General features: G+C 34.8%; 49 protein-coding genes and 2 riboswitches (2 of these 51 running past the window's edge). Of the genes, 10 read left to right on the top strand and 39 right to left on the bottom strand.

Annotated features, from left to right (window positions below):
- A protein-coding gene (locus tag ACM55K_RS04040) for a glycine zipper family protein (protein ID WP_416848948.1) crosses the window boundary here: on the bottom strand, positions 1-334 show its 5' portion. 113 nt of this gene lie to the left of the window's left edge; 334 of the gene's 447 nt are visible here — the first part of the coding sequence; its start codon is at positions 332-334; its stop codon lies off the left edge, out of view.
- 100 nt (positions 335-434) lie between these two features.
- Complete coding sequence (gene kynU, locus ACM55K_RS04035) at positions 435-1,709, bottom strand: kynureninase (protein WP_416848947.1); 1,275 nt, start codon at positions 1,707-1,709, stop codon at positions 435-437.
- 188 nt (positions 1,710-1,897) lie between these two features.
- On the opposite strand from kynU, the gene ACM55K_RS04030 reads away from it, so the two are divergent.
- Positions 1,898-2,632 (top strand): SIMPL domain-containing protein, encoded by a 735-nt coding sequence (locus tag ACM55K_RS04030; RefSeq protein ID WP_416848946.1) that lies wholly within the window; start codon positions 1,898-1,900, stop codon positions 2,630-2,632.
- Between the two features lie 190 nt (positions 2,633-2,822).
- On the opposite strand, the gene queA is transcribed toward ACM55K_RS04030, so the two are convergent.
- From queA to ACM55K_RS03975, 11 genes are all read right to left on the bottom strand, one after another.
- Positions 2,823-3,872: a tRNA preQ1(34) S-adenosylmethionine ribosyltransferase-isomerase QueA gene (queA, locus tag ACM55K_RS04025; RefSeq protein WP_416837137.1), complete on the bottom strand. Its 1,050-nt coding sequence runs from the start codon at positions 3,870-3,872 to the stop codon at positions 2,823-2,825.
- 161 nt (positions 3,873-4,033) lie between these two features.
- Entirely contained in the window at positions 4,034-5,257 is a 1,224-nt protein-coding gene (gene aroA, locus ACM55K_RS04020) for a 3-phosphoshikimate 1-carboxyvinyltransferase (RefSeq protein ID WP_416848945.1), read from the bottom strand.
- 80 nt (positions 5,258-5,337) lie between these two features.
- A complete protein-coding gene (locus ACM55K_RS04015) occupies positions 5,338-5,664 on the bottom strand; it encodes a nucleotide pyrophosphohydrolase (RefSeq protein WP_039110839.1) in 327 nt (108 codons plus the stop codon).
- Position 5,665: 1 nt separating this feature from the next.
- The gene (dtd, locus tag ACM55K_RS04010; protein WP_416848944.1) at positions 5,666-6,118 is read right to left on the bottom strand and encodes a D-aminoacyl-tRNA deacylase; all 453 of its coding nucleotides are present in this window, start codon (positions 6,116-6,118) and stop codon (positions 5,666-5,668) included.
- Positions 6,119-6,163: 45 nt separating this feature from the next.
- A complete protein-coding gene (rsgA, locus tag ACM55K_RS04005; RefSeq protein ID WP_416848943.1) occupies positions 6,164-7,141 on the bottom strand; it encodes a ribosome small subunit-dependent GTPase A in 978 nt (325 codons plus the stop codon).
- Positions 7,142-7,231: 90 nt separating this feature from the next.
- Complete coding sequence (locus ACM55K_RS04000) at positions 7,232-8,884, bottom strand: hypothetical protein (protein ID WP_416848942.1); 1,653 nt, start codon at positions 8,882-8,884, stop codon at positions 7,232-7,234.
- Positions 8,885-8,987: 103 nt separating this feature from the next.
- Positions 8,988-10,070, bottom strand: coding sequence for a chorismate mutase (locus ACM55K_RS03995; protein ID WP_416848941.1), 1,083 nt, complete (start codon positions 10,068-10,070; stop codon positions 8,988-8,990).
- A gap of 87 nt (positions 10,071-10,157) precedes the next feature.
- On the bottom strand, positions 10,158-11,015 hold the full coding sequence (locus ACM55K_RS03990) for a prephenate dehydrogenase (protein ID WP_416848940.1): 858 nt from the start codon (positions 11,013-11,015) through the stop codon (positions 10,158-10,160).
- A 3-nt stretch (positions 11,016-11,018) separates the two neighbouring features.
- Positions 11,019-12,164, bottom strand: coding sequence for an aminotransferase class I/II-fold pyridoxal phosphate-dependent enzyme (locus tag ACM55K_RS03985; RefSeq protein WP_416848939.1), 1,146 nt, complete (start codon positions 12,162-12,164; stop codon positions 11,019-11,021).
- Positions 12,161-12,988, bottom strand: coding sequence for a prephenate dehydratase (locus tag ACM55K_RS03980; RefSeq protein ID WP_416848938.1), 828 nt, complete (start codon positions 12,986-12,988; stop codon positions 12,161-12,163). The genes ACM55K_RS03985 and ACM55K_RS03980 overlap by 4 nt, the downstream gene beginning before the upstream one ends.
- A 440-nt stretch (positions 12,989-13,428) precedes the next feature.
- The gene (locus ACM55K_RS03975; protein WP_416848937.1) at positions 13,429-14,682 is read right to left on the bottom strand and encodes a dicarboxylate/amino acid:cation symporter; all 1,254 of its coding nucleotides are present in this window, start codon (positions 14,680-14,682) and stop codon (positions 13,429-13,431) included.
- 146 nt (positions 14,683-14,828) lie between these two features.
- On the opposite strand from ACM55K_RS03975, the gene gldA reads away from it, so the two are divergent.
- The gene (gene gldA / locus ACM55K_RS03970; protein ID WP_416848936.1) at positions 14,829-15,725 is read left to right on the top strand and encodes a gliding motility-associated ABC transporter ATP-binding subunit GldA; all 897 of its coding nucleotides are present in this window, start codon (positions 14,829-14,831) and stop codon (positions 15,723-15,725) included.
- Between the two features lie 85 nt (positions 15,726-15,810).
- On the opposite strand, the gene metF is transcribed toward gldA, so the two are convergent.
- The 12 genes from metF to ACM55K_RS03910 form a co-directional block, all read right to left on the bottom strand.
- Positions 15,811-16,767: a methylenetetrahydrofolate reductase [NAD(P)H] gene (metF, locus tag ACM55K_RS03965; protein ID WP_416848935.1), complete on the bottom strand. Its 957-nt coding sequence runs from the start codon at positions 16,765-16,767 to the stop codon at positions 15,811-15,813.
- A gap of 96 nt (positions 16,768-16,863) precedes the next feature.
- Positions 16,864-19,542, bottom strand: a complete 2,679-nt coding sequence (gene metH, locus ACM55K_RS03960; RefSeq protein WP_416848934.1) for a methionine synthase — start codon at positions 19,540-19,542, stop codon at positions 16,864-16,866.
- A gap of 755 nt (positions 19,543-20,297) precedes the next feature.
- Entirely contained in the window at positions 20,298-20,507 is a 210-nt protein-coding gene (locus ACM55K_RS03955; RefSeq protein WP_416848933.1) for a hypothetical protein, read from the bottom strand.
- Between the two features lie 244 nt (positions 20,508-20,751).
- On the bottom strand, positions 20,752-21,753 hold the full coding sequence (locus tag ACM55K_RS03950; protein ID WP_416848932.1) for a homocysteine S-methyltransferase family protein: 1,002 nt from the start codon (positions 21,751-21,753) through the stop codon (positions 20,752-20,754).
- 254 nt (positions 21,754-22,007) lie between these two features.
- Positions 22,008-22,125: riboswitch (SAM riboswitch) on the bottom strand.
- A 150-nt stretch (positions 22,126-22,275) separates the two neighbouring features.
- Positions 22,276-23,328 carry an NAD(P)/FAD-dependent oxidoreductase gene (locus tag ACM55K_RS03945; RefSeq protein WP_416848931.1) on the bottom strand — a complete coding sequence of 351 codons (1,053 nt, stop codon included), beginning with the start codon at positions 23,326-23,328 and terminating at the stop codon, positions 22,276-22,278.
- 108 nt (positions 23,329-23,436) lie between these two features.
- The gene (locus tag ACM55K_RS03940) at positions 23,437-24,069 is read right to left on the bottom strand and encodes a precorrin-2 dehydrogenase/sirohydrochlorin ferrochelatase family protein (protein ID WP_416848930.1); all 633 of its coding nucleotides are present in this window, start codon (positions 24,067-24,069) and stop codon (positions 23,437-23,439) included.
- Between the two features lie 2 nt (positions 24,070-24,071).
- Positions 24,072-24,845 (bottom strand): uroporphyrinogen-III C-methyltransferase, encoded by a 774-nt coding sequence (gene cobA, locus ACM55K_RS03935; protein WP_416848929.1) that lies wholly within the window; start codon positions 24,843-24,845, stop codon positions 24,072-24,074.
- Complete coding sequence (locus ACM55K_RS03930) at positions 24,838-26,928, bottom strand: nitrite reductase (RefSeq protein ID WP_416848928.1); 2,091 nt, start codon at positions 26,926-26,928, stop codon at positions 24,838-24,840. Before ACM55K_RS03930 ends, cobA begins: the two co-directional genes overlap by 8 nt.
- Before the next feature lie 88 nt (positions 26,929-27,016).
- Entirely contained in the window at positions 27,017-28,261 is a 1,245-nt protein-coding gene (locus tag ACM55K_RS03925; protein ID WP_035668363.1) for a sulfate adenylyltransferase subunit 1, read from the bottom strand.
- A gap of 88 nt (positions 28,262-28,349) precedes the next feature.
- Positions 28,350-29,249, bottom strand: coding sequence for a sulfate adenylyltransferase subunit CysD (gene cysD, locus ACM55K_RS03920; protein ID WP_416848927.1), 900 nt, complete (start codon positions 29,247-29,249; stop codon positions 28,350-28,352).
- A gap of 60 nt (positions 29,250-29,309) precedes the next feature.
- Entirely contained in the window at positions 29,310-30,011 is a 702-nt protein-coding gene (locus ACM55K_RS03915; RefSeq protein WP_416848926.1) for a phosphoadenylyl-sulfate reductase, read from the bottom strand.
- A 15-nt stretch (positions 30,012-30,026) separates the two neighbouring features.
- Positions 30,027-30,938 (bottom strand): sulfite exporter TauE/SafE family protein, encoded by a 912-nt coding sequence (locus ACM55K_RS03910; RefSeq protein WP_416848925.1) that lies wholly within the window; start codon positions 30,936-30,938, stop codon positions 30,027-30,029.
- Positions 30,939-31,350: 412 nt separating this feature from the next.
- Here ACM55K_RS03910 and ACM55K_RS03905 point away from each other — a divergent pair, with 412 nt between their 5' ends.
- Positions 31,351-32,133, top strand: coding sequence for a sulfite exporter TauE/SafE family protein (locus ACM55K_RS03905; RefSeq protein ID WP_416848924.1), 783 nt, complete (start codon positions 31,351-31,353; stop codon positions 32,131-32,133).
- A gap of 151 nt (positions 32,134-32,284) precedes the next feature.
- Here ACM55K_RS03905 and ACM55K_RS03900 read toward each other — a convergent pair whose 3' ends face one another.
- The 9 genes from ACM55K_RS03900 to ACM55K_RS03860 all read right to left on the bottom strand — a co-directional run bounded on the left by ACM55K_RS03900 (position 32,285) and on the right by ACM55K_RS03860 (position 42,777).
- Positions 32,285-32,695: an RrF2 family transcriptional regulator gene (locus tag ACM55K_RS03900; protein WP_416848923.1), complete on the bottom strand. Its 411-nt coding sequence runs from the start codon at positions 32,693-32,695 to the stop codon at positions 32,285-32,287.
- A 207-nt stretch (positions 32,696-32,902) separates the two neighbouring features.
- On the bottom strand, positions 32,903-34,075 hold the full coding sequence (locus ACM55K_RS03895) for a trans-sulfuration enzyme family protein (RefSeq protein WP_416848922.1): 1,173 nt from the start codon (positions 34,073-34,075) through the stop codon (positions 32,903-32,905).
- A gap of 129 nt (positions 34,076-34,204) precedes the next feature.
- Complete coding sequence (locus tag ACM55K_RS03890) at positions 34,205-34,636, bottom strand: OsmC family protein (RefSeq protein ID WP_416848921.1); 432 nt, start codon at positions 34,634-34,636, stop codon at positions 34,205-34,207.
- A gap of 54 nt (positions 34,637-34,690) precedes the next feature.
- Positions 34,691-37,105 (bottom strand): bifunctional aspartate kinase/homoserine dehydrogenase I, encoded by a 2,415-nt coding sequence (thrA, locus tag ACM55K_RS03885; protein ID WP_416848920.1) that lies wholly within the window; start codon positions 37,103-37,105, stop codon positions 34,691-34,693.
- A gap of 27 nt (positions 37,106-37,132) precedes the next feature.
- Positions 37,133-38,095 carry an alpha/beta fold hydrolase gene (locus tag ACM55K_RS03880; RefSeq protein ID WP_416848919.1) on the bottom strand — a complete coding sequence of 321 codons (963 nt, stop codon included), beginning with the start codon at positions 38,093-38,095 and terminating at the stop codon, positions 37,133-37,135.
- 80 nt (positions 38,096-38,175) lie between these two features.
- Positions 38,176-38,302, bottom strand: a riboswitch (SAM riboswitch).
- Between the two features lie 232 nt (positions 38,303-38,534).
- A complete protein-coding gene (locus tag ACM55K_RS03875; protein ID WP_416848918.1) occupies positions 38,535-38,744 on the bottom strand; it encodes a hypothetical protein in 210 nt (69 codons plus the stop codon).
- A 495-nt stretch (positions 38,745-39,239) separates the two neighbouring features.
- Entirely contained in the window at positions 39,240-40,358 is a 1,119-nt protein-coding gene (locus ACM55K_RS03870) for a homoserine dehydrogenase family protein (protein ID WP_416848917.1), read from the bottom strand.
- Complete coding sequence (locus ACM55K_RS03865; protein ID WP_416848916.1) at positions 40,345-41,346, bottom strand: alpha/beta fold hydrolase; 1,002 nt, start codon at positions 41,344-41,346, stop codon at positions 40,345-40,347. Before ACM55K_RS03865 ends, ACM55K_RS03870 begins: the two co-directional genes overlap by 14 nt.
- A gap of 138 nt (positions 41,347-41,484) precedes the next feature.
- The gene (locus ACM55K_RS03860) at positions 41,485-42,777 is read right to left on the bottom strand and encodes an O-acetylhomoserine aminocarboxypropyltransferase/cysteine synthase family protein (protein ID WP_416848915.1); all 1,293 of its coding nucleotides are present in this window, start codon (positions 42,775-42,777) and stop codon (positions 41,485-41,487) included.
- Between the two features lie 798 nt (positions 42,778-43,575).
- Between ACM55K_RS03860 and metK the strand changes: the two genes are divergently transcribed.
- From metK to ACM55K_RS03840, 4 genes are all read left to right on the top strand, one after another.
- Entirely contained in the window at positions 43,576-44,826 is a 1,251-nt protein-coding gene (metK, locus tag ACM55K_RS03855) for a methionine adenosyltransferase (RefSeq protein ID WP_416848914.1), read from the top strand.
- A gap of 155 nt (positions 44,827-44,981) precedes the next feature.
- Positions 44,982-45,773, top strand: coding sequence for a hypothetical protein (locus ACM55K_RS03850; protein ID WP_416848913.1), 792 nt, complete (start codon positions 44,982-44,984; stop codon positions 45,771-45,773).
- On the top strand, positions 45,773-46,387 hold the full coding sequence (locus ACM55K_RS03845; RefSeq protein WP_416848912.1) for a deoxynucleoside kinase: 615 nt from the start codon (positions 45,773-45,775) through the stop codon (positions 46,385-46,387). The genes ACM55K_RS03850 and ACM55K_RS03845 overlap by 1 nt, the downstream gene beginning before the upstream one ends.
- 184 nt (positions 46,388-46,571) lie before the next feature.
- On the top strand, positions 46,572-46,985 hold the full coding sequence (locus ACM55K_RS03840; protein WP_416848911.1) for a hypothetical protein: 414 nt from the start codon (positions 46,572-46,574) through the stop codon (positions 46,983-46,985).
- 127 nt (positions 46,986-47,112) lie between these two features.
- Here ACM55K_RS03840 and ACM55K_RS03835 read toward each other — a convergent pair whose 3' ends face one another.
- From ACM55K_RS03835 to ACM55K_RS03815, 5 genes are all read right to left on the bottom strand, one after another.
- Complete coding sequence (locus ACM55K_RS03835; RefSeq protein ID WP_416848910.1) at positions 47,113-49,572, bottom strand: sodium-translocating pyrophosphatase; 2,460 nt, start codon at positions 49,570-49,572, stop codon at positions 47,113-47,115.
- A 111-nt stretch (positions 49,573-49,683) separates the two neighbouring features.
- Entirely contained in the window at positions 49,684-50,214 is a 531-nt protein-coding gene (locus tag ACM55K_RS03830; protein WP_161644349.1) for an inorganic diphosphatase, read from the bottom strand.
- Positions 50,215-50,320: 106 nt separating this feature from the next.
- Positions 50,321-50,923, bottom strand: coding sequence for a DNA-3-methyladenine glycosylase family protein (locus ACM55K_RS03825; RefSeq protein ID WP_416848909.1), 603 nt, complete (start codon positions 50,921-50,923; stop codon positions 50,321-50,323).
- Positions 50,924-51,076: 153 nt separating this feature from the next.
- Positions 51,077-53,563, bottom strand: a complete 2,487-nt coding sequence (locus tag ACM55K_RS03820) for a DUF5686 and carboxypeptidase-like regulatory domain-containing protein (RefSeq protein ID WP_416848908.1) — start codon at positions 53,561-53,563, stop codon at positions 51,077-51,079.
- A 134-nt stretch (positions 53,564-53,697) separates the two neighbouring features.
- Positions 53,698-54,678, bottom strand: coding sequence for a pyruvate dehydrogenase complex E1 component subunit beta (locus tag ACM55K_RS03815; RefSeq protein WP_039110800.1), 981 nt, complete (start codon positions 54,676-54,678; stop codon positions 53,698-53,700).
- Positions 54,679-55,131: 453 nt separating this feature from the next.
- On the opposite strand from ACM55K_RS03815, the gene ACM55K_RS03810 reads away from it, so the two are divergent.
- The 3 genes from ACM55K_RS03810 to ACM55K_RS03800 all read left to right on the top strand — a co-directional run.
- The gene (locus ACM55K_RS03810) at positions 55,132-55,878 is read left to right on the top strand and encodes an electron transfer flavoprotein subunit beta/FixA family protein (RefSeq protein WP_416848907.1); all 747 of its coding nucleotides are present in this window, start codon (positions 55,132-55,134) and stop codon (positions 55,876-55,878) included.
- Between the two features lie 65 nt (positions 55,879-55,943).
- On the top strand, positions 55,944-56,924 hold the full coding sequence (locus tag ACM55K_RS03805; RefSeq protein WP_416848906.1) for an electron transfer flavoprotein subunit alpha/FixB family protein: 981 nt from the start codon (positions 55,944-55,946) through the stop codon (positions 56,922-56,924).
- 143 nt (positions 56,925-57,067) lie between these two features.
- Positions 57,068-57,671, top strand: the 5' portion of a protein-coding gene (locus ACM55K_RS03800) for a bifunctional nuclease domain-containing protein (protein ID WP_416848905.1). It continues 26 nt past the right edge of the window; only the first 604 of its 630 coding nucleotides appear in the window; the start codon lies at positions 57,068-57,070; its stop codon lies off the right edge, out of view.

Below are 57,671 nucleotides of genomic sequence, written 5' to 3'. Positions count from 1 at the left end.
CGGCCCCAACTCCAGCTCCAATAACGGCTCCTTTTGCAGCTCCGCTCCAACCTTTCTTTTTTGTAGTGGTTGTAGTGGTTGTGTTAGCTGCTGCTTGATGATTGACTACAACAACTTCTTTTTGGGTTACTATCTTGGCTTCTTCAACTTTAGCCATTTCAATTTGCATTGAATCTACGACTTTTTGCTTCTCAAATTCCGCAGTCATGGAATCAGCGCTTACTTGTTTCATTGAATCAATACTAACCTGTTTCGCTTTTTGGATTTCCATTTTCCCTTGATTTTGACAAGATACAATAACCAGAGACAGTACTATAATATATATATTTTTCATGATTTTAAATTTTATAATTTATAATTGTTCAAAGTAACGTTTATAAATTCAAATAAAACTTATAAAATTCATACTATTTCTTATATAATTTTAGGAATACTTAACCAAGTATTCCAGCTTTTAATAGCTGACCAAATCTATACATATCCTCAAAAGAACTATACAATGGAACTGGAGCCAAACGAATAACATTAGGTTCCCGCCAATCTGTCATCACTCCATTTTTCATAAGATAATCAAACAAACTGCGTCCTTCTCCATGAAGTAACACTGATAATTGCGAAGCCCTCTCTGATGGATTTGAAGGTGTTATAATTTCAAAACTACTATCGACTTCTTTATCTATTTCGCGCAGGATAAATTCTAAATAAGAAGTGATTTTATCTCTTTTTTGGATTAAAGCGTCCATTCCTATTTCATCAAACATTTCAACTGATGCCAAATAGGGCGCCAAAGAAAGTACTGGTAAATTACTAATTTGCCAACCATCGGCACCATGGATAGGATCAAAAGTTTGCTCCATCTTGAAACGACGTTCTTTATTGTGCCCCCACCAACCGGCGAATCTTGGCAACTCCGAATTATTGTGGTGTTTTTCATGAATAAAACATCCTGAAGCATTTCCAGGTCCTGAATTCATATACTTATAACTGCACCAAGCGGCAAAATCCACATCCCAATCGTGCAATTCCAGTTTTATATTTCCTGCAGCATGAGCTAAATCCCAACCTACATAAGCTCCTGCTTTATGACCTGCGGCAGTTATTGTTTTCATGTCAAAAACTTGCCCCGTGTAATAATTCACACCGCCAATTAAAACCAAAGCCAATTCCTCACCTACTTCTTCAATTTTCGACAAAACGTCTTCTAAGCGAATATTGTGTTCCCCCTCGCGACGCTTGATCTCAACAATTGCATCTTCTGGTTTATATCCATGAAAATGGACTTGACTTTGAAACATATATTGATCTGAAGGAAACGCTTTTTCCTCGCAAATGATTTTATATCTGGTTGTAGTAGGTCGGTAAAAGGAAACCATCAGCAAATGAAGGTTGACCGTTAACGTATTCATCACAGTTACTTCACTTGGCAAGGCGCCTACAATTTTACTTAACGGATTCGCAAATCGCTCTTGGTAATCCCACCAAGGTTTTTGAGCATAGAAATGCCCCTCAACGGCAAGGTTTCCCCAGTCATTCATCACCTCATCTATGTATGCTTTGGTGCGTTTAGGCTGTAATCCCAGTGAATTTCCTGTAAAATAAATTACTTTTTTTCCATTTACTTGCGGAAAAATAAATTCATCTTGGTATTTATTTAACTGATCTTGTGAATCAAGTTGTTTTGCAAATTCAAGGGTATTTTCGAAAGTCATTATTTGTGTTTTGTTTGGTAAAAGTAATAAAAAAAGACTGATAGATAAACGACTTTTAGCCGATTGGCTAAAAGTCAATAGTTAAAAAAGAAGTGTTTAACGAAAGAAAAATATTTTACATCTAGTATACGGAATTAAAAACCAGCCCGTTATTTAATTATATTTGATTGAATATAAAAATCTTAGCTATGCTTAAAAACAATTTGAACGTTATTATTATTTCGATGGCAGTTGTGATTTCAGCTTATTTATTTTCGAATGCTTTTCAGAATCGAAATAAGAACAATGATACTATCAGTGTGACTGGTTTAGGGAAGAAAGATTTTGTTTCGGATTTAATTGTGTGGAGCGGTTCTTTCTCTAAAAAAAGCACCACTTTGAAAGAAGCTTATGCGTCGCTGGATGCCGACAGAGAAAAAATCAAAAGCTATTTGTCAAGCAAAGGAATTGCTCCAACTGAAATGGTATTTTCAGCAGTGAATTTTAATAAAGATTTCCAAACTGTTTTTAATGAAAATGGAACAACAAAACAACAAATTTTTACCGGCTTCACATTGACTCAAAGCGTGAGTATCCAATCTAAGGAAGTGAACAAAATTGAAGAAATATCAAGACAATCAAGCGAATTAATCAATTCGGGAGTGGAATTTTACTCCAATCCTCCTGAATATTATTACACAAAATTAGCGGAGTTGAAAATAAAAATGATTGCCGAAGCCACAAAAGACGCAAGTATTAGAGCTAAAAGTATCGCCGAAAATGCGGATGCAAATCTGGGGAATTTAAAAAAATCGGATATGGGTGTTTTCCAAATAACAGGTCAAAATTCCTCGGAAGATTTTTCCTATGGCGGATCTTTTAATACGCAGTCCAAAAACAAAACGGCTAATATTACTGTGAAATTGGTTTATCAGGTGAATTAGGGATACAAACCATGAATTATACTCAAATTATTTTGTGTGAGGGATAGCAGCGGCATCCTTTATTTTCTTTCTTTAAGAAAATAAAGATACAGCGTACAGCCCGACCCGCTTTTTCAGCGGGACACACCCAAAAAAAAATCTCGCCATTGCTGACGAGATTTTATTATTTAGAATCTGAAATGAATTCAGATTAAATGATCAACATGGCATCACCGTAAGAATAGAATTTGTATCCTTCCTTGATTGCTTCTGCATAGGCTCTTTTCATTAAATCATGTCCGCAAAATGCTGAAACCATCATTAATAAAGTAGATTTTGGTGTGTGAAAATTCGTAATCATACACGTCGCGATACTGAAATCGTGAGGAGGAAATACAAATTTATTTGTCCAACCATCAAAAGGATTAAGGGTACTTTGCGATGAAACTGAACTTTCGACGGCACGCATAGAAGTAGTTCCTACTGCACAAATACGTTTCTTTTTCACTTTGGCATCGTTAACAATATCACAGGCTTCTTGAGTGATTTTTAATTCCTCAGAATCCATTTTGTGTTTTGATAAATCTTCAACCTCAACTGGATTGAAAGTTCCCAAACCTACGTGAAGCGTAACTTCGGCAAATTTTATCCCTTTAATTTCCAGTTTTTTCAACAAATGTTTCGAGAAGTGCAATCCTGCAGTTGGTGCCGCAACAGCTCCTTCTTCTTTAGCATAAATAGTTTGGTAACGTTCCGCATCTTCTGGAGTTACATCTCTTGAAATGTATTTTGGGATTGGAGTTTCGCCAAGTTCCGTTAATTTATTTCTGAATTCTTCATAAGAACCGTCGTAAAGGAAACGCAATGTTCTACCACGAGAAGTGGTATTGTCGATAACTTCGGCAACTAATGAGTCGTCATCTCCAAAGTATAATTTATTTCCAATTCTGATTTTACGCGCTGGATCAACTAAAACATCCCAAAGTCTTTGCTCCGAGTTTAATTCTCTAAGTAAAAAAACTTCGATTCTTGCTCCTGTTTTTTCCTTGTTTCCATACAAACGCGCTGGAAAAACTTTGGTATTATTCAGAATTAAAACATCTCCGTCATCAAAATAATCGATAACATCTTTGAACATTTTATGTTCTATAGTTTGCTTCTTACGATCAATAACCATTAGACGTGATTCGTCCCTGTTTTCAGCTGGATATTCGGCAAGAAGTTCTTTTGGCAAATCGAATTGAAAATGTGATAATTTCATTTAAAAAATTTATGAGTTATGACTTATAAATTAGGTCCATCAACATCGCTCAGGACAGCAAAATTCTAAATCGTTTGCAAATATACGATTGTGAGATAGGCGTTGTCAAGTGTTTTGCCTTTTATTTTCAAAAGCGGCTGATTCACTAGTGTTTACAACTCTTATTTTTCTGAAATTTCGAAGCCTAAAGTTTTTAAATCATTCCAAAAATCAGGATACGATTTTGAAACTACTTCTGCATTTTCGATGATTATTGGTACTTTTAAAGCTAATGGCGCAAATGCCATCGCCATTCTGTGATCGTTATAAGTAGCAATTGGCACATTATGATTAATTGCGTTTGAAGCGACAAGTGTCAAGCTGTCATTGGTAACTGATATATTAGCACCGAGTTTCGTCATTTCAATTCGCAGCGCTTCCAGTCTGTCCGTTTCTTTGATTTTCAATGTGTGAAGACCGGTAAGATGACAACCAATTCCCAAGCCAAGGCAAGTAACTACTATGGTTTGTGCAATATCAGGCGTATTGTTGAGCTCAAAATTTACAGTTTGAGGAATAAAGCCAGCTTGTTTGGTGAGCGTCATTTTATTTTCTTCAAAATGCGTATCAACCCCCATTTGCTTATAGATTTCAACCAAAGCTGAATCACCTTGCAAACTAGTTTCTTTATAACTCGTCAATGAAATAGTAGCATTCTCCGCTAAAGCAGCCAAACTAAAAAAGTAAGAAGCAGAACTCCAATCGGATTCTACGGTCATTACTTTCGATTCCACTTTTTGTTTTGGATAAACCGTAATTACATTTCCTTCAAAACTGGTTTTGATATCTAAATCATTTAACAAAGCCAATGTCATTTTGATATAAGGAACCGAAGTGATTTCTCCTACTAAAGTGATTTCAATCCCATTTTCTAGTTTTGGCGCCACTAATGATAATGCAGATATATATTGGCTGCTTACATTTGCAGGAATATTTACCTTAGAAGCAGTAATTTTTTGTCCTTTAATTCGAATAGGCGGATAACCTACTTCATTTTCATAAGAGATCTGCGCACCCAATTGTTGCAATGCTTCAACCAAAACTTTTATTGGACGCTCTGTCATTCTTTGCGAACCAGTCAATACCACTTCACGACCTTCATTTACCGCAAAATAAGCCGTTAGAAATCGCATTGCCGTTCCCGCATGATGAATATCCACTATTTCCTCGTTTCCTTTCAATGCTTTTTGCATTACTTCACTATCATCAGAATTTGAAGTATTGGCCAAAGTAATATTGGGGAACAACGCTTGTAACAATAATAGTCTGTTGGTTTCACTTTTTGAGCCGGTAACTGCAATTTGAGCTTGTAAATTTGAATGGGAAGTTTGTAACAGTAAATTCATCTTAGGTTTATTGTTTGGTACGTTTTGGCAAATTTATTTTAAAAAAAGCATACACCAAAGCTTTACCTCTACTTATAACATTATTTTAGTTTCTCGTTGTTTTTGTGACGGTCTTTATCGCGAACGGATTTCAGATCCATTTTCTTGTCGAAAGCAGCTTGTAAATCAATTCCCGTTTGGTTTGCCAAACATAAGACTACGAAAACCACATCGGCTAATTCTTCGCCAAGGTCCTTGTTTTTATCACTTTCTTTTTCGGATTGCTCCCCGTAACGACGAGCAATGATTCGGGCTACTTCACCTACTTCTTCAGTAAGTTGCGCCATATTGGTCAATTCATTGAAATAGCGAACGCCATGTTCTTTGATCCAAGTGTCAACGTCTAGTTGGGAGTTTTTTAGGTTCATGTTATTCTCTATTTTTACTATCTATTTGTATCGTTACTGGCCCATCATTTAACAACAGAACTTTCATATCCGCACCAAAAACTCCTGTCTGCACTTTCTTCCCCAACTCTATTTCTAGGCGTTTTACAAAATTTTCATACAATGGAATGGCAATTTCTGGTTTTGAAGCCTTAATATAGGAAGGACGATTTCCTTTTTTAGTGGAAGCATGAAGAGTAAACTGACTTACCACAATTATATCACCATCAATATCTCTAACAGATAAATTCATAACCTGATTTTCATCTCCAAAAATGCGAAGGTTTGTAATTTTACCGACTAACCAATTACTATCCTCTTGTGTGTCGCTATCTTCAATTCCAACTAAGACCAATAAACCTTTTTGGATATGGGCTACAACTTTTTCATCAATGGTTACAGAGGCTGAGGAGACTCTTTGAATTACAACTTTCATTATTTTATATTCTATAAAAAATAGACACGATAAATTGCGTCTCTATTATTCTCTTGTTTTATCACTAATTATTCGGTCTTCATTATGAATATCTGTACGGTAATTTTCATCGTCACCTTCAAGAATTTTAAGATAACTTCTATAACGGGACCACGCAATTTCATCTCTTTCCAAAGCTGCTTTAATGGCGCAATGCGGCTCCTCTTTGTGCAAACAATTATTAAATTTACACTGGTCTTTTAATTTGAAAAACTCCGGGAAATAACCACTCACTTCTTCTTTTTCCATATCCACAATTCCAAAACCTTTGATACCTGGCGTATCGATGATTCTGGCATCAAATGATAAATTATACATCTCTGCAAAAGTTGTTGTATGTTGTCCTTGCTTACTTGCTTCAGAAATCGTTTTTGTTTTTAAATGTAAAGAAGGTTCCATAGCATTTACCAAAGTTGATTTTCCTACTCCAGAATGCCCCGAAAACATACTCACTTTACCAATCATCATTTCTTTCAACTCCTCAATTCCTTTCATTTCAGTAGAAGAAACGCGTAAACATTTATATCCAATTTCTTGATACACATGTTGCATATACAATTGCTCATCGAGGGTAGCATCGTCAAAAGTATCTATTTTATTAAAAACCAATATCGTTTCAATTCCGTATGCTTCGGCAGTAACCAGAAAACGGTCAATAAAATTAAACGTCGTTGGCGGATTATTTATGGTAACCAGCAAGAAAACCCGATCGATATTCGAAGCTATAATATGCATCTGGTGCGATAAATTCACTGATTTCCGAACGATATAATTCTTTCTGTCATGAATTTTATGAATGGTTCCTGTAACTACATCTGATGTTTCTTCGAGTTCATAATCCACAATATCACCTACAGCAATAGGATTGGTACTTTTGATTCCTTTAATTCGGAATTTCCCTTTCATACGGCATTCGATAAAATCCCCTTGTTCGGATTTTACGGTGTACCAACTTCCTGTAGATTTGTATACTAGTCCTGTCATAGTGCAAAGATAAAATTTTAAAGTTTATCCCGTTTATTGATAGGAGTTAAGTTTAATAAAAAAAGCTGCCTTCATTCAGGCAGCTTTTCTTTAATTTAAAATCATTCTTCCTAATTTGTCCTCAGACTTTCTTGAAGCATAAATTAAAAATTCTTTTTCATTTTTTCTATAGAAAATTCCCGGTCGCATAACCAATTCATTTTTTATGGCTTCCTCCGGATCCTTCCTTGTTATCAACCCTTTATCATCAAAAACAAAAAGTGTCGGCACTGAGTTATTATAATTCCCTAATGATTTAATTTCTTCAATATCAGTAATCCCTTTATTCTTTTTATTATCGTTAAAAATAATATTCAATTGCCCATCTTTATAAATTGGAATTCCACTCAAATACTCTGGTCCTTTTCCCATAACTGTTAATGGAATAGAAACGCTGGCACTCACATTAAAATTTCCGTTTCCACCAGTCCCAAAAAAGCCTAAAGACAATACTGTAACCGCAGCCGATTGATCTTTTGCAACCACATTACTCCAATCTAAGGATCCATCAGGTTTTAGACAAGTTACAATCATTTCGTTGGTAACATAAGTAATTGGAGTAAAACCTAGTGGTCCAAAACCTTGTGTTTGTCCCACAATAACCATTCTATATTCCGATAAAACGATAAGTCCACCATCATTTTTTTCGATTATCGAATGAATTTCGTATAAAGGTTTAACGTCCTTCCCTTTTTTAGCTCTTCGCTCTCCAAGCAATTTAACTTTGGTTTCATAGTCAAATTCATTGAATTTAAGGTTGTCATTTACATTAGTCGCCAAATTTATAGTGGCATTATACACCCCTTTCAACTCTTTATTCGCTTTACCATTCTCTCTCACACTGGAATAAAATCCAACTATTTGCAATGTGTTTTTATTGGTTGACAACATTTTACAATTGATGATCTCCTTGTCCTTTACATCAATATTTACGACCTCTTTCTTGTATTTATTTTGATTTTTAAAAATATGAAGTTCAAATTTTTCAATCTTTTCTTTCTTCTTGTTGTCTCTGTATCCTTCATTAACAATCAAAAAGACATCGTTTTTAAAATTTACTTCAAAATCAGAAATTGTAAACTGGTAATCTTTTTTGGAATCATCATAAGACACTTTGTTTTCTGTAGCAAAATTTACATTTAAAGAATCATCAAACAATTTAATTTCATATTTCATCGCATCTTCCTTTTCGAATAATGCGGTATGCATAACCAATAATTTATTTTCATCTGGAGATTGTTTAAAATAGAAACCACCTCTGTCTGAACTTTTTGCCACCTGAGATTCAAACATGGTCACCATTTTATTACTTAAAACGCCATCTTCAGAAAACTCAATTCCTACTAGATTGAAAATTTTTTCTTTTCGTTGATAAACACTTCCAATAACATATACTCTATTATTTAAAATTGTTATTTCCTCAAAGCCTATCTCTTTATCATCTATTTCAGGTAAAACTATTGGTTTATTAGATAACAACTTCATTTCCTTTGATGAAAAAATTTTCAAGAAATAGTCTTTTTTTCCTTTCAAACCTAAAGCGTAAATCTTGTTATTGGCTTCACCAATAATTTTAATAATCTTCCCCTTTTCCTCCGTGATTTCCTCTCCATAAGAAATTCCAATGTTTTCAATTTTGTATTGGGAATAGCCTGTTAGGCAAAACATAAAAAATGCAAAAAAAAGTAGTAATTGTTTTTTCATAAAATTAAAAGTTAGATTGTTAAAATTTCACACAATACTACAAAAAAACCTACAAATAATTTGTAGGTTTTTAATAAATAAAAAATAATTAATCTTAAGCTAATTAAGAATTTAATATTTTTTCTTGATGTCCAATACTTTCTTGGTGAATGTTTTTGAACAATTTAACTATAAATTCTTCTGTCAATCCTTTTTTCCCACCTTCCAAAATCATTTTCTCTTGGATTTCATTCCAACGATTGTTTTGCAATACTGCAACGTTAGCGTCTTTTTTCACTTGACCAATTTCGTCAGCAACTTTCATACGTTTTCCTAACAATTCCAATAAATTAGCATCCAACACATCGATATTAGCTCTCAATTTTGTCATTTTATTGGTAAATTCATCCGATGCATCGTCATGTTTTCTCACTTTCAAATCTTTGAAAATTTGTTTCAAAGCGTCTGGCGTTACTTGTTGCGCAGCATCACTCCAAGCATTGTCTGGATCATTATGCGTTTCGATAATCATACCGTCATAATTCAAGTCCAATGCTTCTTGAGTCACTTCAAGAATCATATCACGGTTTCCAGTAATATGTGATGGATCAATGATTAATGGTAAATCAGGGAATTTACTTTGCAATTCGATAGCAATCTGCCATTCTGGAATATTTCTGTATTTTGTTTTTTCGTATGTAGAAAAACCTCTATGAATAACTCCTAAATTCTTGATTCCGGCAGCATATAAACGCTCAACTCCACCTAACCATAAAGCCATGTCAGGATTTACAGGGTTTTTAATCAATACAATTTTATCAGTACCTTTTAATGTATCAGCAATCTCTTGAACCGCAAATGGATTTGCAGTTGTACGAGCGCCAACCCATAATACATCAATATCATGTTCCAAAGCTAATTTACAATGCGCTGCAGTTGCTACTTCAGTTCCCATTAGTAAACCTGTTTCTGCTTTTGCTTTTTGCAACCATTTCAATCCTATTTCTCCAACACCTTCAAATCCTCCCGGACGCGTTCTTGGTTTCCAAATTCCTGCTCTAAAAACACTCACATCTGAATCTTTCAATTCATGTGCAATTTTCAATACTTGTTCTTCTGTTTCAGCACTACAAGGTCCTGCGATCACAAATGGATGAGTCAAATTGAATTCATTCAACCAATTTCTCATTTCTTTCTTGTTTTCCATCTTTTCTAATTTTTACTTTTTTTTATTTTATTCTGTGTTGTTCTCTTTAACTGTAACCTGCTCCCATAATTTCGGGATAAATACTGATTACTTTTTTACATGTATTCCGTTTAATATTTCTTTTATTTTATTCACACTTTCCATTTCATTATAAATCGCATCGTAATCTTCCTTTTCTAATAATTCCTTAAACTTTGACAAATTAGAAATGTATTCATCCAATGTTTTTACCACTTGTTTCCTATTTTGTTTAAAAATAGGCGTCCACATTGCCGGTGAACTTTTGGCCAAACGAACCGTACTTTCAAAACCAGAACCGGCCATATCAAAAATATCCTGTTCGTCTTTCTCCTTATTGATTACCGTTTTCCCAAGCATAAATGCACTGATATGCGATAAATGTGACACATAAGCAATGTGCTTGTCATGCGATTTCGGATCCATATAACGAATTCTCATTCCCATAGCAGTAAAAAGTTGCAACGCTTTTTCCTGTAATTTGAAAGTCGTTTTCTCCACCTCACAAATAATATTCGTTTTCCCTTGAAACAATCCTTTTATCGCTGCCGAAGGTCCTGAAAACTCCGTTCCTGCAATAGGATGCGTCGCTATAAAATTTCTTCTCTTAGGATGATTGGCAACCGCTTCGCAAATAGGCGTTTTAGTAGAACCCACTTCAAAAACAATTGTATTTTCTCCTATTACATCCAGTACTTTTGGCAAAACTGTCAACGCAACATCAACAGGAACAGAAACAATTACAAAATCTGCTTGCTTTAAATCATCAAAAGTCGCACCAGCATCAACAACACCTAAAGCAATTGCTTCCTGCAAATGATTTTCGTTAGTGTCAATTCCATAAATTTTGGCTTCCGGATACAGTGCTTTAATGTCCAATACCATCGAACCGCCAATCAATCCTATTCCTATTACGTGTATATTCATGTATTAAAATCTATCAATTGCTTCTTGTACTTTTTCTTCTTTTACACAAAGGGCAAATCGTATGTAACCTTCACCATTACTCCCAAAAATTGTTCCCGGCGTAATAAAAATAGATTTGTCATATAAAATTTCATCAATAAATTTTTCCGCTGATGTGATTCCGTCAGGCAATTTTGCCCAAACAAATAGTCCAACACCTTCTTTATATACTTTACATCCTAATTTCTCCGCTAGTTGTTCAGTTAGAATTCTGCGTTTTCTATAAATCGCATTCATCGATTCAAACCAAGTCTTGTCACTTTTCAAAGCTTCAATTGCTCCTTTTTGAATCCCGTAAAACATTCCGCTATCCATGTTGCTTTTTACTTTTAGTACCGCATCAATACAAGCTGCATTTCCTAAAACCATTCCAACTCTCCAGCCCGCCATGTTAAAAGTCTTGCTTAAAGAATTCAATTCTAGAGCCACGTCTTTTGCACCTTCAACTTGCAACAAACTCATCGGATTGTCATTCAAAACAAAACTATACGGATTGTCATTGACTAATAAGATCTGATGTTTTTTGGCGAAAGCCACCAATTTTTCAAATAACTGTAAACTTCCTCTTGCTCCTGTTGGCATGTGCGGATAACCAATCCACATGATTTTCACTTTCGATAAATCCAGTTTTTCCAAAGCTTCAAAATCGGGTTCCCAATTATTCACTTCTTTTAAGTCGTAATAAACGGGTACAGCCCCTACTAAATTCGTCACCGAAGTGTAGGTTGGATATCCTGGATTTGGAATTAAAACCTGATCCCCTTCATTCAAAAAAGCGAGTGAAATATGCATAATCCCTTCTTTCGAACCCATCAAAGGCAAAATCTCAGTATTTGGATTCAACGCTACTTGAAAGTTGTTCTGGTAAAAATCAGCCATTCCTTTTCTCAATTCCGGTAACCCTTGATAACTTTGGTATTGATGGGCACTTTCTTCTTGCATCGCTAGAACTACTGCATCAACAACTGCTTGTGAAGGTTGTAAATCCGGACTACCGATTCCCATATTGATAATTGGTTTCCCTTCAGAAGCCAATTGTCTTACTTCTCTCAGTTTTGAGGAGAAATAGTATTCTTCAATTATATCCAGACGTTTTGCTGTAGTAATCATGGTTTTGTATTTTTATATTCGCCTAAAACTTTAAAGTATTCTGCCATAATGGTCAGTAATGCTTTTGCCTTAGCATAATCTTCGTATTTTTCGAAAGTAACATCCACAAAAAAGGAATATTTCCAAGGCGTTTCTATTTTTGGTAACGATTGTATTTTGGTCAAATTCAATTTACAATCACTCATTACATTTAGAACCGCCGCCAAACTTCCGCGTTTGTGATCCAATTCAAATTTGATAGAAGCTCTGTTTATTTCGTTTTCTTCAACAAATGAATTCTCCTTTTTAATAATAACAAATCGTGTCATGTTATTATTTATCGTCTGAATTTCCGGAGCTAAAATCTCTAATTCATACATTTCAGAAGCTGTTTTACTAGCAATTGCCGCAATCCCTTTCAACTGATTTTGGTGTATTCTTCTGGCCGTTTCAGCAGTATCTTTATCTTCAACTAATTTTATGTTTGGATATTTTTTCAAAAATTCCATACATTGTAATAATGCCATTGGATGAGAATGTACTTCCTGAATATCTTCAATTTTTTGACCTTTCAACGCCATTAAATTTTGATGAATATCCAAATAATGTTCTCCTATAATGTGCAAATTATTTTTATCAATCAAGGCATAATTCGGAATAATAGGTCCCGCAATAGAATTCTCTATAGCCATAACTGCCTGGTCTGATTTCCCAGACAATAAACTATCCACCAATTCTTCAAAAGACAAGCACTCATCTACTTCAACATTCTGATAGTAATAATCTTGCGCCACCTGATGATGGAAAGAGCCTTTTATACCTTGTATTGCAATCTTAGTTCTCATTCTAAGTTATTATTTATTTTATTTGAAAATGAAATTTACATAAATCATGATTGGTGTTCCATCAATTTTTTGTTATGCTTATTTCATACATATTCAAAAAAAAATCCTGATTTTCATCAGGATTGTATATTAGTTTTATTTGTTTGTTGTTTTTCAAATAACCATAGCACAATCCCTTACTTCCTAAAGAAGAAATAATAAGTGTTGCTAAAGTAAAAACGGTTATTAGACATTGTATTCTCTGTTTTTTAATAATTTCTATGCAAATGTAGAACTTATTTCAAGTCAACCAAAAAAAATATTTAATTTTATGTAACAAAAAAAGAATTCTTTGTTAAAACTATTTTATATTACAAAATGCATAAAAAAAACACTCATAAACTACTGATTATTACAGATTTCAAAATGTCTTTTTAGCTAATTTCAGTGCGGAAAACAAATTAAGTAGCCATTTTCACCGAAAGCCATTTTTTTCCCTCCGCAATTCGGGTTACCAGCATCGCCGAAACCAAGTCGCCATTAGCATTCAATAAGGTCGCCATAGGATCTACCAAAGTTCCCACAATCATCGCTGCAGGTAAAGCCTGCTCCATTGGAAATCCATAAACGGTTATCGCCAGAATTTCTCCTATATAACCACCATTTGGGATTCCGCCTTCTACAACTGAAACAATTACCGTAATCCCAATAGCGGTGAGCAAGGTATACGGATCTGTAAAATCTTTACCAAACATGGCAAAAATAACAGCAATTTTTATAATAGATGACATACTGGAACCATCTTTATGCAAAGGCGCACCTAATGGAATAACTACATTTCTTATATGACTGGGAATATTCATGCGTTCCGCTCCCTCCAGATTGGCAGGAATTGTTGCAATACTGCTGCAAGTTCCCAATGCAGTTAATGATGGAGTGATATTATTTCTCCAAAACACATTCAATCCCTTTCTTCCTCCAGCGATAAAAGCATATAAACTGAAAAACACGACAAAATAAAAAGCACAAACCGCGTAATAGAGACCTAAAGGTTTTGCATATGCCCCAAATAATTGGGGTCCAAAAATCCCAACCTGATACGCAAAATAAGCACCCAACCCTATTGGAGCTATTTTCATAATCATATGAAGCAATTGTTTCATCACTTCGTTTCCTGAATTCAAGAACCGACTGAAATCTTTCCCTTTTTCACCCGAATGCAAACTGGCAAATCCTATTAAAAAAGAGAATATGATAAGCGCCAACATATTTTTACGAGATAATAATTCGAAGAAATCATTAGCGGTAAGCAATTGCGTAATTTGAGAACCTGCAGAACTTGCCTGAATAGATTCTAACGGAATTTTTGAAATGATGATATCTTGCTGGATTGGAAACAACAATACACCAATAATCATCAAAATGGCTGAAATCAATACAGTGCTTAAAAACACACCAATTACAATTACAAATAATTTCCCTAGTTTCTCTGACTTTTCCAAACTGGCTATCGAGGATGCAATCGTAAAAAAAATCAATGGAATGATTGCAGTAAACAATAAATTCAGAAATATATCGCCCAAAGGTTTAATAACTTCTACCCCTTTTCCAAAAACTAAACCCAATATACTTCCTACCAGAATTCCTCCAAGTAGCAATAAAATACTTTTGTAGTTTTTCAAAAAACTGCCTGATTGTGTATTTTTTAAATTCATATCTATATAGTATATGGTAAATATATAAATCTAAAAGAGAATATCATCTTGCTTAGTAAACTTTGACAAAGGTCTTTTCACTTATTGAGCTACAAAAACAATAAATCAATGATTATTCTGTTTACTTTTGCAACAAATAAAATTCCATGCCAATAGAAGTTAATAATATATCCAAAAGTTATGGTGCCCAAAAAGCACTGGACAACATTTCGTTCTCTGTAAATAAAGGAGAAATTGTTGGTTTTTTAGGTCCAAATGGAGCAGGAAAATCGACTTTGATGAAAATATTGACAACCTATATCAATGCCGATGAAGGTTCAGCAATCGTAAATGGACATGATGTAAACAGCCAACAAAAAGCAGTACAACTTTCCATTGGTTATTTACCGGAACACAATCCGTTGTATTTGGATTTGTATGTGAGAGAATATTTAGCTTTTAATGCCGATGTCTATAAAGTAGCTAAATCCCGAATCGAAGAAGTAATTCAACTGACCGGTTTAAGTACCGAAAGTCATAAAAAAATAGGACAATTATCCAAAGGATATCGTCAACGAGTAGGTCTTGCCAACGCTTTATTACACAATCCAGATGTTTTGATTCTTGATGAACCAACGACCGGTTTAGACCCAAACCAATTAATCGAAATCCGTAATGTTATTAAAAACGTAGGAAAAGACAAAACCGTTTTTCTTTCTACGCACATTATGCAGGAAGTAGAAGCGATTTGCGACCGTGTCATCATCATCAATAACGGAAAAATTGTAGCCGATAAAAAACTGAATAACTTAATTTCCGAAGATAAGGAACAAGTTATCGAAGTAGAATTTGATTACAAGATAGAAGAACAAGCCATTGCTAAAATCGAAAATCTTACTTCCTATAAGAATACCCACGACATGATCTGGGAATTAACCTTTACAACCGATAAAGACATGCGCCCAGCTGTTTTTGATTTTGCTACCGCAAATGGTTTGAAAACTTTGCAACTGAATCAGAAAAATAAAAATCTGGAGGCTGTTTTTAGGGAAATTACTAAATAGTTGTCCGTTTTTAGTTTTTGTAGATAAAAAAAGCTCGTTTAAATCAATTTTAAACGAGCTTTTTTTTATGAAATAAGATTGGAAATTAAAAAACCTTACTTGCTATTTGTCGGATATTTTCTGATTTCCCCATAGAATAATAATGTAATACAGGAACTCCGGCCGCTTTCAATTCTAATGATTGTTGAATCGCCCATTCGATTCCTACTTGTCTGATGTCAGCATTATTTTTACATTGATCAACCGCATGAATCAAATCTTCCGGTAAATCGATTCTGAAAATTTGTGGCAATACTTGTAAGTGTCTTTCCACCGCAATAGGTTTGATACCCGGAATAATAGGAACCGTAATTCCCATTTCCCTGGCTTTGGCAACAAACTCAAAATATTTTGCATTATCAAAAAACATTTGAGTTACCACATAATCAGCCCCTGCTTCTACCTTTTCTTTCAGCCTTTTTAGATCTGAAATTAATGAAGGTGATTCCAAATGTTTTTCTGGATAACCTGCAACTCCAATACAAAAATTGGCTTTATTGTCAATATCCATAACATCATGCAAGTACTTTCCGCAATTCAATTCGTTGATTTGTTTAACCAAATCTACGGCGAAATTATTCCCTCCTTCTTTCGGCACAAAAGATTGCTCGTGTTTCATTGCATCACCACGCAATGCCATCACATTATCAATTCCTAAATAATGACAATCCACTAACATATACTCGGTTTCTTCTTTGGTAAAGCCACCGCAAAGCAAGTGAGGAACGGTATCTACAGTGTACTTGTGTTTTATAGACGCACAAATTCCCAATGTCCCAGGTCGCATTCTGGTTAGTTTTTTGTCTAATAAACCGTTGCCTTTATCTATGTAAATATATTCTTCGCGAGAAGTGGTTACGTCTATAAAAGGCGGTTTGAACTCCATCAACGGATCAATATTATCGTATAATTCTTGGATACTTTTGCCTTTTTGAGGCGGAATAATTTCAAATGAGAATAAGGTGCTACCTTTTGCGTCTTCTATATGTTGTGTTACTTTCATTTTCTTTAGTTTGAAGTTTAAGGTTTAAGGTTTAAGGTTCTCTCGAACAACTTTAAACTTTAAACTTTAAACAAAATTTCAACTTTAAACTATTTTCTAATCTGCTATATTCGGGTTCAACCATTTCATGGCTACTTCTGTTGAAACGCTTCTACGTTTGGCATAATCAATAACCTGGTCTTCTTTTATTTTCCCAAGTCCAAAATACTTACTTTCCGGATTTCCAAAATAATATCCTGAAACTGAAGAAGCCGGCCACATCGCCATACTTTCCGTTAAAGTCACTCCAATTTCTTCTGCTACATTTAGCAATTTCCAAATCGTGGGTTTTTCTAAATGGTCTGGACAAGCCGGATAACCTGGTGCCGGACGAATTCCTTTGTAATCTTCGGCAATCATTGCCTCAGTGCTCAAAGCTTCGTCTGACGAGTATCCCCAAATTTCTTTACGGATTTTTTCGTGCAAATATTCCGCAAAAGCTTCCGCAAAACGGTCTGCCAATGCTTTCACCATTATCGAATTGTAATCGTCTAAATCTCTTTCGAATTCAGCCGCCCATTCATCCACTCCGAAACCGGTAGTGACACAAAACGCCCCCATATAATCCGTTTTACCACTGTCTTTCGGGGCAATAAAATCCGACAAGGCAATGTTTGGAGCGCCTTTTGTTTTTTGTGATTGCTGACGTAAAGTCAAGAATTTCTCTAACACTTTTCCGTTTTCATCACTCAATTCAATGTCGTCATCGTTGATTTGATTCGCAGGGAAAATTCCGTAAATTCCTTTAGCGGTTAGTTTCTTTTCTCTCAAAATAACTTCCAGCATTTCTTGTACATCTGCAAAAACAGAAGTAGCCTGTTCACCAACAACAGTATCCGTTAAAATCGCAGGATATTTTCCGAACAATTCCCATGTTCTAAAAAACGGCGTCCAGTCAATATAAGGAACCAAAACATCTAAATCGACTTCGATTGTTTTTACCCCAATAAAATTGGGCTTTATTGGATTGTAATTCTCCCAATCTAATTTCAGTTTGTTGACACGAGCCTGCTCAATGGTCAAGAAGTTTTTGTCACGGGATCGGTTCAAAAAGGTTTCTCTAAAAGCATCATATTCTGCCCTGATGTCACTTGCATATATTCTTTTATCACTGTTTAATAAACTTCCGGCAACCGTTACGGCTCTCGAAGCATCATTTACGTGAATTACTGTTTCTCTATATTGTGGCGCAATTTTCACGGCAGTATGCGCGCGCGATGTGGTTGCTCCACCAATCATAATTGGAATTTTAATATTTCGTTTATCTAATTCTTTAGCCAAATAAACCATTTCGTCCAATGATGGCGTAATTAATCCGCTTAATCCAATAATGTCAACATTGTGCTCAATCGCTGCTGCAATTATTTTCTCAGGCGCAACCATCACACCTAAATCAATGATTTCATAATTGTTACAGGCCAAAACAACCGAAACAATATTTTTTCCAATATCATGTACATCTCCTTTTACAGTCGCCATTAATATACGACCCGCAAAACTCGAGACTCCATCTTTTTCAGCTTCAATGAAAGGCAGCAAATAAGCTACTGCTTTTTTCATTACTCGTGCTGATTTTACCACTTGCGGCAAAAACATTTTTCCCGAACCAAATAAATCCCCAACGACATTCATTCCCGTCATCAAGTTAATTTCGATAACTTCGATAGGTTTTGTAGCTGCCAATCGAGCTTCTTCAACATCAATTTCTATGAATTCATCGACTCCTTTTACTAACGAATGCGTTAAACGTTCCTGAACAGTACCTGAACGCCATTCTTGAACCGCTTTTTCATTATTCTTTACATCGCCTTTTACATTTTCGGCAAAGTCCAACAATCTTTCTGTTGCATCATCACGTCTGTTTAGAATTACATCTTCAACGCGTTCCAAAAGTTCCTTTGGAATTTCGTCGTAAATAGAAAGCATTTCAGGATTCACGATTCCCATAGTCATACCATGCTGAATCGCATGATATAAAAATACCGAGTGCATCGCTTCCCGAACCGTGTCATTTCCTCTAAAAGAAAACGAAACATTACTTACTCCACCACTAATGTGTGCATGAGGAAGATTTTCTCTAACCCATTTGGTTCCTCTAAAGAAATCCAATGCATTCAGGCGGTGTTCTTCCATTCCTGTCGCAACTGGAAATATATTCAAATCGAAAATAATATCCTGCGGAGGAAAACCAACTTTATTTACCAAAATATCATACGAACGTTGGCAAATTTCTACCCGGCGTTCGTAATTATCAGCTTGTCCAGTTTCATCAAAAGCCATAATGATTGCCGCAGCACCATAGCGCTTAATCAATTTGGCGTGATGAATAAATTGCTCCTCGCCTTCCTTTAAAGAAATCGAGTTCACGACACTTTTTCCTTGCACCACTTTAAGTCCCGCCTCGATGATATCCCACTTCGAGCTATCAATCATGATTGGAACTCTGGAAATATCAGGTTCTGCTGCGATTAAATTCAGGAATTTTGTCATAGCATATTCGCCATCAAGCATTCCTTCATCCATATTAATATCGATGATTTGCGCGCCACCCTCAACTTGTTCTTTAGCAATACTGAGTGCTTCTTCGTATTTCTCTTCCTTAATTAATCGAAGGAATTTTCTAGAACCTGTAACATTGGTTCGTTCACCAATATTTACAAAAACGCTTTGTGGCGTAATAATTAAAGGTTCTAATCCCGATAATACAAGGTTTCTTCTCTTTTCTGCGTGTGCCATTTTTTATTTTATTTAATCCTGCAAGGTTTTTAAAAACGGTGTAGGTTTAGCTTTTTGTTTATTTCTACCTTTTTTAAAACGTGTAGCTCGTTTTGTTTCTTAATATTTTGGGCGTGACCCAAGGGTCGGGCTATTCGTTACAAGTCCTCGTCAAATTACGCTTTCGCTTCATTTGCCTGTGGGCTTTTCACTGCTATCCCTCACGCGGAATTAGGTACTTACATCATCTATCGCCAACAGATATCTTTGTAATCCTAATTTCTATTTATTCAACGGAATAAATTCCGTTATCATTACCACATATATACAACGAAATAAATTCCTTTGCTACAAAATATATCGTTCATACGGAACTTGTACTTCCCCACACCAACGGAATAAATTCCGTTGCTACAAAATGGGTCGTTCCTACGGAACTCTTATTTTGCTAGCGCGAGCGTCTCGCTCGTGCCTATTCTAAATTATAATTCTATTGTTCAAACATTTTTATCTTGCCTTTGTTTGTGGGCACGAGCGGAACGCTCGCGCTAGCAGGGGAATAAATTCCGTTATCATTACCACATATATACAACGGAATAAATTCCGTTGCTACAAAATATATCGTTCCTACGGAACTCGTACTTCGCTAGCGCGAGCGTCCCGCTCGTGCCTATTCTAAATTATAATTCTATTGTTCAAAATCTTTTTAAGCTGCCTTTGTTTGTAGGCACGAGCTAGAAGCTCGCGCTAGCGGGGGTATTTAATTATAAAATAGATCAAAAAAAATAACTAACTAATCCAAAGATTCCTATCACAATAAATAATAACCCTGATAAAAATACTTTCAGTTCAGTTGCAAAAAGCATGTCATCTGCATCATACTTATAAAATTTATTTTTTAAACAAATAACAACTCCAACTAAACAGAAAAATATCCCAGTAATTAATTTTAATATTGGATATATCGAAAAGATGTCTTCTTTCATTTTTAATTTTTTAATCCCTTTTATATGCCCTTAAAGCTAGAATTACAACTAGAAAGCCTGCGATTTCATCCCATTCAACAATCCTGCAAGGTTTACAAAACCTTGTAGGTCTGTTTTTCAATTCACCACTTTCTCAATTTATACCTACAAGGTTAAAAAAAACCTTGCAGGAAAACTACTTTTCTGGTACGAGCAAAAAACTCGCGCTAGTTAGTTAGACGCGAAAAATTGCGTCTCTACGAAATTACATCGTCGCTGTAGAAACTCTAGGCTTATATTCCTTAGCAATATCAGCAATCAACTTGATGTGTTCTGGCGTTGTTCCGCAACAACCGCCTATGATATTTACTAAATTATCGTCTAAATATTCTTTGATGAATGCTTGCATCTGTTCCGGCGTTTCATCATACTCTCCAAAAGCATTTGGTAATCCAGCATTAGGATGTGCCGATACATTGAACGAAGTATTATGCGACAAAGTTTGTAAATACGGTTTAAGTAAATCGGCTCCTAAAGCACAATTAAAACCAACACTCAACAAAGGAATATGCGAAACCGAAACCAAAAATGCTTCTACCGTTTGTCCTGAAAGTGTTCTTCCTGATGCATCCGTAATTGTTCCGGAAACCATGATAGGAATGTCGATATTGCGTTCATCTTTGACTTCTTCAATGGCGAAAAGTGCCGCTTTGGCATTTAAAGTGTCGAAAATGGTTTCCACCAATAATAAATCACTCCCTCCGTCAATCAAGGCTTCCACTTGTTGTTTGTAAGCGATGCGTAAATCATCAAAAGTTACCGCTCGGTAACCTGGATCATTTACATCTGGCGACATACTTGCTGTTCTGTTTGTTGGTCCTATTGATCCTGCTACAAAACGAGGCTTTTCCGGATTTTTTGCTGTAAACTCATCGGCTACTTCACGGGCGATTCTTGCCGATTCATAGTTTAATTCGTAAACAATATCTTCGAGATGATAATCCGCCATTCCGATGGTTGTACTTGAAAACGTATTGGTTTCAACGATATCAGCTCCCGCTTCAAAATAGGCTGCGTGAACAGCACGAATAGCTTGTGGCTGCGTGATTGACAACAAATCGTTGTTTCCTTTTAAAGAATGTGGAAAATCTTTGAAACGTTCTCCACGAAAGTCTTCTTCGGAAAAATTGTAACGTTGTAACATCGTTCCCATAGCTCCATCGAGTATGAGTATGTTTTTTTTAATGGCTTCTTGAATACTTGACATTTTATTTTTTTATTGTTGTGTTTTAATAGTTGAAATAAAACCAAAAAAACACAAATTTTTACTCTTTAGCCCCGATTGCAGTGTAAATCCTTTTACTTTTTTCTTTAAAAAAGTAAAAGATTGCAACGAAAAGCGGGAACAATGACGGCAAAAATTGCGCCATTCATTCGCTCCTGATGCTGAAATAAATTCAGCAATTAAATATCGATATGTTTGTCAAGAAAAGGTTTGAGAAATACTGTGGAAGTATTCTTGTGTTATCTATCTTAAATGCTGAATAATTCAGTAAAAAGTAGAATGTAGCACCTTCTTTAAAGATAAAGGGTTGCTAAGGTTTCATCGGGTCTTTCCCTCCGCCTTTCGTGATAACTTTCAATAAAAATAGGAACAGTGCAAAGTAAAGAAATAGCGTTAATACTTGCAAGTATTAACGCTATTTTTTTGAAAAAGGATTTTTGAATGATGAATACCTATTTTTGATTTACATGACATCAAAAATAGGTAATCTACAATCTTACATCATTAAACAATGGCTTTTACCACCGCTTTTGGAGCCTCTTTACGAGTTCCGTCAAATCCGTCAACACCAGAAACTGTAGTGTATTTTAATACATATTTCTTACCTGGATTGATAATTTGGTAGGCTGCCTGACACATTAAAGTCGCTTCGTGGAATCCACAAAGAATCAATTTTAATTTTCCCGGGTAGGTATTTACGTCACCAATGGCAAAAATTCCAGGAATATTCGTTTGGTAATCCAAGGCATTATTTACTTTGATTGCATTTTTTTCAATATCCAATCCCCAGTCTCCAATAGGACCTAATTTTGGAGTTAATCCAAAAAGAGGAATAAAATAATCCGTTTCAATAGTACGGTGCGCTCCATTTTCCTCAATGTCAATTGATTCTAAATGTTCGGCTCCGTTCAAACCAATTACTTCTGCTGGCGTGATCATTCTTATTTTCCCTAAATCTTTCAATTCTTGTACTTTTTCAACAGAATCTAAAGCTCCTCTAAATTCGTTTCTACGGTGAATCAAAGTCACCTCAGAAGCAATTTTAGACAAGAAAATACTCCAGTCCAAAGCGGAATCACCACCTCCGGCAATTACAACTCTTTTGTCTCTGAATTTCTCCGGGTTTTTGATGAAGTATTTTATTCCTTTATCTTCGTAAAATTCGATATCTTCAATAAGTGGCTTTCTTGGTTCAAAACTTCCTAATCCACCCGCAATCGCAACAACTGAAGCATGAAATTTTTTCCCTTTATTTGAGGTTACAATAAAACTTCCGTCTTCTTGCTTTTCTATAGTTTCTGCACGTTCGCCAAGTGTAAAACCAGGCTCGAATTGTTTGATTTGTTCCATCAAATTATCAACTAAATCACCCGCTAATACTTCAGGAAAACCTGGAATATCATAAATAGGTTTTTTTGGATACAATTCCGAAAGTTGTCCTCCCGCTTGTGGCAGTGCGTCTAAAATATGACATTTTAGTTTTAACAATCCTGCTTCAAAAACTGCAAATAAACCTGTTGGTCCGGCTCCTATAATTAATATGTCTGTTTTAACCATTTTTTTATTCTTTATATAATGTAATTGTGATAAACTATTTTACTGCAAATTAACGATTGATTTTTACTAATTTAAATGATAAATATCAGTCGTTACTTAGTGGCTCTTTTATTCTTTATTTTTTAACGCTTCGGTGATTTCATTCATTTTTTGAACTTTTTCCTCGAAATTTCCTTTCAGCGTTTTGCGATATTCATTTAGGTTTTCGACCATTTTATTGATATCGTCCGGAATTATTTCTTCAAAAAACTCGCGTAATCTTTTGGCTGTTGTCGGTGATTTCCCGTTTGTTGAAATGGCTATTTTGACATTTCCCTTGGTTACGATTCCTCCCAAATAATAATCGCATAATGGCGGTGTATCGGCAATGTTGCAAATCAGGAATCTTTTTCGTGACAAGTCGAATACTCGTTTATTGACTTTCAAATCATCGGTACAAGCAATAACCATGTGCCGTTTCTTCAACATTTTTTTCTTGAACTTGGCTTTAGTCAATTTCACCGAAGGATGTTTTTCCACTAATGCTTCTAGTTCTGGTGAAAATTTTGGAGATATTACCTCAACATTTGCATTGGGACTGGATTTTAGCATAAACGATAACTTTTCCAAACCTACATTTCCTCCCCCTACAATAAGTACATTGAGGTTGTGTAATTTTAAAAATACTGGATATAATTCGTTCCTCTCTCCAGAAGAGGCAGCCGAGTCTTGATTATTGGAATATAATTCGTTTGTTTCCATGGTTATCTTATTTCAGATGCTATAAATTCTTCGTAAAATCCTTTTAACTTGCTACTTTCTTTTACCACTTCTCCAATAATAATTATCGCTGGCGAACTTAATTTGTTCTTCGCCACAACTTGTTGGATCGTATCAATCGTTCCAGCTCCCACTTTTTCTTGTGGAGTGGTTCCGTTTTGAATTATCGCAACAGGAGTTTCTCCTTTGGATTCCTTTTGGAATAAAGAAACAATTTGCGACAATTTACTCATTCCCATCAAAATCACAACTGTTGCTGATGATTGTGCTGCAAGAGCTACATCATCTGACAAATTCCTGTCGGAAGTTGTACCTGTAATTACCCAAAAACTTTCGGAAACACCTCTTTTTGTCAAAGAAATTCCTTGATAAGCGGGAACTGCAATTGCCGATGAAATTCCGGGCACCACAAATGTAGGGATTCCAAAACTTTCTGTGTATTCTATTTCTTCGCTTCCACGACCAAAAATAAATGGATCTCCACCTTTTAACCGAACCACATTCCCATACGTAAGCGCATTGTCTACAATCAACTGATTGATTTGGTCTTGCGAATATTCATGTGCTCCAATTCTTTTACCCACAAATATTTTTATGGCAGCTTTTGGAGCGTGATTCATTATTTCTTCATTGGCCAAAGCATCATACAAAACCACATTCGCTTCAGCAAGTGCTTTTACTCCTTTCAGAGTAAGTAAATCTGGGTCACCGGGACCAGCACCTACTAAAGTTACTTTTGGTTTTATTGTATTATGCATCAGCTAAATCTTTTGCTCTGTATTTTTCTATTTTATCAAAAAATGCAACTCCTTCTTGAATGTATTTTTGTGCAAATTCCGCAGAAGGCTCATTCGCTTTGATTTGATATACTAATTCTTTGAAAGTTGAATCCAACTCGATTTTATTGCTTTCGACAAAAACAGTATCAAACAAATCGATAATTCCAGCGTGGTGATTCGTTTTTTGGTTTTCGGCCAATAAAATTGCTTTAGCTCCATTTACAAAACCTGCGTAGGCTAAATAAATCGAATCTGCCCATTTTTCATCTTCAAAAGCTTCTTGTGCAAAAGTCAATTTGTCTTTGGCTTCCAATAGCAAAGTAGCCACTAAATCAATAACTACACCCGCACATTCACCTACTCCAACTGCTTTTACGTAATTATCTGCATTTCCCCAATCCACAAAATCAGCTTCGGTAAGATTAGTCAAATCGGCTAATGGTTTCAAAAACTCATAGAAATATTTCTCTCCTTTGGCATCGTAATAATTCAAGAATGATTGTCCTTTTCCATTGGCATCAAAATCATTTAAGATATAACGCAACGCATCTGGTCCTCTTCTACTTGGAATTTTGATTACTTTATCAGAAAAACGTCCTACTCCGTTTCCTAAATTTCCTCCACCTAATAATACCTGAAGTGCTGGAGCAACTAGTTTTCCTGCATTAATTGACATTCCTTGGAAACCAATTTCAGACATATTGTGTTGTCCGCAAGCATTCATACAACCGCTAATTTTAATGGCGATTTGTTGATTGTTGCTGTATTGTGGGTATTCAGTTTTTAATACTCTTTCTAATTCATCCGCAATACCAGTACTACTTGCGATACCTAAATTACAAGTATCCGTACCCGGACAAGCCGTGATATCTCCGATAGTATCATATCCTAAAGCAACAAAATCTAATTTGGCTAATTCTTGATAAAAGAACGCTAGATTTTCTTCTTTAATATTACGTAAAACGATGTTTTGTCTTAATGAAAAACGCAATTCATTAGCACCATAATTTTTAATCAAATCGGCTAATAATCTTGCTTTATCTGTATAAAAATCTCCTAAAAGTACTTTAATACCAATAGCAACATATCCCGTTTGTTTTTGCGCAATCACATTTGATTCTTTCCAAGCTTCAAAAGCTTCAACATCACCAATCGTTACTGATGGCACTGCTAACAAAGGTTCTGTAATTGCCCCTTCAAAAGCGGTAGTATCTATTTCGTAAGTATGAAACGGCAAGGCTTTTTTCTCTTCGTCAACCAAACGCAAAAACTCATCGCGACCTAGGTCTTTGATTAAGAATTTCATACGTGCTTTTAAACGTTTTGCTCTTTCTCCGTGACGGTCAAAAACTCTAATTATACCTTCGGCAGTTGGGATAATTTGATTAACGGGTACAAATTCTGAAAGCAATTCAGCGTGACTTGGTTGAGAACCTAAACCTCCACCAAACATTATTTTGAAACCTTTTTCGCCATTTACAATTTTTGGAATAAATCCTAAATCGTGCAAATAACTCAAAGCAGTATCTTTATCAGAAGAGGAGAATGATATTTTGAACTTACGTCCCATTTCCTGACAAATTGGGTTACGCAATAAATATTGAAACAAACCGTGCGCATAAGGCGTCACATCAAAAGGTTCGTCAACATCTACACCAGCTAATTCACTCCCTGTAATATTACGTACCGTGTTTCCACAAGCTTCTCTCAAAGTGATATCATCTTTGGCCAACTCAGACCAAAGCTCAGGTGTTCTGTCTAAACTAACATAGTGAATTTGAATATCCTGACGGGTTGTAATGTGTAAACGTCCTGTAGAATATTTATCGGATACTTCAGTAATACGCTTCAATTGTTCGCTAGTCACTTTTCCGTATGGCAATTTAATACGAATCATTTGCACGCCTTCTTGGCGTTGACCGTAAATACCACGTGCCAAACGAAGACTGCGAAAACGCTCATCGTCAATTTGTCCACTTCGGAATGAATGAATTTTTTTCTCTAAATCAATAATCTCTTTTTGGACAATCGGATCTTCTATTTCGGTTCTAAAACTTTGCATCTTTTTTAGCTTTTAGCTATTGGCTTTGGGCTTTTAGCTGTTAATCTATATCTTTTAACTTGTTTAATTTTTTAGCAAAAGCTAAAAATTATTTTATAAAACCAACTCCTGCTGTTGTGTTGGTTGCAGCATCTATTAAGATGAAAGCTCCGTTAGATTTATTATCAGTGTAAGCATCAAAATAAATGGCTTTGCTCAATTTAATAGTTACTTCTCCTATTTCATTTATAGCTAATTGAGTCGCTGGTGTTGTTCCAGAATAATCGGTTGCGATTACGTTTTTCACACTATCAATTTTTGCCAAAACTCTATTGCTATTGTGCTGTACATAATATTTTGCACCTGCCACTAATTTTTTACTGTCCATCCAACAAACAGTTGTTGTGATGTCTTTTTCAATTTTAGGAAGTTCATTAGATTTTACAATCATATCACCTCTGGTTACATTGATGTCATTATCTAATTCGATAGTGATAGAAGAACCAGCCGTAGCTTCATCAAATTGCTTATCAAAAAAGTGAATATTCGTTACTGTAGATTCTGTTAAAGAAGGAAGTACTGTTACGGCATCTCCTACTTTAATATTGTTACCGTATAATTTTCCGGCATATCCTCTAAAGTCGTGATATTCCTCAGTTTTCGGGCGGATTACAGTTTGAACTGGGAAACGTGCGATTCCGTTTTCGTAGATATCATTTGGTTCCAAAGATTCCAAATGTTCCAAAACCGTCTGTCCGGTGTACCAAGGCATATTCTCCGATTTATCGGCAACATTACCCCCATTGATTGCACTTAGCGGAATGTAACTTACATTTTGTTCTTTGAAAGCACTTTTTGCATTTAATGCCTGAAAGTCTGCTTTGATTTTGTTGTATACTTCTTCTGAATAATCAACTAAATCCATTTTGTTTACGGCAACAATTACATCTTTTACTCTCAATAAATTATTGATAAAAAAGTGACGGTACGTTTGCTCAATTACTCCTTTACGAGCATCAATCAAAATAATTGAAACTTGTGAAGTTGAAGCTCCGGTAACCATGTTACGTGTATATTCTACGTGACCCGGAGTATCGGCAATGATGTAACTTTTTTTGGCAGTCGAAAAATAAATATGAGCCACATCAATCGTGATTCCTTGTTCTCTTTCGGCAACTAAACCATCGGTAGCCAATGAGAAATCTAAATAATCGTATCCTTTTTGCTTGCTGCTTTTTTCTATTGCTTCAATCTTATCTGTAGTCAACGATTTTGTATCGTACAATAATCTTCCAATTAATGTACTTTTTCCGTCATCTACACTTCCTGCTGTTGCTATTTTTAAAACTTCCATTTTATATTGAGTTTAAATTTTAAAGTTTAAAAACTTTAAAATTCTTGTTTTTTTTTATACTTGCTTACTAATTTTTAAAAATAAAATTCTAAAAATAACCTTGTTGTTTTCTTTTTTCCATCGCAGCTTCAGAACGTTTGTCATCAATTCTGGCCCCTCTTTCAGAAATAGTTGAAGATCTAATTTCTCCAACCACTTCTTGAATAGTTGCTGCATAAGAATCAACGGCAGCAGTACAACTCATATCTCCAACAGTTCTAAAACGAACAATTCTTTCTTCGATTTCTTCATCTTCTTCTTGAAACACAAATGGAGAATGTGACCAAATCATACCATCTCTAATAAATACTTTACGTTTGTGTGAAAAATAAATAGATGGAATTTCGATTTGCTCTTGTTCGATATAACTCCAAACATCTAATTCAGTCCAGTTCGAAATTGGAAAAACACGAACGTTTTGACCGTTTTCAATTTTTCCATTCAAAAGATCAAATAATTCCGGACGCTGATTTTTTTCATCCCATTGACCAAAATCATCACGAACCGAGAAAATACGTTCTTTAGCTCTTGCTTTTTCTTCATCTCTACGCGCACCACCAATACAAGCATCAAATTTGAATTCTTCAATAGCATCCAAAAGTGTTGTTGTTTGTAAACTGTTTCTACTTGAATATTTACCCGTTTCTTCTACTACTTTCCCTTCGTCAATAGCATCTTGAACATTACGAACGATTAATTCCAGTCCTAATTCAGCCACCAATCTATCTCTAAATTCAATAGTTTCCGGAAAGTTATGTCCTGTATCTACGTGTAACAATGGAAAAGGGATTTTAGCAGGAAAAAAGGCTTTCTGCGCTAAACGTACCAATGTAATTGAATCTTTTCCTCCAGAGAAAAGCAAAACTGGCTTGTCAAATTGAGAAATAACTTCTCTAAAAATGTATATCGCTTCGCTTTCTAAAGCGTTTGTTTTTAATATTGAACTCATCTTTTGTTTTTTTGGTAATTTATTTTTTGTTAATCTGTTTTCGTTTAAACGATTAAACTTTTATTTTTGGTGTAAACCACATTCCTTATGACTCGATTCCCATGACCATCTTCCCGCCCTGATATCTTCTCCTTCGGCTATGGCTCTGGTACAAGGTGCGCAACCAATGCTTACAAATCCTTTTTTGTGTAAAGCGTTTTGCGGTACATTATTGTCATCAATATATTTTTGAACTTCGGTCAAAGTCCATTTCAATAATGGATTGAATTTAATGATATTAAAATGGGCATCGTATTCAAAGGTTGCCAAATCATTTCTATTTTCTGATTGTTCTGCACGTAAACCGGTAATCCAAATTTCATTCCCTTTTAACGCCTTAGTCAACGGAGCCACTTTTCGAATAAAACAACATTCTTTTCTATTCTCCACTGATTCGTAGAAACTGTTTGGACCTTTTTTATTTAACAACTCTTCCACCGCAGTTGTTTCTGGAAAATAGGTTTTAATGTCTATTTTATATTTTTTTATTGTTCTATGAAAAACATCATACGTCTCTTGAAATAATCTTCCGGTATCCAAAGTAAAAATGGTTATCGGCAAATCATTTTTGGCAATTAAAGCCGTTATCACTTGGTCTTCCTGTCCGAAAGAAGTTGAAAAAACAACTTTATTCTTATATTCATTAGCTAAAAAAGCAAGCGTTTCCTCAATGGAAAAATCTTTTGTTTTTTCTAATAAAGTATTTACTATAGCTATACTCATAATCTCGTTTCTCTTTTATAAAAATTTAGATAATGTTTTTAAACTCAAAACAATTATCAATATTCCGACCGCAATCATCATTGGCTTTCTTTGAATTTTATTAACCAAATAAGCCGCAAGTGGTGCCGCAGCCACCCCTCCTAAAATCAACCCCAGAATCACCTGCCAACCGTGTATCCCGCCAAAAAGCATAAAAGTAATTCCACTGGCAAAAGAAACTGCAAATTCTGCAGCATTCACAGAACCAATAGTGTAACGAGGATTTCGACCTCGTCCAAGTAATGTTGAAGTCACAATCGGTCCCCATCCGCCTCCACCAACAGCATCCATAAAACCCCCAAAAGTAGCCAAAACACCTAAGCGTTTTGTTTTCTTTTTGATAATATTCTTTTTCATGGCTTTTCTAATAATTATAACAGCCAAAGCAATCATATATACCGCAATAAAAGGCTTTATCATATCACCATCAATTACATCCGACAATAAATACGCTCCAACAACAGAACCAATCACTCCTGGAATTAAAAGGTTTTTGACTAACTTTTTATTTATGTTTCCAAATCTATGATGAGAAATGGCTGACGCTCCCGTTGTAAACATTTCAGCAACATGAACCCCAGCACTACTAATGACTGGTGGAACTCCATACGCTAATAAAAAAGATGTTGACGTAGCTCCATAACCCATCCCTAAAGTTCCATCCACTAATTGAGCAAAAATCCCAATTAAGACAAATATTAAAAACTCTTGGTCAAACCCAGCTACAAAACCATTCCAAGAAAATTCAGCATAATGGTTATACACCAATGTTGACAATAACCCAACTAACAAAACAACTGGAATAATAACCCACAAACGTTTTGTAAACGAAACTTCCGGTTTTAATGCCCCACTGTTTATTTTCAATTCTTTATTCATATTTTCCATGTAAAACTAATTTGACTCAATTACGTCTATTACCCTATCGGCTTAGTAGATTACTACGCAAAGGTACTACTTATTTACAAATAACAAAATAATATTTGGATTTTTCACATTAAAAAAGCGTCCTAAAAGACTCAATAATTGGAATCAGTTAGTTTCAATACTTATTTGTCATTTACCAAGAACCAATCAATTTGGATACAAGTAACCAACTTCATTCTATCGCACGAACTTAAACTATTTGAAAAACATATTAAACTTCCACCAAACTCAATGGGATGGTAAATTTATTTAATTGCACATTATTAAGGAGAAGATTGATTTATTTTTACTTTTTAAAATATATTTCATAAACTCTACCTTGCCTATAGGACAATTATAAAAATAGTTGTTATTTTGTCAAAAAATTTCTTTCATGGATTTTCAATTAGGATTAGTCGTTGCAGGTTTAGTAGTTGGTTTTATAGTAGGCTTAACAGGTGTGGGAGGAGGATCTTTAATGACTCCAATTTTATTATGGTTTGGTATTCCACCAACTACTGCCGTTGGAACCGATTTATTGTATGCGGCTTTTACTAAAATAGGTGGTGTGTTTGTACATCATAAAAAAGGCAATATAAATTGGTGCATCACCGGTTGGCTTACTTTAGGCAGTGTTCCTGCAGCCTTACTAACATTATGGATATTAAATAGTATTAAAACAGACATTTCAACAATAAATGCTGTAATAAAATATAGTTTGGGTTGGGCGCTACTTTTTACTTCGATAGCCATATTATTCAAAAAGAAACTCTTAGTTTTTTCACAAAAACATGCTGGTGATAAATTTCATAGTCAGAGTAAAACTCAAAATGTATTAACTATAGCTATTGGCGTAATGCTGGGAGCAACCGTGACCCTGACTTCGATTGGCGCAGGTGCTTTAGGTACGGTTACTTTATTTTTCCTGTACCCACTTTTGCCAACTCCTCGATTGGTTGGAACAGAGATTGCCCATGCTGTACCTTTAACTCTTGTTGCAGGAATAGGACACGCCTCAATGGGAAATTTAGATTTAGGACTTTTAGGACAGCTATTAATAGGATCACTTCCTGGAATTTTTATAGGAAGTATGTTGAGTGGAAAAGTACCTGATTTGTTCCTTCGAAATGCTATCGCAATAATGTTATTTTTCGTGGGATATAAATTGGTTTTTTAACTCTTATGACGAAATCTTTTAATTGAAATTGAATTACAAAAGTGGCTCAACAATCCATTTTCAAAAATATTAGCTTAAAAAAGGACCTTTTCATTGTGTTTATCCAATGAAAAGGTCCTTTTTAAGCTTTTTTTATTTAGAACAGCATAGCCTAAAAGGCAATGTCTGCCAAGGTATTATTTTCTAATATCATTAAGGTATTGTCCCGAACTTCCATCATTAATTTACGAACGGCACACAAGGATTCATCTTTACAATCTTCGCATTTTTCGTAAAAGTTATGACTTGCACAAGGCAATAAAGCAATGGGACCTTCTAGAATTCGGTACACTTTTGCCATATTAATATCCTTTGGATCTTTGATAAGATAGTAGCCACCGCCTTTCCCTTTCTTCGCTCCAAGAAAACCAGAATGACGCAAAAGCAATAAAATACTTTCTAAAAACTTAATTGAAATTTGCTCTGCCTTTGCAATATCTGCAATAGCAACAGGAGTTTGATCTTCTTGACGAGCCAAAAAAGTCAAAGCTTTTATTCCGTATTTAGTCTTTTTTGAAAGCATTTTAAAAATATAATATTGAAGATTAACTGTTTTTGATTTGAGATTTCAAACTAATCTAAAACCTACAGGCCTTTATTGTAACGACAAAAATATACTTTTTAACTATAAAAATAATGAATGATGATTAATGATTGTTATTGGATTACAAATCTGCAATCTATAACAATCTATAACAATCATTAATCATCATTCTAAAATCTAATATCCTTACGAAAGCGCTTGCTCCAAATCAGCAATTACATCTTTCACAGTTTCCAATCCTACCGAAACACGTACCAAACCTTCAGTAATTCCTACCGCCAATTTTTCCTCAACCGATAATTTACTATGCGTTGTTGAAGCTGGATGCGTTACAATAGTTTTGGCATCTCCAATATTCGCCGAAAGGGAACACAACTGAATTTTGTCTAAAAATGCTCGACCAGCTTCAATACCTCCTTTGATTTCAAAAGCAATAATATTACCTCCTAAAAGCATCTGTTTTTTAGCGATTTCATATTTTGGATGCGATTTCAAGAATGGATATTTCACACTATTCACATTCGGATGGCTTTCTAAAAACTCGGCCACTTTCAAAGCATTTTCGCAATGTCTTTCCACACGAATTACCAAAGTCTCTAAACTTTTGGACAATACCCAAGCATTAAACGGCGATAAAGCGGGCCCTGTATTTCTGGAAAACAAATAAATTTGACGAATCAATGCAGCGTCTCCAACAGTAACTCCTCCTAAAACACGTCCTTGTCCGTCCATCAATTTGGTAGCCGAATGAACCACTAAATGTGCTCCGTATTTAATCGGTTGCTGAATGTATGGAGTTGCAAAGCAGTTGTCGATGATCAAAATCAAATTGTGTTTTTTGGCAATATCACCCAACAATTGCAAATCAATTACATCTACACCAGGATTGGTTGGCGTTTCCGCATACAATATTTTTGTATTCGGTTTGATAAAACTCTCGATAGTTTCCGGCTGATTAATATCAAAATACGAAGTTTCAATATTCCACTTTGGAAAATAAGTCATAAACAAAGCGTGAGTCGAACCAAAAACACTACTCGCAGAAACTATATGATCGCCTGAACTCAACAAAGCTGCAAACGTAGAATAGATTGCTGCCATTCCTGTAGCGAAAGCATAACCCGCATCGGCTCCTTCCATTTTGCAAACCTTGTCTACAAATTCTGTAGTATTGGGGTTGCTAAAACGGCTGTAAATATTACGCTCTTTTTCTTCCGTAAAAGAAGCTCTCATATCTTCGGCATCGTCAAATACAAAACTGGAGGACAAATACAAAGGTGTAGAATGCTCCTGATATTGAGATCTTTCTAAATGGGTGCGTATCGCTTGGGTTTCAAAACCAAATTCTTGTTCGTTCATTTTTTTTAATTTTTAACACGAATTGCACGAATTTGCACAAATTCATATTGTTTTTAAATTTCACAAACTAAACAATCCGTGTGGAATTGTCTAATCTGTATCAGCGTTCTATTTAATTTTTGCAGGAATCTAACTATCTAATTGTACTCCGTTCAAAACCACTTTATATTTTATTGTGGCAGTTGGTTCAACCGTTTTAGCAACCGAACAGTATTTTTCAAAAGAAAGCTGTGCCGCTCTTGCTGCTTTTTCTTCATTAATAGTTCCTTCCAAAAAGAAAACAACATCAATTTCTTTGAAAGGTTTTGCTTCGCCAACTTGAATGCGTTCGCCTTCAACCTCAGCTTTGAAAGAGGTAATTTCTTGTCTTTGCTTTTTAAGTATCGAAATCATATCAATCGCGCTACAACCTGCAACACCCATCAATACTAATTCCATTGGACTTGCACCCATATTATCTCCTCCAAATTCCGGACGGCTATCTACATTAACAATATGTCCACGTTCGTTTTTTAATTCAAAGTGAAAGTTATCGTTTACTCTGTCTAATGTTATTTTCATCTTTTCTTTTTTTATATCTTAAATCAAAAATCGTTAATCTGCTATCTTAAATCATTATCCTTTATCCGACAATCTCAAAATATCTCCAAAAACCCCTCTCGCCGTCACGGCCGATCCAGCTCCTGCACCTTGAATTACAATGGGTCTGTCACCATACGATTCTGTGTAAATTTCGAAGAAAGAGTCAGAACCTTTTAATCCCCCTAAAGCAGTATCTGAAGGTACCGAAACTAATTTCACTTCTAGATTTCCTTTGTCGTTTTGCAAATCTCCTGATAATTCGCCTATGTATCGCAACACGTGATTTGGTTTTTGTTCCGCTTTAATTTTATCATAAATAGGATCAAACTCCTTTAATTTATTTAGAAAATCAGAAACATCACCTTCACGTAAATGCTCTGGAATTAAATTCTGAATATTGATTTCTTCAAATTCATTTTGCAAATCTAACTCTCTTGCCAAAATTAATAATTTTCTACCAACATCATTCCCACACAAATCTTCTCTTGGGTCTGGTTCAGTATATCCATTATCAATCGCTTCTCTCAATATTTCGCTAAAAGGAGCATCTTTTGCAGAAAAATTATTGAACAAGTAACTCAATGTACCCGAAAAAACGCCTTTTATTTTTGTGATATTTTCGCCTGAAAGGTGCAATAGTTTTATCGTATCAATCAGTGGCAATCCCGCTCCTACATTGGTTTCATACAAATAACTCTTTTGGTTGTCCGCTAATACTTTTCGTAATTTTTTATAAAAGCTGTAGCTTAACGTATTCGCCACTTTATTAGAAGAAATCAAATCGAAACCATTCTCTATCAAAGGAATATAATTTTCTACAAATGCAGCACTTGCCGTGTTATCAATAGCAATTAAATTCTCTAAGTGATGCTCATTTGCGTAAGCGATAACATCATCAATTGTATACGAAAACCCATTATTCTGGATTTCATTTTTCCAATTTGGAGTGACACTGTTTTTATTTAAAAGCACATTTTTAGAATTTGCAATTGCAAAAACATTTAGTTTTATATCTTTTCTTTTCTCAATAGCTGCAGCTGATTCCAGTATTTGGTTAATCAAAGTTCCGCCTACTAATCCATGTCCAAAAATTGCAATATTAATTTTCTTGGAAACTCCAAAAATCTCCCCGTGAATCACATTTAATGCTTTGTGAAGTTGCGATTTTTTAACCACTAAACTCACGTTTTTACCCGTAACTGTGTTATTGAAAAGTATAGGAACAATTTTATTTTTTATCAATGCCGTGTAAGGCTTGTGGAACGTACTCAAATCCTGACCAATGATAGAAATCACCGAAACATTATCGGTTACCGTGATTTTATTCACATCTTTCGAGTAGAAATCATTTTCGAATTCTTTCTCTAATTCAATCATTGCTTTCGTCGCTTTATCGGCATCAACAACCAATCCAATTCCTCTTTCTGAAGAACCTTGAGAAATAATACTTACGCTGATATCATTATCACCCATCACTCTAAAAATACGGGCATCAACTCCAGTTTTTCCTAGCAATCCCCTTCCTTCCAGATTTACCAACGACACATTTTCAAGTACCGAAAGTGTTTTAATTCCAGCAGCATTTGAATTTGAAGTGATTAATGTTCCTTTATTTTCGTGGTTGAATGTATTTAAAATACGAAGCGGAATGTTTTTTTCCAATAAAGGAATAATCGTTTTAGCATGAAGAATCGTTGCTCCAAAATTAGCCAACTCATTCGCTTCGTTAAAAGTCAAATGATCTATTTTTTTAGCATCAGGAACTAAATCCGGGTTGGCTGTATAAATTCCGTCAACATGCGTGTAATTCTGCAGTTCTTCGGCATCTATATAATTAGCGATCAATGAAGCGGTATAATTACTGCCGTTTCTTCCTAAAGTAGTCGTGTCGTTTTTACTATTTGAACCAATAAAACCAGTAACTACATTTACGGTTGTTCCGTTATTTTGTTTGAAATAATTGATTACGTTTTTCTTAGAAAGTTGTTCCAAAGGTTGTGCGTCTCCAAATTTTGAATCCGTTTTAATTAATTCTCTTGTATCTGCAAAACGCGCATTTACTCCATTTTTAATTAAAATAGCCGTCAGTAATTTTGCAGAAAGCAATTCCCCTTTAGAAAGCACTTGATCTTTAATTTTATTACTGTAATCCCCAATTAAACTTACACCTTCAAAAAGTTTTTCAAGGACATTAAATTCTTCCGATAAATCAACTTCTTGGTAATCGTCTTGCTGGTATTTTTTGAAATCTTCAAATAGTACTTTATAATTACCATTTTTAGAGGCAACTCCTAAAATTTCTTCCAATTCATCTGTAGCATTTCCTCTTGCCGAAACTACTATGGCAATTTTTTCTCCTTGATTTACTTTATCAGTAATAATAGCGACTACTTTGTTTATTCCCTCGCCATTCGATAAAGATTTACCTCCAAATTTTAATATTTTCATTGTGTATGTTTTTATATGGTGTCGCCCCTAAAAAATGGAAGCAAGCAAATTGTCTAATTGTTTGTATTCTATCAAAAAAGCATCATGTCCGTGAATGGAAACAATTTCTTGATAGGTTACATTATTTTTATATTTTTTTAATTCCTTATAAGTCGCTTTATTTTCACTTACCGTAAAAAACAAGTCTGAATCGATTCCGATAATATGAATGTCAGCTTCAATTTTGGAAGCTATTTCTTCAAACGAATCGCTATTTCGGGTAATATCTATTGTTTTAAGCAATTGATTCATCAATCTATAGGAGGAAAGTTGAAAACGCTTCTGAAGTTTTTCACCGTGATGACACAACCAGCTTTCTATATTAAAAATAGCTAACTCCTCATTAGTGGTTCTCTGAAATTTTGACTTGAACGATTCCGGAGTTCTATAGCAAAGCATTGCATGAATCCGAGCATCTTCAATGGGCTTCGAAGAATTATTGAGAATTTGCTCTTGCAAAAAGCAATTAGCAATCAACCAATCTGTCGATTTCCAATCGGTTGCAATAGGAATTAAATGTTGTGTGATTTTTGGTTCCAAAGCTGCAATTTCCCATGCAATTCCTCCACCTACTGATCCACCAATAATAGCATACAGTTGTTTGATTTTAAGAAAATGAATGCCTTCAATAAAAATTTTGGCAATATCTCTGGTGTTAAAATCCAAATAATTTTCAATGATGGTATCATCAAAACCATTTCCGGGAACATTAAAAGCCAGTATCGTGTATTTATTTGTATCTATGGTTTTGTTTTCGCCAATTAAATCATTCCACCAACCGTTCTCTCCCACAACTTGGGAATTTCCAGTCAATGCATGATTTACCAAAACGATTGGAGCGGTATGTAACGCTGGACCAAAAACTTGAAAACTTAAGTTTAAGGTAGCATAAAAAGCCCCACTTTCGGTGGTGAAATTTTGTAATGTAATAGGTGTTGGTTTATTTTCCAATTTTCAAATCTTTTATGATTTTTTGATTTGTGTCTGGAAATATTAGAAAGAAAGCTAGAAGTAAACTAGAAGAATTCTTTGTGTTATCTTTCCTTTAGCTTCTGAAAAAAAATTCAGAACAAAGGTAGAATGCAGCACCTTCTTCGATTTACCGAAGGGTTGCTAAGGCTTCATCGGGTCTAATCCCTCTGCCTTTCTTTATAACATTTCAATACGTTTTTGAACTTAAAGGCACAAATTAACCACTATTTTTTCAAACAACCAAATTTTTATGCGAATTGATTCTAATTGTTTTATTGAAAAACAATCTAAAAAACCAACTAAAAATTGTCTTTTCGACGAATAAAGAATACCATTATATAGATTTTCTACTTCGCCGAAAGAACAACTCTGAGTAACAGTCTCAAGAAATCAAAAACCGCTATTGAAATTTGATTTTTTAAATAAAAAGTTCTTCATTTTCTTTTGAATACATTAGAAAAAGTAAAGAATTTGGCACCATTTTTTGCGCTGAAGGATCATTTTTTGATATTTCAAATCTTGGATGGATCAATTCATTTTTTGAATCGCTACTGTTTTCTGTTTTGTTCCTGAAACTAAAGTTTTTTAGCAACCGAAAGGTTCTTGGGAAATATTTTAATGTTCTCATAATTTTAAGATATTAGCTATTATTTTTTTCTTTTGATTAATTATAGATTCTGAAACAAATTCAGAATAAATGAAAAAACCCTTTTGGATACATATCCAAAAGGGTTTTAAGTTGTGTTATAAACTTATACTTTTGGAATCAACAGACGTGAATACACATAATGGCATTGGCACAAATCATGTTTTTGACCTTCGAATTAATTGTTTTCTGTTGATTTAGCGTATTCATTTTATTCTTGCTTTTTTTTATGTTTAAAAAATTACGACCGATGCATTTCAAAAAAAAAGCCTCCCGTTATCCGGGAGGCTTTTGCTATATAAATTTTTAATTTAAATTTAAGCAACAAGCGACCCGCAGGATTTCTCCTGAATGGCTTTTGACATATTGCACACATTAAATTTCATCTTTGTTTTTTTTCTTGTAGCAAATATGCTAATTGTTTTTGAATTTTCCAAATAAAATTTAAAAAAAAATTAACCGCAATTACAATCGTGATTACAACCAAACTCTTTCTTTATATTTCGTTTGATCCAATTGTTGCATTCGATCTGAAATTTTCAAAATATCATTGAGTACACCACGAGCAACAATTTGCTTTCCTGTGCCTCCACCCTGAATTATGATTGGATTCCCACCGTTAGATTTTGTATAAATTTCAATTAAATTATCAGTCCCTTTTAGTTGACCTAGAGCTGAATTAATTGGCTCAGAAACTAATTTAACTTCGAGAGTATTACTTTCAACATCTATCTCTCCAATGTATCTTAAAACATGATGCTCTTTTTGAGTCAGTTTTGCAATTTTATAAGGCGCATCAAATAAATCTTTACGAGTAGCGTATTCTGATTTCGTATGTTTTTTATTTAGATTTGGCAGCAATAAAGACGTGATTTTTACCTCTGTAATCTCAACTTGCATTTCAATTTCTCTGGCTAAAACCAATAATTTTTCGGCGACATCATTTCCGGATAAGTCGTCCCGAGAATCAGTATTAGTATAGCCTAGTTTTTCAGCGTCTTGAAGAACTTTCGAAAAAGGAAGCTTTTCATTTCCGAATCTATTGAAAATGTAACTTAATGAACTGGAAAAAACGCCCCGTATTTTCGTGATTTTTTCACCTGAAAAATGCAAGTCCCTAATGGTATTGATAACTGGCAAACCTACACCCACACTTGTTTCGTACAAATAGCTTCTATCGAATTTCTTTAAGTTTCTGCGGATTTCTTTGTAAAAATCATGATGCAAAGTATTGGCAATTTTATTAGCCGATACAATATGAAATCCGTTTTGTATTAATGAAATATAAGATTTGACCAATTCTGGACTGGCAGTGGCATCAATAGCGATTAAATTTTCCAATCCTTGGTTTTCTGTATACTCGATAATATCTTCCACTCGGAAAGGAATCGCCGATTGCGCAAAATTAGCTTCCCAAGTATTTTTCAAGCCTTCTTTTTCGAAAAAAGCTAAACTGGAATTGGTTATTATTGGAAAACGCAATTCGATATTCTTCTTTTCAAGAAAAAATTGCTGGCTTTCCAAGACTTGCTGTATTAATGCACCTCCTATATTTCCTATTCCAAAAAGTACGACGTTTATTCTAAGCGTTGACATAATTTGGTTGTTTGTGATTGTTCAAAATGGGATTTAAAATATCTGACAACTGATTGAATTCAATTAAAAAAGCATCATGCCCATGAATCGATTGGATTTGGTGATAAAAAACATTTTGCTTTATATTTTTCAATCCAAAATAGGTTTTGCGGCTTTCATCAACAATAAACAAGTAATCCGAATCAATTGCTACGAGATGAATATTCGCTTGAATAGTATTGGCTACGGCCAAAAAATCTTTTCTATTGCGGGTAATATCATTCGTTTTCAGCAAATGATTCATCAATTTATAGGCTGCTAATCGATATCGGTCTTTTAATTTTAACCCATGATCGAGCAACCAATTTTCGATTTGGAGAATGGAGGAGCTGTCAAGTTTATTTCTTTGAAATCTTTGATTTACATATTCTGGGGTTCTATACAATAATGTAGCATGCAACCGAGCGTCAACAATGGGATCATCAGAGTGATTCAGAATTTGATCTTGAATCAAAACATTAGCAATTACCCAGTCCGTAGCTTTCCAATCTGTAGCAATAGGAATTAGATTTTCAATTTTATCAGGTTGTAAAACTGCCATTTCCCATGCAATTGCCCCTCCCAGACTTCCGCCAATAACAGCAAAAAGTTTTTCTATTTTCAAAAAAGACAATCCTTCCCAGAAAATCCGAGCAATATCCCGAACGGTGAAATCACGGTAATTATCGATAAGATTTCCAATGACATCATCATATCCATTTCCAGGAATATTGAAAGCGATAACCGTAAAATAATTAGTGTCAATGGCCCTATTTTCCCCTATTATACCATTCCACCAACTATTTTTACCACTAACATTTGAATTTCCGGTTAAGGAATGATTCACTACAATAATTGGATAACTGCCAATAGGCTGACCAAAAACTTGATATGATAAAGAAATGTATGGCTTCTGCTTCCCTATTTCTAAATCAAAATTAAAGAGATCTATTTTTTCTATATTTTTCATTTTAAATAATTTTAAGATTGAATTGATTAAAATTTGATTTTGATAGTGGCTAATTATTGCTACACATTTCTATTTTAAGAAAAACTGCCTTTGGCCTGACCAATAGCCGAAGACAGTTTAACTACCAAAAACAAATTTTTATGCCAATTGAGATTTTTTTATACTTTCGAAAACGGCTTTCAAATCCCCTTTCAAATCTTCTATATCTTCTAAACCAACAGAAAGTCGGATTAAATCTTTAGAAACTCCTGTTGCAATTTGTTCCTCGTCAGACAATTGCTGGTGTGTGGTACTTGCAGGATGGATAATCAGTGATTTTGTATCGCCAATATTCGCCAGAAGAGAGAATATTTTAGTTCCATCGGCAACTTTTTTGGCAGCTTCAAATCCTCCTTTTAATCCAAAAGTGACTACTCCACTTTGCCCTTTTGGCAAATATTCCTGACCTAAAGCATAGTATTTATTCGATTTTAATCCCGGATAATTTACCCAAGCTACTTCTTGCTGAATTTCCAACCATTGGGCCAAAGCCAAAGCATTATCACTGTGTCTCTGAACCCGAATAGGCAATGTTTCTAATCCCTGAATAATTTGGAACGCATTGAACGGACTCAAAGCAGCACCATAATCACGCAACCCTTCTATTCTAACTTTAGCAATGAAAGCGGCATTTCCAAGTGCTTCGTGATACACTAATCCGTGATAACCCGCAGATGGTTCTGTAAATTCCGGGAATTTACCATTTGTCCAGTCAAAATTTCCGGCATCAATAATAACACCACCCAGAGAAGTTCCGTTACCCGTTATGTATTTCGTCAAAGAGTGAATAACAATATCAGCTCCGTATTGAATTGGATTCAGTAAATACGGAGACGCAACCGTATTATCCACAATAAAAGGCACTTTGAATGCTTTGGCTTCCGCCGAAATAGCTTTCAAATCCAATACGTCTAATTTGGGATTCCCCAAAGATTCCACAAAAAATGCTCTGGTATTTTCCTTGACAGCCTTTTTAAAATTAGACGGATCGGATGGATCTATGAATGTGGTAGTGATACCTAATCTTGGCAACGTAACTTTTAATAAATTATACGTTCCGCCATATAAACTGTTTGAAGCCACGATATGATCTCCGGCTTTTAGCAATACCAATAATGTTGTCGCAATTGCGGCAGTTCCAGATGCCGTAACCACTGCTCCTATCCCGCCTTCTAAAGTTGCTAACCGTTGTTCCAAAATGTCATTTGTTGGATTATTCAATCTGGTATAGATAAATCCGGGTTCCGCAAGACTAAAAAGATTGGCGGCATGTTCCGAGTTATTGAAAACATAAGAACTGGTTTGATAAATAGGAACAGCTCTAGTTCCTGCGTTTTTTGTTACGTCGTGTCCTGCGTGTAATGCGTTTGTTGCAAATTTTTGTGTGCTCATGATGTTTAGATTTTATAATTAGTAATTATTTATTTTGTATTAATTTTAGATTGTGATACTTATTGTTTTTATAATTTATTTTAATGTTTTCGTATTACGACAAAAAAAAGTCCCTTTGGATGGCTTACCAAAAGGACTTATAGTTGGAACTATAACAAAGATTATATCTTTCACTTTTGGCAATAGCAAATTGGGATGCACATACGCATCATACAACACACTATCATTTTATTTACTCCTGTTTTAATCATTGTATGTATGCTGATCTTATTTCAGCTTGTTTTTAGTTTGACAAAATTGAATTCCGCTTTCTTTTTATTTCTTCTCCAAAATAAAAAAACCGCTGCGGTTAGCAGTGGTCTTAATTATATATTTTTAAAATTATAAAACTATACAAAATGAACGCTGCGGGAAGATTCCGGCATCATGCAACACATATTGATAGTAACTAATTTCATTTTTTCTCTTATTTGATTAAGCAAAATTGCAAATTATTTTTGAATACACCAAACAAAAAACAATTTATTTTATAAACTCTATAGAATTAGTCGAATATTTTAAAATACTTCAATTTAAATTAAAAAAAACAAAAGATTAATTTGCAATTCAAAATGGTTTCATACATTTGCACCCGAATACAAGAGGAAAAATTTGAACTGATTGCAACCTCTTCATAATGAAACGAATTCATTATGGATACTGAGAATTTTTCAGTAGAAAAAATGCTAAAGCAGAAACTCTTCTTTAGTCCTTTTCAGCAATTATTTTTTCTCGCTTAATTTTAAACTAATAATTATTATGGCCTATTTATTTACGTCAGAATCTGTAAGCGAAGGACATCCAGACAAAATTGCAGATCAAATTTCGGATGCGTTAATCGATAATTTTTTGGCATTTGATGCTGACTCAAAAGTAGCTTGCGAAACTTTAGTAACTACTGGTCAAGTAATTTTGGCTGGTGAAGTAAAATCAAACACTTATTTAGACGTACAACAAATCGCTCGTGACGTAATCAGAAAAATTGGTTACACTAAAAGCGAATACATGTTTGAAGCCAATTCTTGTGGAATCCTTTCTGCCATTCATGAACAATCTGCTGACATCAATCAAGGGGTTGACAGAAAAAATCCTGAAGAACAAGGTGCTGGTGACCAAGGAATGATGTTTGGTTATGCTACTAATGAAACTGATAATTACATGCCTTTGGCTCTTGATTTATCACATAAATTATTGCAAGAATTAGCCATTTTAAGACGTGAAAATAACGAAATTACTTATTTGCGTCCTGATGCAAAATCTCAAGTAACTTTAGAATATAGCGATGACAACAAGCCAACTCGTATTGATGCTATTGTAATCTCGACACAACACGATGATTTTGACGAAGAAGCTATAATGTTAGCAAAAATCAAAAAAGACATCGTTGAAATATTGATTCCAAGGATTATTGCTAAAAATCCTGCGCATGCTCATTTATTCAACGACACAATCAAATACCATATTAACCCAACAGGAAAATTCGTAATTGGAGGACCTCACGGTGATACTGGACTTACAGGAAGAAAAATTATTGTGGATACTTACGGTGGAAAAGGCGCTCACGGTGGTGGCGCATTCTCTGGGAAAGATCCAAGTAAAGTGGACAGAAGTGCAGCTTATGCAACCCGTCATATTGCTAAAAACTTAGTTGCGGCAGGTGTTGCTGACGAGATTTTAGTACAGGTTTCTTATGCAATTGGTGTTGCAAAACCAATGGGTATTTTTATCGATACGTACGGAACATCAAAAGTAAATTTAACCAATGGTGAAATTGCAAAGAAAGTAGAAGCTATTTTCGACATGCGTCCTTACTTTATCGAGCAACGTTTGAAATTAAGAAATCCTATTTACAGCGAAACTGCTGCTTATGGACACATGGGACGTACTCCAGAAACGGTTACTAAAACTTTCTCAGCTCCAGGTGGAAACGAAAAAACGGTTACTGTTGAATTGTTTACTTGGGAAAAATTAGACTTTGTTGCCCAAGTTAAAACAGCATTTGGATTGTAAGAATTTCAATTCTATTTATACTTAAGACCCGGCTCAATTGAGCTGGGTTTTTATTTTAGCAATAATACCTATCCAAAAACACAGCAAGTAGAAAAAATTTAACTTAACAGTCAAAAACTAATAGTTTTGCGCTTTTTTTGTAATTTGCTAGACTTATGAGAAACCTGATCCTATTTTTCTTCTTTACTACAATCTCGATTGCATTCGGACAAAACCCAAAACTACAATCTTCGAAGATAAATTACGTAACTATTGATGCCAATCTATTTTTAGGATACGATCAATTTGGTTTTTATTACACCATTAAAAACAATGTTTTTTCTAAAACGAAAGACAGCGAATCTATAGAATATAAAAACATTTCTTTGGGAAAAATTACAAAAGTAGATTTGCAAAATCCTTTGAATATTGTTTTATTCTACGAAAACTTCAATACCGTTATCTTACTTGACAATCAACTGAACGAAGTTCAAAAAATTAACTTTTCAGAACACATAATCCCAATTGTTGCGACCGCTACCGGAATAGCTTCTCAAAATCAATTATGGGTCTACAATAGTTTGAATCAGCAAATTGGACTATACAATTATTTAAAAAAGAACTACAAAACCATTTCAACTTCATTTCCGGAAAGCATTAAATATTATCAATCTGATTTCAATACTTTTTATTGGATTGACGAAAAAAATAATTGGTACTCTTGTGACATTTTTGGAAAAATAACAAAGAAGGGAAAAATTTCCGATTTTGATTCGATAGAAATCATCAGTGACAACCTATTTATCATTTCTAAAGACTCAATTCTAACTATTGAAGATATTGAAAAGAATCAAAAATTCGAAATTGAAATTTTAGAAAAAACGTTTAAAAAATTCTACTACAAAGACCAAATTTTATCTATTTTTACATCAGAAGGAATTACAAATTATAAAATCATAATACCGTAATGCACATAGCAGTAGCAGGAAACATTGGATCAGGAAAAACAACTTTGACACGCTTATTGGCAAAACACTTCAAATGGGAACCTCATTTTGAAGATGTTGTCGACAATCCTTATTTAGATGATTTCTATCATCAAATGGAGCGTTGGTCATTTAATTTACAAATTTATTTCTTGAATAGTCGGTTTCGTCAAGTGATGCAAATTCGCGAAAGCGGTAAAAAAATAATTCAGGACAGGACCATATATGAAGATGCACATATTTTTGCTCCCAATCTTTATTCCATGGGTTTAATGACGAATCGTGATTTTCAGAATTATTCTGCTCTTTTTGAATTAATGGAATCATTGGTAAAACCTCCCGATTTATTGATTTACTTGAGAAGTTCTATCCCGAATTTAGTAGGGCAAATTCATAAACGCGGACGTGAATATGAAAACTCAATTTCAATTGATTATTTAAGCCGTTTGAATGAGCGCTATGAAGCTTGGGTTCATACGTATAGCAAAGGGAAATTATTAATTATTGATGTTGATAATATTAACTTTGTTGACAATCCTGAAGATTTAGGAAACATCTTTAACCGTATCGATGCAGAGTTGAACGGACTATTTTAGAGCAAAACAAAAATTCATTAAAAAAATGCTTCCCATTTGCGAGGCATTTTTTATTTTCATACCTTTATAAATCAACACTTTACCACTTGTAAAGTAGTAAAGTAATTTGTTTTTCCCTAAATTTATCATACCCTAAAACCCTAATCAATTGGTTTTTCTGATTATTAATTTAAATCTAAAAATCATGAGACACACCAACTTAAAAAACAAAACTGTTTGTTTTCTATTAGTTATCGCCCTAAATCTGCAAAGTTGTGCTGTTTATAAAAAAGCGCCTGTGACTTTAGATGAGGCAGTAGTTACAAATAGAAAAATTTTAATTATTAAAACAGACAATGCAAAACTCAAGCTTATTAACATTGAACAAATTGACGGCAACTATTACGGCTATATAAAGACTAAACGTAAAATTGAAAAAATACCGCTGATCGAAAGTGATTTAAAAACGATACGTGTTCTAGACAGAACAACAACCACAATAGGAAATGTGGCAATTGTTGTAGGCTCTTTAGGAATTGTTTTTTTAGTTGTTGCAGCTATAGAACTTTCTAATTGGGATACCGATTGGGGTGATTGGGGCGATTGGGGCACGTATTGAATCTTTAGGAAAAACCAATACAACCAATACAAATTTGAATGAACTATTTGCTAGTAATCCATTGTTTGTTATAAAAACTAATGCCCTATTTCCACAGGGCATTTAAACTACCAAATAATAAATTATTTTATTTCAAAGCATCGATTTTCGCCTGAACTTCCTCTTCAGTTCCTTCAAAATTCTGGATATCTACTTTACCGTTTATAGTTGTTTTAACTGTTGCTTTTACTTTTCCATCAATACTTGTTTTTTCAATGGAAACTTCTTTAGACATCATGTGATTCGGCATTGCTGCTCCATGCATATGTTCACAGGTTTTATTTGTACAGCCTTTAGCTATGCATTCCTCTTTAGACATTGAAGCACACATTTCAGAAGTAGCGCAACAAGATGCTTTATCAGAAATAGTATGACTTCCGTTACCTAAAATTGGTGCAATTACAAGACCAATCAAACAAGTCAATTTGATTAATATATTCATTGAAGGCCCAGAAGTATCTTTGAACGGATCACCAACTGTATCTCCAGTTACTGCTGCTTTATGCGCATCTGAACCTTTGTACGTCATTTCTCCATTTATCATAACTCCAGCTTCAAAAGATTTCTTCGCATTATCCCAAGCACCACCTGCATTGTTTTGGAAAACTGCCCAAAGCACTCCAGATACAGTAACTCCAGCCATATATCCTCCTAACATTTCAGCAATTAATTGATTGTTGTCTCCGTAAACTAATTTACCAAGTAGTACAATAGCTATTGGAAAACCAATAGTTAAAATTCCCGGTAACATCATTTCGCGTAAAGCTGCTTTGGTAGAAATATCAACACATTTAGCATATTCCGGTTTTCCGGTTCCTTCCATAATTCCTGGAATTTCTCTGAACTGACGACGCACTTCGTACACCATATCCATAGCTGCTTTTCCAACAGAATTCATAGCTAAAGCCGAGAAAACTACAGGTATCATTCCACCCACAAATAGCATCGCTAAAACAGGCGCTTTGAAAATATTGATACCGTCAATTCCTGTAAAAGTTACATACGCAGCAAATAAAGCTAATGAAGTCAATGCAGCGGATGCAATAGCGAAGCCTTTCCCAGTTGCAGCTGTTGTGTTTCCAACGGAATCCAAAATATCCGTTCTTGTACGAACTTCTTTAGGTAATTCACTCATTTCAGCAATTCCACCTGCGTTATCCGATATGGGTCCAAAAGCATCGATTGCTAATTGCATAGCCGTTGTTGCCATCATCGCTGAAGCCGCTAAAGCTACACCATAAAATCCTGCTAAAGCATAAGAAGTCCAAATGGCAGCAGCAAATAATAAAACCGTTGGAAAAGTAGAAATCATTCCGGTCGCCAAACCTGCAATTACGTTTGTTCCAGCCCCAGTGCTCGATTTTTGTACAATTGCCATTACTGGTTTTGTCCCTAATCCCGTGTAATATTCTGTAACAGATGAAATTGTAGCTCCAACTACTAATCCTACGATAGTAGCATAGAAAACTCTCATGGAGGAGATATCTTGTATTCCTTCTCCAAAAAATTCCATTTTCATTGTTGTAGGCAACATATATTGTACTAAAAAGAAACAAGCCACAGCAGTTAATAAGATAGAAACCCAGTTTCCAATGTTTAATGCTTTTTGAACTTGTTTTTCTTTTGCATTTTCATCTGTAATTTTTACCAGCATCGTTCCGATGATAGAAAATAAAATTCCAAAACCGGCGATTGCCATTGGCAGTAAAATAGGTCCAATTCCACCGAAAGCATCTTCGATTTTCCCGCCCATGTCTTTAATAACATAATTACCAAGAACCATGGCTGCCAAAACAGTCGCTACATAAGAACCAAATAAATCGGCACCCATTCCGGCAACGTCACCCACATTATCGCCCACATTATCAGCAATTGTAGCAGGATTACGAGGGTCATCTTCTGGAATTCCGGCTTCCACTTTACCAACCAAATCAGCACCAACATCGGCAGCTTTGGTGTAAATTCCACCCCCAACACGGGCAAACAAAGCGATAGACTCCGCTCCTAGAGAGAAACCTGCTAATGTTTCTAATACTTTGGTCATGTCTTCTGAAGAAGTCCATACGCCATTCATAAAAAAATGGAAAAAGAAAATAAAGAAAGAGGTTAAGCCCAGAACGGCTAAACCGGCAACACCTAATCCCATTACTGTTCCACCACCAAAAGAAACTTTCAAAGCTTGTGGCAAACTGGTACGGGCGGCTTGCGTTGTTCTAACATTGGTTTTTGTTGCAATTTTCATTCCCATGTTTCCAGCCAAAGCCGAGAAAAATGCTCCGAAAACAAAAGCAACAACTATTAATATATGTGTTGTAGGAACTACAAATGATACTCCGGCCAAAACGATACTTGCTCCCAATACAAAGAAAGCCAATAACCTATATTCTGCTTTAAGGAAAGCTAATGCACCTTCGTAAATATAATCTGAAATCTCTTTCATTTTACCATCTCCAGCGTCTTGTTTTAATACCCAAGCTCTTTTAACCCACATGAACAGAAGTCCTACAATTGCCATAACTATTGGCAAGTAAATCATTATTGTATTCATAAATTTCTTTTGGTTTTTGGTTAGTATTAGTAATGTTCCAAAACGAATTTAAACAAAAAAGCAATACTCCTAACGGAATATTGCTTTTTTTGTAAAAATTATAGGTAAAAATTATTTAATACTAAATAATCCTTCTGGTTTGTTTTCGATTGCATCAAAACGATCCGTACATTCTTTGATAATCGCTTTTGCTTCGCTCAAATCTCCCCAACCTTCTACATCTACTTGTTTGTTTTCAAGATCCTTGTAAACTTGGAAGAAATGCTCAATTTCTTTTAATAAGTGTGGATTGATATCTGATAAATCGTTTAATGAATTCCAAATTGGATCAGAAACCGGTACACAAATAATTTTCTCATCCGGTCCTTTATCATCTGCCATGTGGAAAACCCCAATTGGTTTCACTTCTATAACACATCCGGGAAAAGTTGGTTCATTTATCAATACCAAAACATCCAATGGATCTCCATCTAAAGCTAAAGTTTCAGGAATAAATCCGTAATCAGCTGGATACATCATGGACGAGAATAACATTCTATCAAAACGCATTCTTTTGATTTCGAAATCGTACTCATACTTATTTCTACTTCCTCTTGGAATTTCGATTAAGACATCGAAAGTGTTTATTTTGTCTGCAGTCATTTTAGTTTTTCTTTTCTATATTTATGGGTGCAAAAATAAGTAAAGAATCCCTTTCAACAATGAAAAATTTAGGTTATCTGTGGATTAAATTGTAACAAACAGCACTTTAGTAAATCACCGTACGATTTCTTTTCTTCAAATAATGATGCCACAAAAGATAGGTAGCCACGGAACGATACGGGCTCCATTTTATAGTATGCACTTCCATATCTTCTTTATTGTGAATATCCAGCAATTCTTTTATCGTATTTACTACTGCAATATCACCCAATGGCAACAAATCTGGTGCTTGAAGACAAAACATTAAATAGATATCAATGGTCCAGTTTCCTATTCCTTTAATCTTGATAAGTTCTTCTCGAACTTGCTCCGCTGTTTTGGCTGGCAAACTTTCCAAATCAATATCTTTATTCAGTATTGCCGTTGACAACGCTTTGATATAAGACGTTTTTTGACGGCTTACGCCAAGATTTCTAAATTCTTCATCCGATAAATTAAGAAGCACTGCAGGTTCAAATTCTTTTTCTTTGGCCTTTATCTTTAAAAAAGTCGCTTTGGCTGAATCTATGGATACTTGTTGTTCTAAAATTAACAACACCAAAGTTTCAAATCCTTGGGGTCTTATGGGAATCGTTGGCACCCCATATTGGTCAATGATTCCTTTGAAAATAGGGTCTTTTTCTAAAAGATATTCAATGGCTTGTTGCATCGTTTAATTTTTTTTAGCCCATCCCGAACTTTCGGGAGGAAACGGCATCCTTTTTATAAGGCGATTTTTTTTCGCCTTATAAAAAGATATAGTGTACAGCTGGAAATAGCTTCAAATAAAAAATAGTATAATCGAATCTGAAACAAGTTTCCATTAGAAAAAGAATCCAAATGATCCTTTTACAGAGAAACGATTGGTATCTGGTGTGTTTAAATAACTGCCTCTCCAAGCGAAGTCAATACGGAATACTTTGAAAATATTCCCAATACCCGCATGGTATTCCCAATATACATTGTCAGGCGCATTATACGTTAATCCGGAAGCATTAATCGCTCTATTAGCATCTGATATCGTTCCATACACTCCTTTTACCCCAATAATTTCTCTCCAATTAAGCTTTCTCATAAAAGGGATTCTAGAAAAAAATCTCCCTTGAAAATTATGATTCCATTGTAACGTTGTGTATTGATCCGATATAAACTCATAATAATTGAGGTTGCTAAAGGCGTTTTCGTTGGTGAAAAAAGTTTGATTCCCTGGGATAACACTCATCAATCCTAAAGGAATTGTGCCAAAGGTTTTACCAACTTCAAGAATAATATCTGACCGTCCTAAAGGGCCTATTATTATAGGTTGTTTGTAATACAATTGAATCTTTTCGTATTTAAAATCACTATTCAATAAGCCTTTAAATCCGTGGCTGTAGTTGACAAAAATCTCAGTAAAAGGACTGCTTACGACATCTCTTTCTACTGCAAAACCAATGGTCTTTCTCTTAGGTGTATAACTTACCCGAAGATTAAATTCCGATTGTTTAACATCGCTTTTAGTAATTGTCTGAGCTGCGTCTGTATAATAATCTAAACTAAATGTAGGCGAAGCAGATTCTAAAGTTCGATACGAAAACCCGGTTTGAAAGGTTAGGTTTTTAACAGGTTCTATTTCTAAGGCAACTGTACTTAAATTAATGTTTGTCAGTTTACCATTATTCCCCGAAGAAAAAATTGTTGATGAAGCGTTACTTCGACCCAAGACATCCGTTGATGAGGTCAAACTCGAACCTATTTGCTCTATATCCCGTCTGTTTCCTCCAGATAAAATAAGTCGGTTTTTCTTATCTACCATCCATTTTCCAGAAAACCCGTATTTGAATTTATCGTCCTTAAAGCCATAGGCGGTATAGCCTTGTAATCGCCAGGTATCAGCAGTACCAAAGTAAGTTCTTGCGCCACTGCGCAAACGAACACCTTCTACTTCATTGTATCCAAATGTCGAAAAAACAGGACCATAATCGATATGACCAAATTGCACATAACCACTGGCCAGAACCATTACTGAACTTGATATTTGTTTGAATTTTCTAACGGTCTTCAAGGTGTCAAGCATTTTATAAACGCCTAACTCATCTTTACTCAAATTTTCGAAACGGTTTTCATGCCAGAAATCATCTGATTTCTCGTAAACCGATTTATCAACATAATTAACCTCTTCTTTATAAAACGAAACCGATTTTTCTTTATTGAATTCGTGGTTTCTGTAGAAAGAGGTTCGCTTTCCATAAAGTCCTTTTGATTTTTCTTTTTTGTTTAAAGCAAAGTCCGACATCATATAATCACGAGTCAAAAGAAAAATAGAATCATTCATTACTTCGAATTCCTGCTCTAAATAAATATCTTTTATCCAGTTGATGTTGGCACTTTTAGTAACGGCCATGTTGATTTTTTTGATAGCAAATGTGGAATCATTTACCCAAAAATCACCTTTGAAAGTCAATTCGTTTTTACGTCTTGGATAAAAAATAATATTGTAACACCATTTTTTATCAACAACCGCACTGTCTCTTAACACATAATTATAAACATCAACCCCAGTTGTAGATAGCGGACTGGTAAAACTTTTATCAAAAAACGTAAGATGATTTTCATAGATATTATAATCAGAATACAAATCTTTCACAAAAGTCAAAATTTGTTGATTCCCTTCAAAACCAGAGGTTTTACTGGCTTTCATTTTCTCTTTTACCTTCTTCAATTTATTGTCCCCATACACATCATACAAAGATTCATTTATAAAAATAGGCAAATAGGTTTTCCCTGTAATCTTGGAAGTATCTACTTGATTAAAAATAAATTCCATGCCTTTGAAAAGCTTATTTTTCATAAAAGCACTATCAATGGTATTCATATCAAACTCTACCTTTTCATACTTTTCCATTTGGTATTGCGCAAATAAATTCAAGCCGTTTTTACGCTTGTGCTCCCAAATTTCCCTAAGAATATCAAGTGCCGGATTGTTCTTTTTAGAAGTTTTACCAGTAAAAATCACTACTTCCTTGAGGCTCTCGGCTTCGTTTAATTGAATTTTAAAATTATAATTCACCAGCTTATTTAAAGTAATTTCCTTCTCAGAAAACCCTACCGATGATATTACGATGACAGTATACGTTTTGGCAGATTCGATGTAAAAACGCCCATCTTCATTCGAAACTACGCCTTCATTCGAATCTTTAAAAACAACATTGGCAAAAGGAATGGGCTGATTTGTTTTGTCTACAACAATTCCGCTAACTTTTGTTTGTGCAAAAAGAACATTTGCTGAAACAAACAAAAAAAATAAGATAAATAAGAAACGCTTTTTCATAATCATTCAAAAAAAAAACTTCATCAAATAAACAATTGATGAAGTTTCAAATATAGGTATTTAGAAATCTAGATTATTCTAAAATTCACTGTTGACTGTTAAATTTTATTTAAAAATCAAATTCTTAAAGAAATCTATTTTTTATACAATACTTTTTTAACTGCTTTTACAACATCGCCTGCATTTGGCAACCACTCTTTAAGCAATACCGGAGAATATGGTGCTGGAGTATCAGCAGTAGTGATACGTTGAATAGGCGCATCAAGAAAATCGAAAGCACGTTCTTGAACCAAATAAGTAATCTCAGAAGAAACACTTGCAAAAGGCCAAGCTTCCTCAAGAATTACCAATCTGTTTGTTTTTTTAACCGAAGTCAAAATCGTTTCAAAATCCAAAGGACGAACCGTTCTTAAATCGATAATTTCACAGGAGATTCCTTCTTTGGCTAACTCATCTGCAGCGATATACGCTTCTTTGATGATTTTTCCAAAAGACACGATAGTTACATCCGTTCCTTCACGTTTGATATCGGCAACACCAATTGGAATTGTATATTCACCATCTGGAACTTCCCCTTTATCACCATACATTTGTTCTGATTCCATGAAAATCACAGGATCATTATCACGAATAGCTGATTTCAATAATCCTTTAGCATCGTAAACATTAGATGGAACTACTACCTTAAGACCTGGAGTGTTAGCAAACCAGTTTTCAAGTGCTTGTGAGTGTGTCGCTCCTAACTGTCCTGCCGAAGCAGTTGGTCCACGAAAAACGATAGGCACATTGAATTGTCCACCAGTCATCTGACGCATTTTGGCAGCGTTATTTATTATTTGGTCAATCCCCACTAAACAGAAATTGAAAGTCATATATTCAACAATTGGTCTACAGCCATTCATTGCTGAACCTACTGCAATACCAGTAAAACCAAGTTCCGCAATCGGAGTGTCTATCACTCTTTTTTCACCAAATTCAGCAAGCATTCCTTTAGATGCTTTGTAGGCACCATTATATTCTGCAACTTCTTCACCCATTAAGTATATGGACTCATCGCGACGCATTTCTTCGCTCATCGCTTCACAAATGGCCTCTCTAAATTGTATAGTTCTCATAGTTGTATGTTGTATATGTGTAATTTTCGAAAAGCAAAAATAAATATTTTAAACCACTTAAAAGCATAAATCACTTTAAAATAATAAGGAGCTATTTCCGGCTATACGCTATATCTTCCTGTGGTTAAAGGAACCACAGGAAGGATACCGCTGCTATCCGGGCTACGAAATCGATATAGTATCAAGAATTTGAACATTTCAGGCAACTTCTTATCTAAATTTGGACATTAAACGACAAGCCGAAAGCAACAATTTGATTTCTTTTTGTTGGATTTTTTTCATTATTTCGTTCAAATTAATAAACAATCAATCGCTTATTAAAAAAAGGTTCCTTATTTATTACGAAATAACGAAAACGTAATAGTATTAAAAAATATTATGCGTGCATAGTAAATTATTCAAATTATTATTCTAATTTTGTGAAACAAATTTCGAATAATAAAATCAATACTTATGAAAATATTAGTTTGCATCAGTCACGTTCCTGATACTACTTCAAAGATTAACTTCGTCAATGGTGATTCTGAATTTGACACTAACGGCGTACAATACGTAATCAATCCAAATGATGAATTTGGATTGACGCGTGCCATTTGGTTTCAAGAACAACAAGGCGCAACCGTTACAGTTGTTAATGTTGGAGGACCAGAAACCGAACCTACTTTAAGAAAAGCATTAGCAATAGGCGCAAACGAAGCCATTCGTGTAAACGCAACTCCTACAGACGGTTTTTTTGTTGCCAAACAACTTGCCGAAGTAATCAAAAATGGAGCATACGACGTTATCATAGCCGGAAAAGAATCCCTTGATTATAATGGCGGAATGGTTCCTGGAATGATTGCCGGAATCCTAGGGTATAACTTCCTAAATTCTTGCACAAGCCTTACTGTTGAAGGGACTAATGTAAAAGCAGTTCGTGAGATTGACGGTGGTAAAGAAACAGTAAGCACTACTTTACCTTTAATCATTGGCGGACAAAAAGGATTGGTTGAAGAAAAAGACTTGCGTATTCCTAACATGAGAGGAATTATGACGGCAAGAACCAAAGTACTGACTATCCTTGAACCAGTTGAAGCTTCAGTAAACACTAAAGCGGTGAAATTTGAAAAACCAGCACCTAAATCTGCAGTGAAATTAATTTCTCCTGACAATTTAGATGAATTAATCAATTTATTACACAACGAAGCGAAAGTAATCTAGTAATCAGTGTTCAGTAGTAGTTTTCAGTTCCAAGACTTTAAACCTGAAACTTAAACAAAAAAATTATGTCAATATTAATATATGCAGAATACGCAGAAGGAAAATTTAAGAAAGTAGCTTTTGAATTAGCTTCTTATGCAAAAAAAGTAGCCGAATCACTAGGAACTACAGTTACAGCCGTAACCGTAAATGCTGGAGATGTTTCGGAATTATCAAAATATGGAGTAGACAAAGTTTTAAAAGTAAACAACGATAAATTATCAGGATTTACTGCAAAAGCATATGCTGATGTAATCAAACAAGCGGCTCAAAAAGAAAGTGCTAAATTGATTTTACTTTCATCCACAACAGATAGTATTTACCTTTCATCACTTGTGGCAGTAGCGCTGGAAGCTGGATTTGCGTCAAATGTGGTAGGATTACCCGTAAGCACAGCTCCTTTTCAAGTAAAAAGAAATGCTTTTTCAAACAAAGCTTTCAATATTACCGAAATTGCTACTGATGTAAAAGTGCTTGGCCTTGCGAAAAACTCGTATGGCGTATTCATTAGTACAGACGCGATTAATCGCGTCTCTACCGAAGAAGATTTCAATCCAACAATTGGAGACAATGATTTTGGTGTAAAAGTAGAATCCGTAGAAAAAGGATCTGGCAAAGTTTCCATAGCCGATGCTGACATAGTTGTTTCCGGTGGACGTGGATTAAAAGGACCCGAAAACTGGGGAATGATTGAAGAATTAGCTTCGGTACTTGGTGCTGCAACTGCTTGTTCAAAACCAGTTTCAGATTTAGGTTGGAGACCTCATGGGGAACACGTAGGACAAACAGGAAAACCCGTTGCCACAAACTTGTATATTGCAATCGGAATTTCAGGAGCAATTCAACACATTGCAGGAATCAATTCTTCTAAAGTAAAAGTAGTAATCAATAGCGACCCCGAAGCTCCATTCTTCAAAGTAGCCGATTACGGAATTGTAGGAGATGCTTTTGAAATTGTTCCTAAATTAATTGAAAAATTTAAAGCTTTTAAAGCACAACAGTCATAATTCAATAAATCTCTTCAAATTGCTGCCTAAAAAATAAGATATTTGTATCTTTGCTTTTGGGCAGCAATTTTTTTGATTAAAAAAATCGCACCTAATTTTTATTTAAAAAAATAAGTACATCGTACTTTCCCATTTTAACAACTATGAGCTTAGTTAAATTATCAATTAAAGGGATTTCATACAGTCAAACCCAAAACGGAGCGTATGCTTTGATTTTGAATGAAGTTGACGGTGAACGAAAATTACCTATCGTCATAGGTGCTTTTGAAGCCCAATCTATTGCAATTGCTTTAGAGAAGGAAATCAAACCACCTCGTCCTTTGACACATGATTTATTCAAAAATTTTGCTGAGCGTTTTGATATTATAGTAAAACAAGTCATTATTCACAAACTGGTAGATGGTGTTTTTTATTCCAGCATCATTTGTGAAAGAGATAAAATTGAAGAAATAATAGACGCCAGAACATCCGATGCTATTGCTTTAGCATTGCGTTTCAACGCCCCAATTTATACTTATAAAAACATCCTGGATAAAGCTGGAATTTATTTGAAAGCAAATCCTTTGGAAGCCAATAAAGATTCACAGGAAATAGATGATGTACTGTCTAATCCGGACACCTTTGGTCATGAAGAAGAAACGAATCAATCAGGACATACTTATTCTAAACACAGTTTAAAGGAATTAAACGAGTTACTAGATCAAGCTGTCGAACATGAAGATTACGAAAAAGCGGCTAAGATTAGAG

The organism is Flavobacterium arabinosi, from assembly GCF_048158725.1.
GTDB lineage: Bacteria > Bacteroidota > Bacteroidia > Flavobacteriales > Flavobacteriaceae > Flavobacterium > Flavobacterium arabinosi.
This window is presented reverse-complemented; position numbering and strand designations above follow the sequence as displayed.

Coding starts and splice junctions, on each gene's coding strand:
- ACM55K_RS03980 (WP_416848938.1), bottom strand. CDS start 12,988: ATGAGAACTAAGATTGCAATACAAGGTATAAAAGGCTCTTTCCATCAT.
- ACM55K_RS03815 (WP_039110800.1), bottom strand. CDS start 54,678: ATGAGAACTATACAATTTAGAGAGGCCATTTGTGAAGCGATGAGCGAA.
- ACM55K_RS03895 (WP_416848922.1), bottom strand. CDS start 34,075: ATGAACGAACAAGAATTTGGTTTTGAAACCCAAGCGATACGCACCCAT.
- ACM55K_RS03840 (WP_416848911.1), top strand. CDS start 46,572: ATGAGACACACCAACTTAAAAAACAAAACTGTTTGTTTTCTATTAGTT.
- ACM55K_RS04015 (WP_039110839.1), bottom strand. CDS start 5,664: ATGAACCTAAAAAACTCCCAACTAGACGTTGACACTTGGATCAAAGAA.
- ACM55K_RS03850 (WP_416848913.1), top strand. CDS start 44,982: ATGAGAAACCTGATCCTATTTTTCTTCTTTACTACAATCTCGATTGCA.
- ACM55K_RS03915 (WP_416848926.1), bottom strand. CDS start 30,011: ATGAGTATAGCTATAGTAAATACTTTATTAGAAAAAACAAAAGATTTT.
- ACM55K_RS03975 (WP_416848937.1), bottom strand. CDS start 14,682: ATGAATTTAAAAAATACACAATCAGGCAGTTTTTTGAAAAACTACAAA.
- ACM55K_RS04000 (WP_416848942.1), bottom strand. CDS start 8,884: ATGAAAAAACAATTACTACTTTTTTTTGCATTTTTTATGTTTTGCCTA.
- metF (WP_416848935.1), bottom strand. CDS start 16,767: ATGAAAGTAACACAACATATAGAAGACGCAAAAGGTAGCACCTTATTC.
- ACM55K_RS03945 (WP_416848931.1), bottom strand. CDS start 23,328: ATGGTTAAAACAGACATATTAATTATAGGAGCCGGACCAACAGGTTTA.
- ACM55K_RS03925 (WP_035668363.1), bottom strand. CDS start 28,261: ATGGAAGTTTTAAAAATAGCAACAGCAGGAAGTGTAGATGACGGAAAA.
- ACM55K_RS03905 (WP_416848924.1), top strand. CDS start 31,351: ATGGATTTTCAATTAGGATTAGTCGTTGCAGGTTTAGTAGTTGGTTTT.
- rsgA (WP_416848943.1), bottom strand. CDS start 7,141: ATGACAGGACTAGTATACAAATCTACAGGAAGTTGGTACACCGTAAAA.
- ACM55K_RS03870 (WP_416848917.1), bottom strand. CDS start 40,358: ATGTCAACGCTTAGAATAAACGTCGTACTTTTTGGAATAGGAAATATA.
- gldA (WP_416848936.1), top strand. CDS start 14,829: ATGCCAATAGAAGTTAATAATATATCCAAAAGTTATGGTGCCCAAAAA.
- ACM55K_RS03930 (WP_416848928.1), bottom strand. CDS start 26,928: ATGCAAAGTTTTAGAACCGAAATAGAAGATCCGATTGTCCAAAAAGAG.
- aroA (WP_416848945.1), bottom strand. CDS start 5,257: ATGAATTTACTGTTACAAACTTCCCATTCAAATTTACAAGCTCAAATT.
- queA (WP_416837137.1), bottom strand. CDS start 3,872: ATGAAATTATCACATTTTCAATTCGATTTGCCAAAAGAACTTCTTGCC.
- ACM55K_RS03830 (WP_161644349.1), bottom strand. CDS start 50,214: ATGACTGCAGACAAAATAAACACTTTCGATGTCTTAATCGAAATTCCA.
- kynU (WP_416848947.1), bottom strand. CDS start 1,709: ATGACTTTCGAAAATACCCTTGAATTTGCAAAACAACTTGATTCACAA.
- ACM55K_RS03995 (WP_416848941.1), bottom strand. CDS start 10,070: ATGGAAAACAAGAAAGAAATGAGAAATTGGTTGAATGAATTCAATTTG.
- dtd (WP_416848944.1), bottom strand. CDS start 6,118: ATGAAAGTTGTAATTCAAAGAGTCTCCTCAGCCTCTGTAACCATTGAT.
- cobA (WP_416848929.1), bottom strand. CDS start 24,845: ATGCATAATACAATAAAACCAAAAGTAACTTTAGTAGGTGCTGGTCCC.
- ACM55K_RS03875 (WP_416848918.1), bottom strand. CDS start 38,744: ATGAGAACATTAAAATATTTCCCAAGAACCTTTCGGTTGCTAAAAAAC.
- ACM55K_RS03890 (WP_416848921.1), bottom strand. CDS start 34,636: ATGAAAATAACATTAGACAGAGTAAACGATAACTTTCACTTTGAATTA.
- thrA (WP_416848920.1), bottom strand. CDS start 37,105: ATGAAAATATTAAAATTTGGAGGTAAATCTTTATCGAATGGCGAGGGA.
- ACM55K_RS03950 (WP_416848932.1), bottom strand. CDS start 21,753: ATGTCAAGTATTCAAGAAGCCATTAAAAAAAACATACTCATACTCGAT.
- ACM55K_RS04030 (WP_416848946.1), top strand. CDS start 1,898: ATGCTTAAAAACAATTTGAACGTTATTATTATTTCGATGGCAGTTGTG.
- ACM55K_RS03985 (WP_416848939.1), bottom strand. CDS start 12,164: ATGATTACTACAGCAAAACGTCTGGATATAATTGAAGAATACTATTTC.
- ACM55K_RS03820 (WP_416848908.1), bottom strand. CDS start 53,563: ATGAAAAAGCGTTTCTTATTTATCTTATTTTTTTTGTTTGTTTCAGCA.
- ACM55K_RS03955 (WP_416848933.1), bottom strand. CDS start 20,507: ATGAAAGAAGACATCTTTTCGATATATCCAATATTAAAATTAATTACT.
- ACM55K_RS03845 (WP_416848912.1), top strand. CDS start 45,773: ATGCACATAGCAGTAGCAGGAAACATTGGATCAGGAAAAACAACTTTG.
- ACM55K_RS03810 (WP_416848907.1), top strand. CDS start 55,132: ATGAAAATATTAGTTTGCATCAGTCACGTTCCTGATACTACTTCAAAG.
- ACM55K_RS03825 (WP_416848909.1), bottom strand. CDS start 50,923: ATGCAACAAGCCATTGAATATCTTTTAGAAAAAGACCCTATTTTCAAA.
- ACM55K_RS03900 (WP_416848923.1), bottom strand. CDS start 32,695: ATGCTTTCAAAAAAGACTAAATACGGAATAAAAGCTTTGACTTTTTTG.
- metK (WP_416848914.1), top strand. CDS start 43,576: ATGGCCTATTTATTTACGTCAGAATCTGTAAGCGAAGGACATCCAGAC.
- ACM55K_RS03860 (WP_416848915.1), bottom strand. CDS start 42,777: ATGAGCACACAAAAATTTGCAACAAACGCATTACACGCAGGACACGAC.
- cysD (WP_416848927.1), bottom strand. CDS start 29,249: ATGAGTTCAATATTAAAAACAAACGCTTTAGAAAGCGAAGCGATATAC.
- metH (WP_416848934.1), bottom strand. CDS start 19,542: ATGGCACACGCAGAAAAGAGAAGAAACCTTGTATTATCGGGATTAGAA.
- ACM55K_RS03835 (WP_416848910.1), bottom strand. CDS start 49,572: ATGAATACAATAATGATTTACTTGCCAATAGTTATGGCAATTGTAGGA.
- ACM55K_RS03990 (WP_416848940.1), bottom strand. CDS start 11,015: ATGAATATACACGTAATAGGAATAGGATTGATTGGCGGTTCGATGGTA.
- ACM55K_RS03910 (WP_416848925.1), bottom strand. CDS start 30,938: ATGGAAAATATGAATAAAGAATTGAAAATAAACAGTGGGGCATTAAAA.
- ACM55K_RS03865 (WP_416848916.1), bottom strand. CDS start 41,346: ATGAAAAATATAGAAAAAATAGATCTCTTTAATTTTGATTTAGAAATA.
- ACM55K_RS03940 (WP_416848930.1), bottom strand. CDS start 24,069: ATGGAAACAAACGAATTATATTCCAATAATCAAGACTCGGCTGCCTCT.
- ACM55K_RS03805 (WP_416848906.1), top strand. CDS start 55,944: ATGTCAATATTAATATATGCAGAATACGCAGAAGGAAAATTTAAGAAA.